This window comes from Ruegeria sp. K5 (assembly GCF_056531805.1).
This window is the reverse complement of the sequence record NZ_JBQFML010000001.1, coordinates 557,642-612,728: the sequence shown is the minus strand read 5'-3', so window position 1 is coordinate 612,728 and position 55,087 is coordinate 557,642. Positions and strand designations below refer to the sequence as shown.

55 protein-coding genes and 2 tRNA genes (2 of these 57 cut by a window edge) are annotated in these 55,087 nt (G+C 57.8%); 16 read left to right on the top strand and 41 right to left on the bottom strand.

The genetic code is table 11. The features are described 5' to 3' along the window. Both ACR0MO_RS03120 and guaB read right to left on the bottom strand, forming a co-directional pair. Positions 1-1,028, bottom strand: the 5' portion of a protein-coding gene (locus ACR0MO_RS03120; protein WP_480889683.1) for an RsmB/NOP family class I SAM-dependent RNA methyltransferase. Its footprint begins 130 nt before the window's first position; 1,028 of the gene's 1,158 nt are visible here — the first part of the coding sequence; its start codon is at positions 1,026-1,028; its stop codon lies beyond the left edge, outside the window. Positions 1,029-1,110: 82 nt separating this feature from the next. Further along, positions 1,111-2,559: an IMP dehydrogenase gene (gene guaB / locus ACR0MO_RS03115; RefSeq protein WP_170450584.1), complete on the bottom strand. Its 1,449-nt coding sequence runs from the start codon at positions 2,557-2,559 to the stop codon at positions 1,111-1,113. A gap of 215 nt (positions 2,560-2,774) precedes the next feature. On the opposite strand from guaB, the gene ACR0MO_RS03110 reads away from it, so the two are divergent. After that, on the top strand, positions 2,775-4,823 hold the full coding sequence (locus ACR0MO_RS03110) for an ASKHA domain-containing protein (protein WP_480889681.1): 2,049 nt from the start codon (positions 2,775-2,777) through the stop codon (positions 4,821-4,823). Between the two features lie 103 nt (positions 4,824-4,926). Here the strand turns inward: ACR0MO_RS03110 and ACR0MO_RS03105 are convergent. From ACR0MO_RS03105 to ACR0MO_RS03095, 3 genes are all read right to left on the bottom strand, one after another. After that, positions 4,927-5,000, bottom strand: a tRNA-Gly gene (locus ACR0MO_RS03105). Between the two features lie 70 nt (positions 5,001-5,070). Continuing rightward, positions 5,071-5,898: a polyphosphate kinase 2 family protein gene (locus ACR0MO_RS03100; RefSeq protein ID WP_480581089.1), complete on the bottom strand. Its 828-nt coding sequence runs from the start codon at positions 5,896-5,898 to the stop codon at positions 5,071-5,073. Between the two features lie 132 nt (positions 5,899-6,030). Beyond that, entirely contained in the window at positions 6,031-6,408 is a 378-nt protein-coding gene (locus ACR0MO_RS03095; protein ID WP_170621831.1) for a VOC family protein, read from the bottom strand. 85 nt (positions 6,409-6,493) lie between these two features. Here ACR0MO_RS03095 and ACR0MO_RS03090 point away from each other — a divergent pair, with 85 nt between their 5' ends. Next, positions 6,494-6,985, top strand: a complete 492-nt coding sequence (locus ACR0MO_RS03090) for a winged helix-turn-helix transcriptional regulator (protein ID WP_480889678.1) — start codon at positions 6,494-6,496, stop codon at positions 6,983-6,985. 53 nt (positions 6,986-7,038) lie between these two features. On the opposite strand, the gene ACR0MO_RS03085 is transcribed toward ACR0MO_RS03090, so the two are convergent. The 4 genes from ACR0MO_RS03085 to ACR0MO_RS03070 all read right to left on the bottom strand — a co-directional run bounded on the left by ACR0MO_RS03085 (position 7,039) and on the right by ACR0MO_RS03070 (position 11,492). Next, complete coding sequence (locus ACR0MO_RS03085; protein WP_480581082.1) at positions 7,039-8,100, bottom strand: methyltetrahydrofolate cobalamin methyltransferase; 1,062 nt, start codon at positions 8,098-8,100, stop codon at positions 7,039-7,041. Between the two features lie 9 nt (positions 8,101-8,109). Further along, positions 8,110-9,036 (bottom strand): methylenetetrahydrofolate reductase, encoded by a 927-nt coding sequence (locus tag ACR0MO_RS03080; RefSeq protein WP_170450572.1) that lies wholly within the window; start codon positions 9,034-9,036, stop codon positions 8,110-8,112. A gap of 26 nt (positions 9,037-9,062) precedes the next feature. Beyond that, positions 9,063-9,359, bottom strand: a complete 297-nt coding sequence (locus ACR0MO_RS03075; RefSeq protein ID WP_170373668.1) for a virulence factor — start codon at positions 9,357-9,359, stop codon at positions 9,063-9,065. A 246-nt stretch (positions 9,360-9,605) separates the two neighbouring features. After that, on the bottom strand, positions 9,606-11,492 hold the full coding sequence (locus ACR0MO_RS03070; RefSeq protein WP_170621832.1) for a PhoX family protein: 1,887 nt from the start codon (positions 11,490-11,492) through the stop codon (positions 9,606-9,608). 181 nt (positions 11,493-11,673) lie between these two features. On the opposite strand from ACR0MO_RS03070, the gene ACR0MO_RS03065 reads away from it, so the two are divergent. Further along, positions 11,674-12,786 carry a Ppx/GppA phosphatase family protein gene (locus tag ACR0MO_RS03065; protein ID WP_170518736.1) on the top strand — a complete coding sequence of 371 codons (1,113 nt, stop codon included), beginning with the start codon at positions 11,674-11,676 and terminating at the stop codon, positions 12,784-12,786. Continuing rightward, complete coding sequence (locus ACR0MO_RS03060; protein WP_170450566.1) at positions 12,786-13,502, top strand: RlmE family RNA methyltransferase; 717 nt, start codon at positions 12,786-12,788, stop codon at positions 13,500-13,502. Before ACR0MO_RS03065 ends, ACR0MO_RS03060 begins: the two co-directional genes overlap by 1 nt. 2 nt (positions 13,503-13,504) lie before the next feature. Here ACR0MO_RS03060 and ACR0MO_RS03055 read toward each other — a convergent pair whose 3' ends face one another. The 3 genes from ACR0MO_RS03055 to ACR0MO_RS03045 form a co-directional block, all read right to left on the bottom strand. Next, on the bottom strand, positions 13,505-13,693 hold the full coding sequence (locus ACR0MO_RS03055) for a hypothetical protein (protein ID WP_170450564.1): 189 nt from the start codon (positions 13,691-13,693) through the stop codon (positions 13,505-13,507). Positions 13,694-13,795: 102 nt separating this feature from the next. Continuing rightward, entirely contained in the window at positions 13,796-15,697 is a 1,902-nt protein-coding gene (locus tag ACR0MO_RS03050; protein ID WP_480626028.1) for a cytochrome c3 family protein, read from the bottom strand. Continuing rightward, on the bottom strand, positions 15,694-16,554 hold the full coding sequence (locus ACR0MO_RS03045) for a YihY/virulence factor BrkB family protein (protein WP_170450560.1): 861 nt from the start codon (positions 16,552-16,554) through the stop codon (positions 15,694-15,696). Before ACR0MO_RS03045 ends, ACR0MO_RS03050 begins: the two co-directional genes overlap by 4 nt. A 162-nt stretch (positions 16,555-16,716) precedes the next feature. Between ACR0MO_RS03045 and ACR0MO_RS03040 the strand changes: the two genes are divergently transcribed. After that, entirely contained in the window at positions 16,717-17,787 is a 1,071-nt protein-coding gene (locus ACR0MO_RS03040; protein ID WP_480889675.1) for an AI-2E family transporter, read from the top strand. A 2-nt stretch (positions 17,788-17,789) separates the two neighbouring features. On the opposite strand, the gene ACR0MO_RS03035 is transcribed toward ACR0MO_RS03040, so the two are convergent. Next, the gene (locus ACR0MO_RS03035) at positions 17,790-18,440 is read right to left on the bottom strand and encodes a Crp/Fnr family transcriptional regulator (protein ID WP_480889673.1); all 651 of its coding nucleotides are present in this window, start codon (positions 18,438-18,440) and stop codon (positions 17,790-17,792) included. A gap of 224 nt (positions 18,441-18,664) precedes the next feature. Between ACR0MO_RS03035 and ACR0MO_RS03030 the strand changes: the two genes are divergently transcribed. The 3 genes from ACR0MO_RS03030 (at position 18,665) to cls (ending at position 22,753) form a co-directional block, all read left to right on the top strand. After that, a complete protein-coding gene (locus tag ACR0MO_RS03030; RefSeq protein WP_480889670.1) occupies positions 18,665-20,275 on the top strand; it encodes an arylsulfatase in 1,611 nt (536 codons plus the stop codon). 66 nt (positions 20,276-20,341) lie between these two features. Next, the gene (locus tag ACR0MO_RS03025; protein WP_480889668.1) at positions 20,342-21,316 is read left to right on the top strand and encodes an HAD family hydrolase; all 975 of its coding nucleotides are present in this window, start codon (positions 20,342-20,344) and stop codon (positions 21,314-21,316) included. 24 nt (positions 21,317-21,340) lie between these two features. Further along, entirely contained in the window at positions 21,341-22,753 is a 1,413-nt protein-coding gene (gene cls, locus ACR0MO_RS03020) for a cardiolipin synthase (protein ID WP_170621837.1), read from the top strand. Here the strand turns inward: cls and ACR0MO_RS03015 are convergent. After that, positions 22,750-23,184 (bottom strand): potassium channel family protein, encoded by a 435-nt coding sequence (locus tag ACR0MO_RS03015; RefSeq protein WP_170621838.1) that lies wholly within the window; start codon positions 23,182-23,184, stop codon positions 22,750-22,752. The genes cls and ACR0MO_RS03015 overlap by 4 nt on opposite strands. 176 nt (positions 23,185-23,360) lie before the next feature. On the opposite strand from ACR0MO_RS03015, the gene ACR0MO_RS03010 reads away from it, so the two are divergent. The 3 genes from ACR0MO_RS03010 to ACR0MO_RS03000 are packed head-to-tail and all read left to right on the top strand — an operon-like array spanning position 23,361 to position 27,449. Beyond that, a complete protein-coding gene (locus ACR0MO_RS03010; protein WP_170621839.1) occupies positions 23,361-24,008 on the top strand; it encodes an ABC transporter ATP-binding protein in 648 nt (215 codons plus the stop codon). Beyond that, positions 24,005-26,419: an FtsX-like permease family protein gene (locus ACR0MO_RS03005; RefSeq protein ID WP_480626031.1), complete on the top strand. Its 2,415-nt coding sequence runs from the start codon at positions 24,005-24,007 to the stop codon at positions 26,417-26,419. Before ACR0MO_RS03010 ends, ACR0MO_RS03005 begins: the two co-directional genes overlap by 4 nt. Further along, complete coding sequence (locus ACR0MO_RS03000; RefSeq protein ID WP_170621841.1) at positions 26,409-27,449, top strand: lipocalin-like domain-containing protein; 1,041 nt, start codon at positions 26,409-26,411, stop codon at positions 27,447-27,449. The genes ACR0MO_RS03005 and ACR0MO_RS03000 overlap by 11 nt, the downstream gene beginning before the upstream one ends. 105 nt (positions 27,450-27,554) lie before the next feature. On the opposite strand, the gene ACR0MO_RS02995 is transcribed toward ACR0MO_RS03000, so the two are convergent. The 14 genes from ACR0MO_RS02995 to ACR0MO_RS02930 all read right to left on the bottom strand — a co-directional run bounded on the left by ACR0MO_RS02995 (position 27,555) and on the right by ACR0MO_RS02930 (position 41,117). Beyond that, positions 27,555-27,986, bottom strand: coding sequence for a universal stress protein (locus ACR0MO_RS02995; protein ID WP_170450539.1), 432 nt, complete (start codon positions 27,984-27,986; stop codon positions 27,555-27,557). Continuing rightward, positions 27,983-30,595 (bottom strand): TRAP transporter permease, encoded by a 2,613-nt coding sequence (locus ACR0MO_RS02990; protein ID WP_480889663.1) that lies wholly within the window; start codon positions 30,593-30,595, stop codon positions 27,983-27,985. Before ACR0MO_RS02990 ends, ACR0MO_RS02995 begins: the two co-directional genes overlap by 4 nt. A gap of 101 nt (positions 30,596-30,696) precedes the next feature. Continuing rightward, positions 30,697-31,665, bottom strand: coding sequence for a TAXI family TRAP transporter solute-binding subunit (locus ACR0MO_RS02985; RefSeq protein WP_170450535.1), 969 nt, complete (start codon positions 31,663-31,665; stop codon positions 30,697-30,699). A 257-nt stretch (positions 31,666-31,922) separates the two neighbouring features. After that, a complete protein-coding gene (locus ACR0MO_RS02980) occupies positions 31,923-33,080 on the bottom strand; it encodes an acyltransferase family protein (protein ID WP_480889660.1) in 1,158 nt (385 codons plus the stop codon). A gap of 844 nt (positions 33,081-33,924) precedes the next feature. Next, positions 33,925-34,548, bottom strand: coding sequence for a virion core protein, T7 gp14 family (locus ACR0MO_RS02975; protein WP_480889657.1), 624 nt, complete (start codon positions 34,546-34,548; stop codon positions 33,925-33,927). Positions 34,549-34,552: 4 nt separating this feature from the next. Beyond that, positions 34,553-34,834, bottom strand: a complete 282-nt coding sequence (locus ACR0MO_RS02970) for a hypothetical protein (protein ID WP_480889655.1) — start codon at positions 34,832-34,834, stop codon at positions 34,553-34,555. Positions 34,835-34,934: 100 nt separating this feature from the next. Beyond that, positions 34,935-35,258, bottom strand: coding sequence for a hypothetical protein (locus tag ACR0MO_RS02965; protein ID WP_480889652.1), 324 nt, complete (start codon positions 35,256-35,258; stop codon positions 34,935-34,937). Beyond that, positions 35,255-35,872 carry a hypothetical protein gene (locus ACR0MO_RS02960; protein WP_480889651.1) on the bottom strand — a complete coding sequence of 206 codons (618 nt, stop codon included), beginning with the start codon at positions 35,870-35,872 and terminating at the stop codon, positions 35,255-35,257. Before ACR0MO_RS02960 ends, ACR0MO_RS02965 begins: the two co-directional genes overlap by 4 nt. A gap of 27 nt (positions 35,873-35,899) precedes the next feature. After that, positions 35,900-36,634: a hypothetical protein gene (locus ACR0MO_RS02955; RefSeq protein ID WP_480889648.1), complete on the bottom strand. Its 735-nt coding sequence runs from the start codon at positions 36,632-36,634 to the stop codon at positions 35,900-35,902. 16 nt (positions 36,635-36,650) lie between these two features. Then, positions 36,651-37,142: a hypothetical protein gene (locus tag ACR0MO_RS02950; RefSeq protein ID WP_480889646.1), complete on the bottom strand. Its 492-nt coding sequence runs from the start codon at positions 37,140-37,142 to the stop codon at positions 36,651-36,653. Further along, on the bottom strand, positions 37,132-37,647 hold the full coding sequence (locus ACR0MO_RS02945; RefSeq protein ID WP_480889644.1) for a hypothetical protein: 516 nt from the start codon (positions 37,645-37,647) through the stop codon (positions 37,132-37,134). The genes ACR0MO_RS02950 and ACR0MO_RS02945 overlap by 11 nt, the downstream gene beginning before the upstream one ends. Positions 37,648-37,739: 92 nt before the next feature. Continuing rightward, positions 37,740-39,044: a DEAD/DEAH box helicase family protein gene (locus tag ACR0MO_RS02940; protein ID WP_480889641.1), complete on the bottom strand. Its 1,305-nt coding sequence runs from the start codon at positions 39,042-39,044 to the stop codon at positions 37,740-37,742. A gap of 217 nt (positions 39,045-39,261) precedes the next feature. Then, entirely contained in the window at positions 39,262-39,840 is a 579-nt protein-coding gene (locus ACR0MO_RS02935) for a hypothetical protein (RefSeq protein ID WP_480889638.1), read from the bottom strand. Between the two features lie 275 nt (positions 39,841-40,115). Beyond that, positions 40,116-41,117 (bottom strand): hypothetical protein, encoded by a 1,002-nt coding sequence (locus ACR0MO_RS02930; RefSeq protein WP_480889636.1) that lies wholly within the window; start codon positions 41,115-41,117, stop codon positions 40,116-40,118. A 609-nt stretch (positions 41,118-41,726) separates the two neighbouring features. Here ACR0MO_RS02930 and ACR0MO_RS02925 point away from each other — a divergent pair. Beyond that, the gene (locus tag ACR0MO_RS02925) at positions 41,727-42,368 is read left to right on the top strand and encodes a hypothetical protein (RefSeq protein ID WP_480889634.1); all 642 of its coding nucleotides are present in this window, start codon (positions 41,727-41,729) and stop codon (positions 42,366-42,368) included. Positions 42,369-42,450: 82 nt separating this feature from the next. Here ACR0MO_RS02925 and ACR0MO_RS02920 read toward each other — a convergent pair whose 3' ends face one another. From ACR0MO_RS02920 to ACR0MO_RS02885, 8 genes are all read right to left on the bottom strand, one after another. Continuing rightward, the gene (locus ACR0MO_RS02920) at positions 42,451-42,642 is read right to left on the bottom strand and encodes a hypothetical protein (protein WP_480889631.1); all 192 of its coding nucleotides are present in this window, start codon (positions 42,640-42,642) and stop codon (positions 42,451-42,453) included. Positions 42,643-42,934: 292 nt separating this feature from the next. Beyond that, entirely contained in the window at positions 42,935-43,408 is a 474-nt protein-coding gene (locus ACR0MO_RS02915; RefSeq protein ID WP_480889629.1) for a hypothetical protein, read from the bottom strand. A 52-nt stretch (positions 43,409-43,460) separates the two neighbouring features. After that, positions 43,461-43,871, bottom strand: a complete 411-nt coding sequence (locus tag ACR0MO_RS02910; RefSeq protein ID WP_480547910.1) for a hypothetical protein — start codon at positions 43,869-43,871, stop codon at positions 43,461-43,463. A gap of 1,154 nt (positions 43,872-45,025) precedes the next feature. Then, a complete protein-coding gene (locus tag ACR0MO_RS02905) occupies positions 45,026-46,108 on the bottom strand; it encodes a helix-turn-helix domain-containing protein (protein ID WP_480889627.1) in 1,083 nt (360 codons plus the stop codon). 279 nt (positions 46,109-46,387) lie between these two features. Then, positions 46,388-46,885 carry a hypothetical protein gene (locus ACR0MO_RS02900; protein WP_480889624.1) on the bottom strand — a complete coding sequence of 166 codons (498 nt, stop codon included), beginning with the start codon at positions 46,883-46,885 and terminating at the stop codon, positions 46,388-46,390. Between the two features lie 77 nt (positions 46,886-46,962). Next, a complete protein-coding gene (locus ACR0MO_RS02895; protein ID WP_480889622.1) occupies positions 46,963-48,300 on the bottom strand; it encodes a tyrosine-type recombinase/integrase in 1,338 nt (445 codons plus the stop codon). A gap of 388 nt (positions 48,301-48,688) precedes the next feature. Then, positions 48,689-48,774, bottom strand: a tRNA-Leu gene (locus tag ACR0MO_RS02890). Between the two features lie 170 nt (positions 48,775-48,944). Next, positions 48,945-49,841, bottom strand: coding sequence for a hypothetical protein (locus ACR0MO_RS02885; protein WP_480889619.1), 897 nt, complete (start codon positions 49,839-49,841; stop codon positions 48,945-48,947). A 458-nt stretch (positions 49,842-50,299) separates the two neighbouring features. On the opposite strand from ACR0MO_RS02885, the gene ACR0MO_RS02880 reads away from it, so the two are divergent. Next, entirely contained in the window at positions 50,300-50,878 is a 579-nt protein-coding gene (locus tag ACR0MO_RS02880) for a YqaA family protein (RefSeq protein WP_480889617.1), read from the top strand. Next, the gene (locus ACR0MO_RS02875; protein ID WP_480889614.1) at positions 50,875-51,342 is read left to right on the top strand and encodes a disulfide bond formation protein B; all 468 of its coding nucleotides are present in this window, start codon (positions 50,875-50,877) and stop codon (positions 51,340-51,342) included. Before ACR0MO_RS02880 ends, ACR0MO_RS02875 begins: the two co-directional genes overlap by 4 nt. Here the strand turns inward: ACR0MO_RS02875 and ACR0MO_RS02870 are convergent. Then, positions 51,339-51,926: an HNH endonuclease gene (locus tag ACR0MO_RS02870; RefSeq protein ID WP_170450414.1), complete on the bottom strand. Its 588-nt coding sequence runs from the start codon at positions 51,924-51,926 to the stop codon at positions 51,339-51,341. The genes ACR0MO_RS02875 and ACR0MO_RS02870 overlap by 4 nt on opposite strands. A gap of 213 nt (positions 51,927-52,139) precedes the next feature. Here ACR0MO_RS02870 and ACR0MO_RS02865 point away from each other — a divergent pair, with 213 nt between their 5' ends. Both ACR0MO_RS02865 and ACR0MO_RS02860 read left to right on the top strand, forming a co-directional pair. Continuing rightward, entirely contained in the window at positions 52,140-52,745 is a 606-nt protein-coding gene (locus tag ACR0MO_RS02865) for an rRNA large subunit pseudouridine synthase E (protein WP_170621846.1), read from the top strand. Positions 52,746-52,777: 32 nt separating this feature from the next. Further along, the gene (locus ACR0MO_RS02860) at positions 52,778-53,203 is read left to right on the top strand and encodes a VOC family protein (protein ID WP_170518774.1); all 426 of its coding nucleotides are present in this window, start codon (positions 52,778-52,780) and stop codon (positions 53,201-53,203) included. A 6-nt stretch (positions 53,204-53,209) separates the two neighbouring features. On the opposite strand, the gene ACR0MO_RS02855 is transcribed toward ACR0MO_RS02860, so the two are convergent. The 4 genes in view from ACR0MO_RS02855 to ACR0MO_RS02840 are tightly spaced (at most 2 nt apart) and all read right to left on the bottom strand, a layout consistent with a single transcriptional unit that may run on beyond the window. Then, a complete protein-coding gene (locus ACR0MO_RS02855) occupies positions 53,210-53,512 on the bottom strand; it encodes a putative quinol monooxygenase (RefSeq protein ID WP_170518777.1) in 303 nt (100 codons plus the stop codon). Beyond that, entirely contained in the window at positions 53,512-54,009 is a 498-nt protein-coding gene (locus ACR0MO_RS02850; RefSeq protein WP_170518780.1) for a GNAT family N-acetyltransferase, read from the bottom strand. The genes ACR0MO_RS02855 and ACR0MO_RS02850 overlap by 1 nt, the downstream gene beginning before the upstream one ends. A 2-nt stretch (positions 54,010-54,011) precedes the next feature. After that, positions 54,012-54,677: an alpha/beta hydrolase gene (locus ACR0MO_RS02845; protein ID WP_480889608.1), complete on the bottom strand. Its 666-nt coding sequence runs from the start codon at positions 54,675-54,677 to the stop codon at positions 54,012-54,014. Continuing rightward, positions 54,674-55,087, bottom strand: the 3' portion of a protein-coding gene (locus tag ACR0MO_RS02840) for a DNA-3-methyladenine glycosylase 2 family protein (RefSeq protein WP_170621849.1). It continues 219 nt past the right edge of the window; the window shows 414 of its 633 coding nt (coding positions 220-633); its start codon lies beyond the right edge, outside the window; it ends in the stop codon at positions 54,674-54,676. The genes ACR0MO_RS02845 and ACR0MO_RS02840 overlap by 4 nt, the downstream gene beginning before the upstream one ends.

The following is a 55,087-nucleotide window of genomic DNA, read 5'->3' as shown; positions in this document are numbered from 1 at the left end:
AACATCGAACAGGTCGCGTAAGCCAGTACGCCACCGTCCCGGACCAAAGGCGCAATCGTGACCAGAATATCCGCCTGAATGATGGTCAGTTCTTGCAATCGCGTTTCGGTGAGCGCCCATTTACCCGCAGGCGCGCGCCGCCATGAGCCACTGCCTGAACACGGCGCGTCGGCCAGAACGATGTCAAACGGCTGGTGTCGGGCCAACTCGTCTGACGTTACCAACGTCACTTTGGCCCCGGCGCGCTCGGCCCGGTTGGGCAGGTCCCGCATCCGCGCGGCATTGACGTCATGCGCAAAGACCTCGACCCCTTGATGCGCGGCCAAGGCCAAAGCCTTCCCACCGCCGCCGGTGCAATAATCCAGAACCCGCTGGCCCGACCGCATGTCCAGCGCCGCGACGACCGCCTGGCTCGCGGCGTCCTGCAGCTCGACCAGACCGTCGAGATAGGCCCGGCTCTGCGCAATCTTGCGCGCGCCTTCGGTTACCTCCAAAGCCGTTGGGCAGATCCCCAGCGGGTGAGCGGTTATGCCGTCGGCCTTCAGGCGTTCCGTGGCAAGGGGCAAGTCGGCCTTCAGAAGGTTTACCCGCAGATGCACCGGAGCCCGGTTTTGCAAAGCCTCAGCCGCCGCTATGGCGTCATCTCCAAGCGAAGCCGAGAACCGAGGCCAGAGCCACTCTGGGATGTCAAAACGTTCCGCATCCGTCGTGACCGCGCGCGCAGTCTCGGAGGATTGAACAGGTGCAGGGGCATGTCGATCGCCAGTGAACAGGGTGTCCACATCGCCATCTTTTGCACGGATTGCCCCGATCATAAGCCCGCGCCCGGTGCATGCGCCGCCAAGCGCGGCAAAGGACCGCTTGCAGCGCAGGGCATCAAATACATGATCCCGAACCGCCGCGCGATCTTTTGACCCGGCAAACCGGCTGCGCCGGGCCCAGCCGGTCAAGGCCTTTTCAACCGGCGCGCCATCCAAAATCTGATCCAGAATTTCAATCGAGGCCTGAATGCGGGCTGCAGGTGTCATTGCCTATTCCGTTTCCTGTTACGCGCGGCGCAAATGCAAAACGGCACCCGCTAAAGGGTGCCGTCTGCATCCAAATACCGGATCACATCACCCTGTAGTTGGGGCTTTCACGCGTGATCTGAACGTCATGCACATGGCTTTCCTTCAAACCGGCCCCGGTGATCTTAACGAAATTGCAGTTCTTGCGCATCTCTTCGACCGTGCCACAGCCGGTATAGCCCATGGCCGCCCGCAGACCACCGACCAATTGGTGAACAACCGCGCTGGCCGAGCCTTTGTAGGGCACCTGCCCCTCGATCCCTTCAGGCACCAGCTTGTCATTGGCGGCGTCCTTCTGGAAATACCGGTCCGCAGACCCACGCGCCATCGCGCCCAGGCTGCCCATGCCACGATAGGATTTGAACGAACGGCCCTGATACAAGATCACCTCGCCCGGGCTTTCGTCTGTCCCTGCGATCATCGAACCAACCATGGCGCAGGACGCACCCGCCGCAATCGCCTTGGCAAAATCGCCCGAGAACTTGATGCCGCCATCGGCAATCACCGGAACGTCCCCGGCGGCAGCCGCACAATCCATGATCGCGGTCAGCTGAGGCACGCCAACACCAGCCACCATCCGGGTGGTACAGATCGATCCCGGCCCAATGCCAACCTTGATCGCATCCGCCCCCGCATCGATCAGCGCCTTGGTCGCATCCGCCGTGGCCACGTTGCCTGCGATGATCTGAACCTCATTCGACAGGGTCTTGGCCCGTTTCACCGCATCCAAAACGCCTTGCGAATGGCCATGGGCGGTGTCGACAACAATGATGTCCACACCCGAATCGACCAGCAACTCGGACCGTTCAAATCCGGCATCGCCAACCGAGGTTGCTGCCGCGACGCGCAGACGTCCAAGGGTGTCTTTACAGGCAGTTGGGTTCAGGACCGCCTGTTCGGTGTCTTTCAGCGTCAACAGTCCGGTCAGCTTGCCTTCACCATCGACAACCAGAAGTTTCTCGATCCGGCGAGCGCGCATCAGGCTTTTGGCCTCTTCCAGATCCGCAGGCTCTTGCAGCATCGCCAGATTGTCCGAGGTCATCATCGCGTGGATCGGCGTGTCGTCCGAGGTCGCAAAGCGCATATCGCGGTTGGTCACGATGCCAACAACACGGCCCTGATCGTCCACCACAGGAAAACCGGTGAAATTATACCGCTGCACCAGCGCCTGCGCGTCAGCCAGCGTCTGATCCGCGCGCAGCGTGACCGGGTTGTAGACGATCCCCGATTCGAACCGCTTGACCCGGCGCACTTCGCGGGCCTGTTCCTCGACCGAGAGGTTCTTGTGGATCACCCCGATGCCACCCGCCTGCGCCATCGCAATCGCCATGCGCGCCTCGGTCACCGTGTCCATGGCCGAGCTGAGCAGCGGGATGTTCATGGTGATCTGCCGCGTCACACGCGTGCTGGTATCCGCCGTTGCAGGCAAGACCGAGGATGCCCCCGGCACCAAGAGAACGTCATCAAAGGTAAGCGCCTCACGAATCTGCATCTGTTCACCCCATGCAAAAGCCCGTTTGGCGGTGACCCTATTGCATGGATCAACCCTAAGGAAAAGCCCCTGACCCCAAGTTGTTGCCAAATGTCGGGGAATGCCGCGCCCAAAACGACGCTGGTTGATCAAAACCTGCCGCTGAATGGCCTTTCCCTTTGCGCATAAACTCATATCTTGCGCCGCATACGCGCGAATACAAAGGCAGGCCATTCATGACCACCGACCCTCTTGTCGTCTTCACCCCATCCGGCAAACGCGGGCACTTTCCCGTCGGCACCCCGATTCTGACCGCAGCGCGCCAGTTGGGCGTCGATCTGGATTCGGTCTGCGGCGGGCGCGGTATCTGTTCGAAATGCCAGATCACGCCAAGCTATGGCGAGTTTCCCAAGCATGGCGTCACCGTATCCGAAGACGCGCTAAGCGAATGGAACGCGGTTGAGCAGCGCTACGACGACAAGCGCGGCTTGAAACCCGGTCGGCGTCTGGGCTGTCAGGCATCTGTTCAGGGCGATGTGGTGATCGACGTCCCGCCCGAAAGCCAGGTACACCGCCAGGTCGTCCGCAAGGCCGCCGCCGCGCGCGCCATCACCATGGACCCGGCGACGCGCCTGTATTTTGTGGTGGTCGAAGAGCCCGACATGCATTCCCCCACCGGCGATCTGGAGCGCTTGGAACGCGCCCTGCGCCAGCAGTGGAACATCGACGCCGTGACCGCCGATCTGTCGCTGATGTCCAAGCTGCAACCGGTTCTACGCAAAGGGAAATGGGAGGTCACGGTCGCCGTCCACAAAGGCCACAAGGACACGGTGGGCCGTATCGTCGAGATCTGGCCCGGCCTGCATGAACACGGCCTCTATGGTCTGGCCATCGACCTCGGCTCGACCACAATCGCCGCGCATCTGACCGATCTGGAAACCGGCGAGGTCAAGGCGTCCTCGGGCCTGATGAACCCGCAAATCCGGTTCGGCGAAGACCTGATGAGCCGTGTGTCCTACGCCATGATGAATCCCGGCGGCGATGCCGAGATGACCAGGGCCGTACGCGAGGCGATCAACGACCTGACCACCTCGATCGCCGAGGAGGCCGGGATTGACGCCGCGCTGATTGTCGAGACGGTGTTTGTCTGCAACCCGGTCATGCACCACCTGCTGCTGGGCCTCGATCCGGTCGAGCTGGGACAGGCCCCCTTTGCGCTGGCGACGTCGGAATCCATGTCCCTGCCCGCGCGAGAGATGGACCTCACCGCGATGAACCCGCGCGCGCAGGTCTACATCCTGCCCTGCATCGCGGGCCATGTGGGCGCGGACTGCGCCGCCGTGGCCCTGTCGGAAGAGCCGGGCAAATCCGAGGATCTGGTGCTGATCGTCGACGTGGGCACCAATGCCGAGATTCTGCTGGGCAACACCAGCCGCGTTTTGGCCTGTTCCTCGCCCACCGGGCCTGCGTTCGAGGGCGCTCAGATCAGTTCCGGCCAGCGCGCCGCACCCGGTGCCATCGAACGGATCGAGATTGATCCTGTCACAAAAGAACCCCGGTTCCGCATCATCGGGTCGGACAAGTGGTCCGACGAGGACGGCTTTGACAAGGACATCGGCACCACCGGCATCACCGGCATCTGCGGGTCCGGCATCATCGAAGCCGTTGCCGAGATGCGCATTGCAGGGCTGCTGGACGAAAGCGGCCTGATCGGGTCGGCCGAGCAGACCGGCACCCCCCGCTGCGTGCCCGAAGGCCGCACCCACGCTTACCTTATCCACGACGCCAGCGCCGAGGGCGGCCCGCGCATCACCGTCACCCAAGGCGACATTCGCGCCATCCAGCTTGCCAAATCCGCGCTCTATGCCGGTGCACGTTTGCTGATGGACGAGATGGAGGTCGACCGCGTGGATCGCGTCGTTCTGGCGGGCGCGTTTGGCGCCCATATCTCGACCAAACACGCAATGGTTCTGGGTATGATCCCGGACGCGCCGCTGGACAAGGTCACAAGCGCGGGCAACGCGGCTGGCACCGGTGCGCGGATTGCGCTCTGCAACATCGGATCGCGCGCCGAGATCGAACGGGTCGTGCGCGAGATCACCAAGATCGAAACCGCCATCGAGCCGAAGTTTCAGGACCATTTCGTCGCCGCCAACGCCATCCCGCACAAAATAGACCCGTTCCCGGAACTCGGTCAGGTCGTCACCCTGCCCGCGCCCAGCTTTAACACGAGCGGCGCAGACGCCGATACAGGCGGTGGCCGCCGTCGCCGACGCCGGGGGTAAACCCAAAAAGACCACGGTCGCGATCTGCTTCGAATTTAAGGTCGCGACTCCGCGCGCAAGTGTACCAGCGAACGGCAGTATTTTGGTCCGATGGGGAAAACTCTGGAGCGGGTAGCGGGAATCGAACCCGCGCGTTCAGCTTGGGAAGCTGACAGGCTACCATTACATCATACCCGCCGCGTGGAAGTGGATAGCACCACCGGGAACCGGGGTTCAAGCGGGATTGTCACCCGGCTCGGCTCAAAACTCACTCGGTCCGCGCGCGCAGGCTTTCGATCAGCGTCTCATCGACATCAAGCGCCTCGCACGCGGCATCCAGGGTTTCGCTGTCCAGATGGCGTGGGTTCAGGTCAACATCCTTCGAAAACGCATCAACAATAACCTGCATCGCTTTGATACGCGCATATTTTTTGTTGTTTGCCGGTATCACGTGCCAGGGCGCGTTCTGGGTCGAGGTGCGGGCCAGCATCTCGTCCACTGCCACCTCTGTCTCGGCCCATTTTTCGCGGTTTCGGAAATCTTCGTAGGTCAGTTTCCAACGTTTCAGCGGATTTGTGAGCCGTTCGGTGAATCGCTCCATCTGCTCATCCTGCGAGATGTGGAAGAACAGCTTGATGATCCGTGTGCCGTCGTCAGTCAGCATCCGTTCAAAGGCGTTGATCTCGTCATAAGCCGCGCGCCAGCGATGTTCCGGCGTCAATTTTTCGATCCGTTCGACCAGAACGCGCCCGTACCAACTGCGATCAAAGGCCGAGATTGCGCCCGAGGGCGGCAGACGCTCCCAGAATCGCAACAGGTAGTGGCGGTTCAGATAGTAATTGCGCGGCGCGCCGATGGGCCAGACCTTGAAGCTGCGCGGATCCAGCGCTTGGCTGATCCGGCGGATCGTGCCGCCCTTACCCGCCGCGTCCCAGCCTTCAAAGACGATCACGCCTTTCAGGCCATGAAACAGAAACGCCTGCTGAACGATAGCCAGCTTGGCCTGCAGATCGATCAACTGGTCGAAATAGTCCTTCTTTCCCAACTTGCTGGTCAGATCCGCGTCCGAGAGTTTCGGGGGGTGATGTTTGGACATAGTGACCACCTTTTTACGAGCCGACGCCGTCGTCACTGTTCCCGGAACAGGTCCATATTGCAAGGAAATGCGCGGCTGTTAGGTGTGGTGGTCACTCAGAGGGTATTCCCGACTTACCTCTGAAACACGTGCTTATCCGGCTGTGGTCAAATCCTGCGCCAACATCAGGGCATTGTTGTCCGGGTCGTAGAATGTTGCGGTGCTGACCATGCCTTCAATGGTTTCGGTTTCGCCATCGAACCGCACTCCGGCCTCTTCCAGCGCAGTTCGGGCCGCTGCAATGTCGGCCACGCCGAATACCGGCACGGTGTTGCCCGGCGCTGGTTCTGCCTGCTCACCCAATCCAAGGGTCACGCCTTGGGTCTTGGTTTGCATTTCGCTCCACCCGGCTTCGTCAATGTGGTGGATCAATTCGAAGCCAAGTTTATCGCCATACCATTCCGCGCTTGCATGACGATCACGAACCGAGATTGCGAGCGTAATCGTGTTGTCCAGAGAAATCAGGGCCATTGCGCTTTCCTTTTGTCTGAAATTATATTAACTATACTTTATGGACATTACGACACTTGTCAAGCTGACCTCTAGGGCGTGGTCATTGAACATTCTGGCAGCGCTGCATTCTGGGGTTCCGGGCCGTCAGGCCCCATTGCTTGCCGCGACCAGTGCAAGCCGGACGTCCTTTGCCGCCAGTCTGGATCATCTTTTTCAATTGGGCCTGTTGGAAAGAAACCCGGGTCACGGTCACCCCCTGCGACCCGAGTTCAGATTGACCGCAGAGGGCGTGAAGGCCGCCGAGATCGCAAGCAGAATTGTGGCGACCGTTCCTGATGAGACCGAATTCACCTTGCTGAGGCGCAGTTGGTCAGTTCCGATACTGGCGTTGACGGAAACCCCGCAGCGCTTTTCGACCATGAAAACAACGCTGGCCTCGGTCACCGATCGCGCCCTGTCATCCGCCCTGCACCAATTGGAAGAGCGTGAGTGGATCCAGCGGGATATCGATCTATCCGCTCGGGCACCCTTCCCCACCTATTGCGCAGTGAACACCGGGGGCGAGATCAACCGGGCCATCGGGCTTCGGCATTGACGAAAAAAGGCCGGGCAAATGCCCGGCCTCTGAAATTTGCGATAGCCTTTGGATCAGGCGCGGCGGCGGCGGCCACCACCACGGCGTCCGCGGCCTTCGCCCTCAGCGCCGGGCGCTTCGGGCGCTTTGTTGAACCGGATCCACTCGCCGCCATGCGGGTCATTGTTGGTCAGCAGGTTGGCGGCGCGGATGGCTTCCATTTCCTTACCGGCGCGCGGCAGGGTGGAACCCAGACCGAACATCTGCACGAAGGTCTCATCATCCATGCCTTCGGGCAGGATGATGCCAGCGGCGGCAACGGCCTCTTTCTTCTCGGCGATCTTCTTCTGTGTCACCGGCAGAGCCACCGGGTTCATGATCGCCGAGGTCATGCCAGCACCCATAGCCATCGGCAGGAAGGCGTTGTTGATACCGTGACGGTTCGGCAGACCGAATGAGATGTTGGACGCACCACAGGTGGTGTTCACACCCAGTTCCTCACGCAGACGACGGACCAGAGCGAACACCTGCTGACCGGCTGTTGCCATTGCGCCGATTGGCATGACCAGCGGGTCAACCACGATGTCATGTGCGGGAATGCCGAAATCGGCTGCACGCTCAACGATCTTTTTGGCGACGTCAAAGCGCACATCAGGGTCTTCCGAGATGCCAGTATCGTCGTTCGAGATCGCCACAACCGGCACATTGTACTTTTTGACCAGCGGCAGAACCAGTTCTAGACGTTCTTCTTCGCCGGTGACCGAGTTCAGCAGCGGGCGGCCTTCAGCCGCTTCAAGACCGGCTTCCAAAGCACCCGGAACCGACGAGTCGATGCACAGCGGCACGTCAACCAGCCCCTGCACCAGCTCGACGATCTTGGTCATCAGCGGCGGCTCGGTCTCGTTCGGGTTGGGGTTCGAGTTGTAGACAACGCCCGCGTTGATATCCAACACGGTCGCGCCTGCCGCAACCTGTGCCAGAGCGTCTTTTTCCACGGTCGAAAAGTCGCCCGCTTCCAGTTCAGCCGCCAGTTTCTTGCGGCCTGTGGGGTTGATCCGCTCGCCGATCACGCAGAACGGTTCGTCAAAGCCCAGAACGGCAGTTTTTGTTTTTGATTCTACGACTGTACGGGTCATATCCGTTCCTTAGGAGTTTGCAGGCTTTGCCGAAGCGCCGCCGTTATTGATCGCCCAGTTGGCGTTGGTCTTGATCCCGCCCAGCGGGAAGAAGTGGACGTTGGTGATGTTGAAATCCGGGTTGGCCGCTTTGTGGTTGGCCAGTTCGGTGATCACATCGGTCGGCTCATAGGGCAGCAGCAGCTTGGACACGTCCATGGCGCGTTTCTGCAGAACCTTCAGCGAGGGGCCAACACCGCAGGCGATGGCAAACTTGATCAGCGTCTGCAGCTTGGCCGGGCCCGCGATACCGATATGGACCGGGATGTCGATCCCCGCCTCTTTCAGGCTGTCGGCCCATGCGATGATCGGCTTGGCGTCAAACGCAAACTGGGTGGCCAGAGCCATTTCCGCGTCGGTGGTTTCGCTGAACTTCTGTTTCCAGCGCAGCGCGTCGTCAACATTCTTGGTCGAGCCGTCCGGGTCGATGTCCTTGTTGCCCTCGGGGTGGCCGGCAACATGCAGGCGCTTGAAACCCGCCTTGTCGAACAGACCGGATTCCAGCAACTGCATCGAGCTGTCAAAATCACCATGCGGATTGGCAACGCCACCTGCCAGCAGCAGCGCTTGCTCGACGCCCGCTTCGCCCTGATACATGGAGATCCAGTTCTCCAGCGTCGCCGCGTCCTTGATGATACGCGCCGGGAAGTGCGGCATGACCGGATAGCCCTCGGCTGCGATACGCTTGGCGGTCTTGACCATGTCTTCGATGGGCGTGCCCTCGATATGGGCGATGTAGACGCGGGTGCCTTCTGGCAGCAGCGCGCGGAAATCTTCGACCTTTTCGGCGGTGCGGGGCATCACCTCGATCGAATAGCCTTGCAAGAAGGCTTCGACGGTCGGATTCACCGGCCCGTTTTCGACCGCATCACGTTTCTTGAAGTTCAGCAAAGCCATTGCGGCCTCCCATAGCTGTCTCGGGCTCATGCCCAACCGTCATTGGCGATCAGCGCTTTGATGCGGTCCTGATCGTATTCCGTTTCCAGACGCACGGCCTGCGCCTCGGCAATCTCGGACGGGTCGCCCTCAACCGCGAAAGGCTCGGCCTTGCGCCATTCGGCCAGATAGGCATCACTGTCCTTGGCGTTCACCTTCATGGCAGCCCGGTCGATGGCTTGCTCGAACCGTTCTTCCAACTGCCGCTTGGCCCCACGACGGCCCTTGCCGACGATGACCTGAGCGGGAATGTCGCGCCAGTAAACGATGGTGACGTCAGGCATTGCTGTGATTCCTCCTAACCCGATGGGGCGGTTCTAAACTTCAATCTGGGCTCGGGTCAGTCGATTTTCGACACCCAACGCTTTCCAAACGACGTTTTTGCCCAGGGTGGTGTACCGGGCTTTTACACAGTGCCCCTGCAATTGCGCATATCATAATCCTCAATTCACTATGAAACCGCTTCATAAAACCAAAAAGCCCCGGACGGGAAACCGCGTCCGGGGCATGTTTTTAAGGGTCCAGAGGGGTTAACCCACCAGCCCGCCATCTTCGCGAGTCACCGCGATGATCGCCGAACGCGGCACTGCATCGCCCCCTTCGGGCCAGTGGCTGTTGCCGTCCTCGCCCGGGTGCTGGATGCCCACGAACATGGTGCGGCGATCCGGAGACCAGCTGAGGCCGGTGATTTCGCATTCGTTCGGACCAACCAGGAAGCGGCGGATTTCACCGGTGACCGGGTCACCTGCCAGCATCTGGTTGTTGCCCTGCCCTTCGAAATCGCCTTCGTTGCCATAGTTGCCGTCGGTTTGGATCCACAGCAGGCCGTTGCTGTCGAATTTCAGACCATCGGGCGAGTTAAACATATTGTCGGCGTTGACGTTGTCCGAGCCACCATAGGCATCCTGATGCACATTGGGGTTACCCGCCAGAACATATAGATCCCAAGCAAAGCCCGAGGCAGTGTGATCGCCACCGTCCGGGCGCCACCGCACGATCTGGCCGTAATTGTTGGCCTCGCGCGGGTTGGGACCGTTGACCGAGGTGTCGTCACCCCCGGCATTCGGTTTGACGCCCCGGTTCTTGTTGTTGGTCAGACAGCAATACACCTCGGCCACGTTCGGGTTGGCAGCAACCCATTCCGGGCGGTCCATGGTGGTCGCGCCAACGGCGGAGCCTGCCTGACGGGTGTGGATGCTGATCTCGGCTTGCGAGGCCAGACCCGTTGTCTCGGGCGTCAGATCCAGCCACTCACCGGTGCCGTCGTCATTGAACTTGGCGACCGACAGGGTTCCGTTTTCCAGCAGGGCGTTGGTGTCCACGCCAGCGGCATAGACGCCGTCCGAGACAAAGCGATACAGGAACTCGCCGCGTTCATCATCGCCCATATACACGACAACACGACCATCATTGTTAACGACCGCTTCGGCGTTTTCATGCTTGAATCGGCCCAGGGCGGTCAGTTTGCGCGGGGTCGAGTTGGGATCGGTCGGGTCGATCTCAACCACATAACCGGCGCGGTTCGGCTCGTTTGGGTTTTTCGACACATCAAAACGGTCGTCGATCTTGGCCCAGCCATAGCCCCAGTCGCTGGCCGAGACGCCATAGCGCTTCAACTCAGCGCTGACCTCGTGGTTTTCGTCTTCTGCCGAGAAGTAGCCGTTGAAGTTCTCTTCGCAGGCCAGGTACGTGCCCCACGGGGTCATACCGTTGCCGCAGTTGTTCCAGGTGCCTTTCGACGTGGTCCCGGTCGGATCAGCAGCGGTTTTCATCAAATCATGAGCAGCTGCGGGGCCGGTGATCGTCATATCGGTCTGCGGCGTGATGCGGCGGTTATACGGGCTGTCCTTGACGATGCCCCATGTACCGTCGGTGTTGGCGATCTCAACCACGGTCACGCCGTGGGCCATCATGCCCTTGGCGACGTCGTCGTCCGAGGCTGCTTTGGCATCGGGGTTGTTGCCCCACAGAATGTCGCGGTTGGTGTATTCGTTGTTTACCACCAGCAACACGTGCCCGTCGTGATAGAACACGTCCTGACCATCGGTATTGTCGCCAAAGGCGCGCTCCTGACTGGCAGCCGTCCCACGGGTCGCGTGATCGAATTCGGGCGCATCAGACCACAGCGGGTCGCCCCAACGGACCATGACCTCGGCCTTGTAGCCCGGCGGTACGATCACGTCGTCTGCGGTGGATACAGGGATCGCCTCGAACGAGAACCGGTCCGCCGCTGCGCGCGCGCCAGAAGGAATAAGCGCGCCACCAACGGCGGTGAAGCTGCCCATGGCCAGAACGCCGCCCAGGAATCCGCGACGCGACAAGGCGCGTTCGACCACGCGATCAAATTCACATTCTTCGGGACGTGGGTTTACGACCTCATCGTATTCATCAAAGGACAGGGTGCGTTCGTCTTTCATGGCAATCTCCGTATCTGGCTGAAAGCTGGTAGAGAATCCCGTATCGGGGATCCCGCGCGGGGATCGCATTCCAGTATGAACGCTGTGTGACACTCACGTTAAATTCAAAATTGAAATCACTTGCGCGTCGGCGATCCCCCGCCTAGGGTCAAATTAACTCGAAAATCGGAGGGCGTGACGAATGGCGCCCAAGCGTCCCAAAGGTGCGGGCGCGTTCCCGAAGGCGGTCGAAAGCCCCGCGCCGGCAAGACCCGATCCAGATGCGCTGTATGCCGCGCTGGATCTGGGGACAAATAGCTGCCGCATGTTGATAGCCCAACCCAAGGGTAGCGGGTTCCATGTGGTCGACAGTTTCTCCAAATCCGTGCAGTTGGGCGCGGGTCTGGAACGGACCGGGCGGCTGTCCCGGGCCTCGATGTCGCGCACCGTTCAGGCGCTGCGCATCTGTCAGCAAAAGCTGAAACGCAACAAGGTCAAACGCATGCGTTTGGTCGCCACCGAAGCGTGCCGCCGCGCCAAGAATTCGCGCGATTTCATCCGTCAGGTGAAGCGCGAAACCGGCCTGACGCTTGAGATCATCCAGCCCGAGGAAGAGGCGCGTCTGGCTGTCATTTCCTGCGCGCCGCTGGTTTCGACCAAGACCGAGCAATTACTGGTCGTCGACATAGGCGGAGGCTCGACCGAGTTGGTTTGGATCGACATTTCCTCGGTTCCGCGCCGCGACCGTCCGGCGGCAATCATGCGCCTCCACAATGGGTTCCACACTGCCGACAGCCCGTTTCCCGCCGCCAAGGTGGTGGATTGGATCAGCGTTCCCTTGGGCGTCGCCACGCTGCGCGATCAGTTCAACGATGTCGAGGATGACTCGGCCCGTTTCGCCCTGATGAGTTGGTTTTTCGAAGAAAATCTGGCCGATTTCGCCCCCTACAAGGACGAACAGGCCCGCGCCGGGTTTCAGATCGTCGGCACCAGCGGCACTGTGACCACAGTTGCGGCGTCCCATCTGGGGCTGAAACGTTATGACCGGACCAAGGTGGACGGTCTGCGCATGACCAGCGATCAGATTGACAAAGTCATACGCGGGTATTTAGAACTCGGCCCTCACGGGCGCCGCCGCGACCCCCGGATCGGGGATGACCGGCAGGCCCTGATCATGTCCGGCTCGGCCATTTTGCAGGCGCTGCTTAGATGCTGGCCCACCGACCGCCTTTCCGTGGCGGACCGGGGGCTGCGCGAGGGTCTGCTTTATGCGCAGATGAGTGCGGACGGTGTATTGGAAGACGGACCGTTCTGATGGCGAAGACACCGAGTGGCAAAAACACTTCAGGCCGTGGGCAACGCGACCTGAAGGTCAAGGTGAAGACTGCGCGCGGGCGCAAGCTCAGCTCGACCCGCTGGCTCGAGCGGCAGTTGAATGACCCCTATGTGAAACGCGCGCAGGCCGAGGGCTATCGCGGGCGCGCGGCGTTCAAGATATTGGAACTGGACGAGAAATTCCGCTTCCTGGTACCCGGTGCCCGTGTGGTTGATCTGGGCTGCGCGCCCGGCGGCTGGCTGCAAGTGGCCGTCAAAAGGGTGAACGCGCTGGGCGAGAAAAGTGGCAAGCGGATCGGAACGGTTCTGGGCGTTGACCTGCAAGAGGTTGAACCGGTGGCCGGAGCCACAGCGCATGTGCTGGATTTCATGGAAGATGACGCCGATCAAAAGGTCAAAGACTGGTTGGGCGGCAAGGCCGATGTGGTGATGTCGGACATGGCCGCCGCCTCGTCGGGCCATAAACAGACTGACCATCTGCGGATCATGGCGCTGTGCGAAACGGCGGCTTATTTCGCCTTTGACGTTCTGGAAGAAGGCGGCACGTTTGTTGCCAAGGTTCTGGCCGGAGGGGCCGAGGGCGATTTGCAGAAGCTGTTGAAGCAGAAATTCGACAAGGTTGCCAACGTCAAACCGCCCGCATCGCGTTCAGACAGTTCCGAAAAATTCGTGGTGGCAACCGGGTTTCGCGGCTGAACTTAATCTTCCAGCGAGATCTGGCCGGGCAAACGCTGCTCTCTCAGCGATGCGGTTGCGATGCCTTGCAGCATCAGGCCCTCTCCGTGGTTCAGATCAACCGGCTTTTGCTCGCGCAACTGCGCGATCCGCTGGTCAAGCGAGACCCATTTCCCTCGTGGAATGGGCAGTTTCTTTGAATGCTCTGACATATTGTCACCTTTGACTACGCCTTAGCCCGACACCCTCGATCTAAGGGTTAACGTCAGAATTTGCCGGGAAAATGGCGCGATACGGGCAGGCAGATGCCAATGTTATGGCCCGATTTGTCTGGACAATTCTTGCAGGTTTGGGTCATCCGGTATGCGCCCTAGGCCTTCTTTCACTACCTCACGTGCTGCATCCGCCCCCCGGTTGATCTGCGCCAGTTGCACAAGCATCGGCCAGGCCTCGGCCCGTTGCGGATCAAGCGTGACAACCTCGCGAAACGCCCGTTCGGCGGCAGGTGCATTGCGGAAGGTCAGCGCCATGCCGCCCAGCACCATATGGGTCTCGGGGAAATCCAGCCGGTTGGCAATTACGCCCTGCCATTCGGACATCGCTTGCCCGACCAGGGCCTGCTGATCCGGCGTAAGGGCTTGGGGCGGAATGTTCAGGAACTCTTTCGCTGCTGATATACGCACATTGCGCAGCGGGTCGGACAAGAGCGGTTCAAGCCGTTGCACCTGATCGACGAGGGATGCCTGTCGCTGCAAGGCGACCGCATTGGCCCGTATTAGCGGGTCTGCATCCGTCAACAACGCAACTGTCGCCTCTGCCACGTCTGCAGAGCCAAACGGTTGCAAAAGATAAGCTGCCGTGGCCCGGACGATGCCCGGCTGTGCGGGATCGAGGGCAATGGCCAGCAACCCTTCGGGACTGTCCGCCTGCCCCGCCATCGCCGGGGCAAAGGACGATCCGAAATGCGGGCCGCGATGCGATGAATTCGGGAACCATTCTTCAATCCGGGCAGCCGCCCAAGGCTGATCCCTATCCTCATGGCAATCGGTGCAGGCGTCCTGTCCAAGCGCCAAATCCGGGCGCGGCACGCGGAAACTGTGATCGCGGCGACCATCGACGCCCATATAGACACGTTCGATCATATGACAGGTTTTGCATTGCGCACCCGCGCTGTCCTCGGGGTGATGGTGATGCGCAGGCGTGTCGTATTCCTTGCGAGCCAAAGTCGGAAAATCGGGGTTGCCCGCCGGGGAATGGCATTGCGTGCAAACGCCATTGCCATCGGCCCGCAGCTCGGCGCTATGGGGTTCGTGGCAGTTCAAACAGCCAACGCCCTGCGCGTACATCTTCGATTGCAGGAACGAGCCGTAAACATAAACCTCGTCCAGAATCTGGCCGTCCGGGTGATAGGTTCCGGGCCGCAGCAGGGCCAGATTATAGGCATCGTGATAGGGCGTGCCGGGCAGAGGGTTGCCTTGCTCATGCGCCTCGCGCCGGGAATGGCACCCGGCGCATTGCTGGATTTCCGCCTCGGTCTGGCCCCTGCCCCATGACATCAGAAAGCCAGAGGCACTTAGACCTTTTGCAACCGATTTTCCGCCAACCCAGTCGATATGCGCCGAGCCCGGACCATGGCAGGCCTCGCACCCGACACCGATTTCGACCTGACGGGACTGATAGGCTCGGCTTTGCACGTCATAGTTCTTTTCGAATCCTGTGGCGTGGCATTCGGCGCAGCGTGCGTTCCAATTCTTATACGGCCCGGTCCAGTGCAGCCCGTCATCCGGCGGCAGATCCTGATCGGGATAGAGGTGGAACCAGCGCTTGTTTTCGGTGTCCCAGACCACATCAAAGCTTTGCAATCGTCCGGGTTCGGTTTCGAACAGATATTGCTGCAAAGGCTCGACACCGACGATGGAATGCACGTCATAGCTGGTCGTTACGCCATCTTTCTCGGTCACATCCGCATAAGGCGTCGCACCACGATAACCGAAGCGGACCGACATGCCGTCATGTTCAAACACCGTGCCAGCAAAATCCGCGACCAGCGCCCCGTCTTCAACCCCGGTCCAGGCCAATGCGTGATGGGATTGGGCCCAGGCGGCTGTTTCTTCGGTATGACAATCGGCGCATTGCTCGGATCCAACATATGATGGGGTCTGAGCGTAGGCGATCCCGGATATCAACACGGAAACCGCAAAGGCGAGCCACTTCATGCGCTGTCATCCTCGCTATGCAGGTCCATCAGCGCGCCGTTATATTCCGCGCCCAGGATCAGGATCGCTGCGCAAAGGTACAGGAAGATCAGGGCGGCCATGGCCCCGGCCAGACCGGCATAGGTGGCGCTGTAGCTGGCGAATTGGGCGATATAGATCGAAAAGGCCCAGCCGCCGCCGCCCAACAGCAGCAGGGTCAGCACCACGCCCGGAAGGATCTGCATCACCCGGTGGCGCCGCGTCGGCAGAACAAGATGCGCCAGCAGTATGGTCGCCACCGGCACGGCCACGGTAAAGGTCCAGCGCAGCCGGTCCACCGAAAGCCAAGTCGAGACATCCACGTCCGTATGCTTGGACACCAGCGTTGTGTAGACGGGCAGCACGACCTCGACCGCAGCGACGATCAGAATGGCGGCCCCGCCCAGAATGACCAAAACGATACACAGCAGCCTCGTCTTCCAGAACGGCCAGCTGTCCCGGTCGTGATAGGCCTGATTCATCGCAGCCCGCACCGCCGCCACCCCGTTCGAAGCAAAATACACCGCCAGCAAACCGCCGATCGTGATCACGCCCGAGCTTGACCCCTGAAGAACCGCCCGCAGTTCGGACACAATCGGGCCAGCCACATCCTGCGGCCACGCGCCGAAAATCAGGTCGATCAACTCGTCCGTCACATAGCCTTGCGACAACGTCCCTGCCAGCGCCACGGTGAACAGTACAAACGGAAACAACGCCATCATCATCGACATGGCGACATGGCTGCTCATGACAAAGCCGTTTTTCTCGCTGAACCGCCGAAACGCCAGAAACAGCGCTTTGATCAGACGGCCGGATAGTAGAATCGATGGTTGCGACATTCTGAAACCCTAGCCCGCCCGCAGCCCCGGTAGAACCCGGGAAGTCGTAAATCCCGATATATAAATAACTGACTGCATTGCATAAACTTACCCGGCTGTGCAGGATCAGGACAACCCGACCCGCTTTGCATGCGCCCGCCCTATCATAGTTCAGGTTTGCGAATGACCCTTGATCCAAACAGCCCGAAAGATCGCTATCGCCCCAGCCTGTCCGTGGTACGCGACAGTTGTATCATCGCAGCTCTGGTTGTTTTGGGGCTGTATGCGGGTGCCGCTTTTCTGATTCCGTTGACGATGGCCCTGTTGATCAATGTTCTGATCATCGCGCTCAGCGACCGGGTCATTGCGGTGACCCGAGCCCCCGTCTGGCTGGCCAATATTGCCGGAGTAACTGTGGTTTTGGCCGGTTTGTTCATGATCATGTATATTCTGGGCAGTCAGGCGACACAGTTCGCCCGCAGCATCAACACGTATGAAACCCAGTTCGACGACGCGGTGAACCGCGTGGCGGGGCTGGTGGGCAGTGACGTCACGACCTTCATTCGCGACAATCTGGTCAGTATCGACATGTCTTATCTGGCGCGGCTGTTGCTGGGCAGCGCGACCTCGCTGCTAAATCAGTTCTTTCTGATCAGCCTCTATGTCGCATTCCTGATGGCCGAACGACTGGCCTTTCGCAAGAAAATCCAACTGGCCGCAGGCAACCCCGACACCGGCAAAGAGTTTTCTGCGATGCTGGACGCAATTTCATTCAGCCTGCAGCGCTATGTCGGGGTTAAAACCCTGATCAGCCTGATCACGGCGGGCATCAGTTACACCGTCTTCCGCATCCTCGGACTGGAGTATGCCGAGACTTGGGCGGTTCTGACCTTTGCGCTGAACTTCATCCCTTCAATAGGGTCGATTATTGCCGTGGTCTTCCCGGCCATGATCGCGCTTGTGCAATTCGAAAGCATCGGCCCGTTTCTGGTGGTGGTTCTGGGCTGCGGCACCATCCAGTTCCTGATCGGCAATTTCGTAGACCCGGCGATGCTGGGCCGGTCGCTGAACATGTCCACGTTTCTGGTCGTTCTGGCCCTGATGTTCTGGACCACCGTCTGGGGCCTGATCGGAGCGTTCCTGAGCGTACCGCTAACCGTTTGTATCCTGATCGTATTCAGCCACATCCCCGCCTTGCGCCCGGTGGCCATCTTGATGTCGCTGGACGGGCGATTGGGGGATGATCAGCCCTGACCTCAGCTTTGGCAAAGCGCGATCAGCGCGGGACGGTCCTGCAGCTTGAGGCGCCCATAGCCGCCAACAATCAGGCCCTGTTTGATCAGCCGTTGCAGCGTTCTGTGCAGCGTCGGCGGGGATACGGCGATCATCGCGGCCAGTTCCTCTTGCGAGACCTGTAGCCAGCCATCGGCGTCTGCGGCAACCTCCTCAAGATGCAGCAACCTCAGGATCAGACGCTTTTCCGTACCCGTTACGCCAAGGTTGGCAATGATCCGCAGGGCTTTTTGCATGTTCTCATGCGACAACACATAAAAATCGCGCAGGTATTCCGGGTTTTGCTGCACCATCCTGTCCAGCATGGCCGACGGAAAAAACAAGGCTTCGGTGTGCTTTGTCGCGACCACCCCAACCAGCCGGTGCGCGTTAGCAAACAGGGCCAAATCACCGACCCAGAACCCACGCCCTTCCTGATGCAGAACGAACTCCTGCCCGTCATCTGCAGGGGTGGTCAGCCTGACACCGCCGTCCAGCACGCCATGAATGCCGTCTGCCGGATCACCGTGGTTATACAGCGCCTCTCCGACCTCATACCTGCGGTGCACGGCGCAGGCCATCAACGCCTTTCGGAACCCGGCAGACCGGGTTTGCAGCCAATTTGAATCTTGCAACGGCTTGAGATCAGGTGTGTTTTTTAACATCGGTATATTTGAAAATCATCATGTGATAAGTTTTGGCCCATGCTGTTGGCCTAATTTAGTGCCAAGCGATTCCTGCGCAAGCTGGGCTTGAACAGGACGTTTACAGCTATCCGCAGAGTAGTCGATCCGGCTCTCGACGTTAAAGCACAAAATATTCTCTCGGGCGGTTCTGCCCGCAAATTCAGGAGCAAGACATGCGACCTTCTATTCAATTGGTGGAACACTGGCGTACTGGGATACGCCGCGCAGCCGTCGGTGCGCTTTCGGTGCTTTTGGCCCTGCCCGCCTGGGCGCAGGATCAAAAGCCCAACATTCTGGTCATCTGGGGTGACGATATTGGCCAATCCAATATCTCGGCCTATACGATGGGGTTGATGGGGTATCGCACGCCCAATATCGACCGTGTCGCCAAAGAAGGCATGATTTTCACCGATTATTATGGTGAACAGTCCTGCACCGCCGGTCGATCGTCTTACATCATGGGGCAATCGGTTTTCCGCACCGGCCTGTCCAAGGTCGGTCTGCCCGGCGCAAAAGAAGGCATGCAGGTCGAAGACCCCACCATTGCTGGCCTTTTGAAAGACCATGGCTATGTCACCGGTCAGTTCGGCAAGAACCATCTGGGCGACCGGGATGAACATCTGCCCACAAACCACGGATTTGATGAGTTTTTCGGCAACCTCTACCACCTGAACGCCGAAGAAGAACCCGAACACGAAGACTATCCCGGTGATGCGATCCTGCCTGACGGACGCACCTTTCGCGAAGCCTATGGTCCGCGCGGCGTAATCCGCTCCTCCGCCGGGGGCGAGATTCAGGACACAGGTCCCCTGACCCGCAAGCGGATGGAGACGGTGGACGAGGAAACGCTGGAAGCCGCTGTTGAGTTCATTCGCGAAGCCAACGCCAACGGGACGCCGTTCTATGTCTGGTGGAACGGGACGCGGATGCACTTCCGCACCCATGTGAAAGACGAGATGCGGCAGCAGGCCAATGAGATCTTTGGCGGTCCGGCGGACGAATACACCGCTGGCATGATCGAACATGACGTGCATGTGGGCCAGTTGCTTGACCTGTTGGACGAACTTGGCATCGCCGACAACACCATCGTGCATTACTCGACCGACAACGGACCCCACTACAATACCTGGCCCGACGCCGCCTCGACCCCGTTCTGGGGTGAGAAGAACACCAACTGGGAAGGCGGCTGGCGCGTGCCTTCGATGGTGCGCTGGCCCGGACGGATCGAGGCCGGTTCCGTCAACAACGAAATCGTGCATCACATGGACTGGCTGCCGACCTATCTGGCCGTTGCCGGTGACCCCGAGATCAAGGACAAGCTGAAAGCAGGCTATTCCTCGCCCGCGATGGGCCGTGACTATAAGGTGCATCTGGATGGCTACAACATCCTGCCCCTGCTGACCGGTGAGACCACGGAAAGCCCCCGTCGCGAGATCTTTTACTTCACCGACGATGGCGATCTGTCGGCGTTGCGCTTTGACGACTGGAAACTGATCTTCCTTGAGCAGAAAGCATGGGCAACCTTCCGTGCGTGGATGGAGCCGTTCACCGAACTGCGCGTGCCGATCATCGTCAACCTGCGCCGCGACCCCTACGAGCGTGGCTATCGCACCTCGAACACCTATTACGACTGGATCCTCGACCGGGCGTATTTCCTGGTGCCGGCGCAGCAATATGTGGGCAACTTCCTGAGCACCTTCCAGGAATTCCCACCACGCCAGAAAGCCGCCAGCTTCAGCCTGGATCAGGTGATGGAAAAGCTCAGCACACCGACAGGCAATTAAGTTCGCTTGCCACTCAGGGGGCCGCCGATGATGGCGGCCCTTCCTTTATTGAACGGAGTAATTCTCATGCTGCGATTGACCGCTGTTGTGTCCGCGCTTGCCCTGCCCCTGATGGCACAGGCTGACCCGCTGCCAAGCTGGCAGGATACCGATGCCCGCACCCGGATTATCAACTTTGTCGAGGGCGTGACCGATCCGGATGGCCCCGCCTATGTCACCCCATCCGACCGGATTGCCGTGTTCGACAATGACGGCACACTTTGGGCAGAACAGCCCGTCTATTTTCAGTTCATTTTTGCCATGGATCGCCTTGCGGACATGGCCGAGCGGGATCCGTCGATCCTGACAACGCCTGCCCTGAAGGCCGCCGCCGAAGGCGATCTGGCCACGATCCTGCAAGGCGGTCATGACGCGCTGATCGAGGTCGTCAATGCCTCGCATTCCGGCACCAGCGTTACCGAGTTTCAGGCCGCCGTGGCCCAATGGCTGGAAACGGCGCGCCACCCGGATACTGACTTGCCTTACGATCAAATGACCTATCAGCCGATGGTCGAGCTGCTGCGTTATCTGCGTGACGAAGGGTTCACCACCTATATCGTCTCCGGCGGCGGCATCCATTTCATGCGGGTCTTTGCCGAAGATGCCTATGGCATTCCCCCTCATCAGGTGTTGGGCACCTACGGCAATACCAGTTTCGACCATGTCGATGGCGTGCCCACCGTGGTCAAGACGCCGGGCATCGCTTTCATTGATGACAAGGAAGGAAAGCCGATCAATATCGAACGCACCATCGGCAAGCGACCGATCCTTGCGGGTGGAAACTCGGACGGGGATTTCGCGATGATGGAGTGGGTTACCGCAGGCGAAGGGCCCAGATTGGGTGTCCTGATTCATCACACGGATGCAGACCGCGAATGGGCTTATGACCGCGAAAGCCCAATTGGCAAGCTGGTCGATGGGTTGGCCAAAGGCCCAGATATGGGATGGGTGATCGTGGATATGGCGCAGGACTGGTCTCGCGTCTACACTGGGGCGAACTAAAAACCACCCGGATCCTGGAACCTTATGTGGACACTGCTTGTTTCGACCGCCGTTTTTGCCCTGTACGTAACGGCGGTCGTGTTTTCCGTTCGCGCCGCGCAGACCGCCCGAACCCCGCAAGGTGCGGTGGGTTGGGTGGTCTTTCTGGTCTCGGCCCCGTTCTTTGCGGTGCCTATGTACCTGTTTCTGGGCCACCACCGGTTTCGCGGCTATCGCATCGCACGACAGGAAAGCGAGCGTGTGGTCGAAGGCATCAAAAGCTTTGCGGATTATTCCAAGCCCGACCCGTCCACGATGTCGATCAACCCCCGCCCGTTCGAGTTTCTGGCGCACCTCCCGGTGTCGCGCGGCAACGGGGCCGAGTTGCTGATCGACGGGCAAGCCACGTTTGATGCGATCTTTGACGCCATCGATGCGGCCAAAAACTACATCCTAATCCAGTTCTACATCGTACGCGCCGATGATCTGGGTCTGAAACTGCAGCAAAAGTTGATCGCTGCCGCAAAACGCGGCGTGCATGTCCGGTTCATGACCGATGCTGTGGGCAGTTACGGGCTGCCGACCGAGTATCTTGAGACCATGCAGACTGCCGGGATCGACGTAGCCAATCCCAAAGATCAGCGCGGGCCGAATTTCCGTTTCCAACTCAACTACCGCAACCACCGCAAGACCGTGGTGATCGACGGCGAGATCGGGTTTATCGGCGGGCATAATGTCGGGGTCGAGTATCTTGGCCAAAGCAAGCATTTTGGCCATTGGCGCGACACGCATATCAAGATGACCGGGCATATCGTCCGGCAGCTGCAACTTATCTTCACCGAGGATTGGCATTGGGCCCGCGACGAAGACCTGATCGACGAAGTGGATTGGGCCGGAACCGAGTCCGAGCAGGATATGAACGCCCTGCTGGTCGCAACCGGGCCCGGAGACGATACCGAAACCGGGGCGATGCTGTTCTTTTCCGCCATCGCCGAGGCGAAGGAACGGCTGTGGATCGCCTCACCCTACTTCGTGCCCGATATCGACATCATGACCGCCCTGCAACACGCGGCGATGCGTGCCGTCGATGTGCGAATCCTGGTACCCGACATGATCGATCACCGCCTGCCCTGGCTGGCCGCTTTCGCCTATTTCGATGAGGTTCGCGACTGCGGCGCGCGGGTGTTTCGTTATACCGACGGGTTCATGCACCAGAAGGTGTTTGTCGTTGATGACACGCTGGCCGCGGTTGGAACAACAAATCTGGACAACCGTTCCTTCCGCCTGAATTTTGAAGCGATGGCCCTGTTCTTCGATCAAAGGGCAACGCAAGCCGTTGAACGGATGCTGCTGGCGGATTTCGAGAACTGCTATGAACTCACCCGGTCTTTGCAACAACAACCGGCCCATATCCGGTTCGGGGCACCGCTGGCCCGGCTGTTTGCGCCCATCCTTTAGGAAAAGAACCGTTCCTGAAACACGCGGGTCATCAGGGCCACCATATAGGCGGTGGACAGGCCAAAGGCCAAAAGCCCCGCGACTGACGCGAACGAGCCGAAAATTCGCAACGCCTCGCCCAAAACGATGTCGCCATAGCCCAGCGTGGTGAATGTGACCAACGAGAAATAAAGGGCCGTGTTCCAGTCGGGCAGCACCTCAAGCAGGACCCAAACAACCGCCCAGATCCAGACCTGAATGGTGTGTGTCAGGACAATGAACACCAAAGCCACTGCAATCGGTGCAGCAGTCGCCAGAAAAAGCCCGCTTTTGGACCATTTCGGCTCCATCCTCATGATGACGATTGTGCACCAGGTCAGCAAAAAGATCTCGACCACAAAGCAGAGCCCCAGAAAGGCACTGCCCCATACAATCTGGTGCAGCAAGCTCATGTTTTTTCACCCTGAATTGCAGCCATGACTCTGTCAGCCAGAATGGCCCGTGCCGCGCCTTGGCACAAGCCCGGTTGGCGGATTTTGCCCCTGCGGCGAAACGCACCGGGGGTCGGTCTGCACTGGACATAGGTCAAAACTGTTGCACATCCTGCTGGGAAAAAGTGGGTCGGTCGATGCTGTTGACAATAGACAAGGTGCAGAAATCCTATCCCGGCGGGCGGCCGGTGCTGCGCGACGTGTCGCTGGAACTGGATCAGGGGCAGACGCTGGCGCTGACCGGAGAAAGCGGCAGCGGCAAATCCACTCTGCTGAACCTCGCAGCCGCTTTGGATCGGTTCGACGGGGGCGAGATCACGCTGAACGGAGCGCGCCTGTCCTCGCTGGATGATGCTGGACGGGCCGACCTGCGCCGCCGTCATGTTTCGTTGGTGTTTCAGCAGTTTAACCTGATCCCGTCGCTGACGGTTGCACAGAACCTCTCGTTCCACGCCCGGCTGGCCGGGTGCCATGATCCCGACTGGAGCGCCCATCTGGCGGACAGGTTGGGATTGTCCGATCTTCTGGATCGCTTCCCCGAGAACCTGTCCGGCGGGCAACAACAACGGGTCGCCATTGGCCGTGCCATGGGTGCGCGCCCGAAACTGTTGCTGGCAGATGAACCCACGGGCAATCTGGATGAAACCGCCAGCGCCACTGTGTTGGACCTGATGCTGTCGCTTGTCGCGGATACAGGCGCGGCGCTGCTGCTGGTCACCCATTCCGCCGAAATTGCTGCGCGGCTAGAACGGCGCGTGCATCTGGCCGGTGGCCGGATCCAATGACGCGACCGGTCATACAAGCGTTGCTGTCCCATTGGCGCGCGCACTGGCTGCAACTTGCGACATTGCTGATCGGGATCGCCTTGGCCACCGGTCTGTGGTCTGCGGTGCAGGCGATCAATGCCGAAGCGCGCGCCAGCTATGCCCGCGCAAACGCACAACTGGCACTTGGTCAGTTCGATGAACTGCGCGATCCCACAGGTCCCATCCCCGTTGCGCGTTATGCCCAACTGCGTCAGGCCGGTTGGCAGGTTGCAGCTGTGCTCGAGGGTACTTTCCGTGTCGGGGGGCGGACAATACGCCTGATGGGCGTGGATATGGTGGCCTACCCGGCCCTGCCCGCCGTGACCGAGACCGAACAGGGCGCCGACCCACCCAACCCAGCGGATATATTGACCGCTCCTGGGCGTCTCATAGTGCATCCCGATCTTGCACCTGTTCTGGAACCGGTGAGCGATCTGCCGCCCATTCTGCTGTCCCGGTCCCTGCCCCCGGATGTCATTCTGACCGACATTGGCGTGGCCGAGACTCTGCTGGGTCAACCCAGTACGATCTCGCGCCTTGTCGTTCTGCCAAACCAGCCGCGCGGGCGGTTGCCACTGTCGGATGTCGCACCGGAACTGCAACAGATCAGCCCGGATTCGCAGGTCGATACCGCGCAACTGACCGACAGCTTCCACCTGAACCTGACCGCCTTTGGACTGCTGTCCTTCGCTGTCGGCCTGTTCATCGTAAATGGCACGGTCGGGCTGGCTTTTGCCCAACGGCGCGGGGTGATCCGAACGTTGCGCGCCCTGGGTGTTTCGATGCGGCGGCTGGTCTGGCTGATCCTGGCCGAGTTGACCCTGCTGGCCTGTATCGGCGGCGCACTGGGGCTGATCCTGGGATTCTTTCTGGCAGGCGCGCTGCTGCCCGACGTGGCCGCAACATTGCGCGGGCTATACGGCGCACCTGTGACGGGACAGTTGACCCTGCAACCCGAATGGGCGCTTGCGGGGCTGGCCATGGCGCTGCTGGGCACCTTGGGGGCCAGCGGTCATGCGTTGTGGCGCTTGGCCCGGATGCCACTGCTTGAAGGGCCCGGCGTGCAGGCCTGGAGCGGCTCGGGACAGACACACCGATTGGCTGGGATCATCGGTGTGTGTCTGATTGTCGGCGGTACTCTTTTCTATACCAGCCTCGGTGGCCTGCTTGCCGGGTTTGTCTTGCTCGCCGGATTGTTGACCGGGGCCGCCCTGTTGCTGCCACTGCTTCTGTCCTTCGCCCTATCGGTAGGTGCTAAACAAGCGCGCGGCCCTGTATCGCAATGGATCTGGGCCGATATGCGGGCGCAATTGCCGGGGCTTTCTCTGGCACTGATGGCCCTGCTGCTGGCGCTGGCTGCAAATATCGGCGTTGGCACCATGGTCTCCAGCTTCCGGCTGACCTTCATCGGATGGCTCGATCAACGCCTGACCGCCGAAATTTATGTAACCGCCAAGGACGACCAGCAAGCCAGCGAGATGGCCGAATGGCTGGCCCCTCAGGTCAATGCACTCCTGCCGATCCGCAGTGTCGAGTTGCCTCACACCACCGAGCCTTTGTTCTTGTATGGGGTCGTAGACGATCCGGTCTACCGGGATAACTGGCCATTGATTGCCCGATCCAATGGCGATTGGAACAGGGTGATGGCGGGTGAGGCCATTTTGATCAACGAGCAACTGGCCCGCCGCGCGCAGCTTTGGCCGGGGGATGTTTTGACGATCGCGCCGGACCATCAAATGCCAATCGCGGGCGTCTATTCCGACTATGGCAACCCCACCGGTCAGGCGATTGTGTCCATGACCAAACTGGATCAGATCGCGCCGGGGACAGACGCAAGACGCTTTGGTATACGTATGGACCCGGGCGCAGCGACTGAGATGGCGCAATCCCTACGCGCGCGTTTCGATCTGCCGCCCCGAAACGTGGTGCAGCAGGCCGCGATGAAGGCGCAATCGCGGACGATTTTTGAGAAGACCTTTGTCGTGACCTCCGCACTCAACATCCTGACACTTGGGGTCGCCGGGTTCGCCATTTTAACCAGCCTTCTGACCCTATGGACCCAGCGCCTGCCTCAGATCGCGCCGGTTTGGGCCTTGGGTCTGAATCGCGCAGAACTGGCGAAATTCGAGCTGTTGCGCAGTGTTCTACTGGCGGCGTTGACGGCCTGTCTTGCGCTGCCGCTGGGGCTGGTTCTGGCCTGGGTCCTGCTTGCTGTCATTAATGTACAGGCATTCGGCTGGCGCCTGCCGATGTACCTGTTCCCATGGGATTGGCTGTATTTATTCGCACTCACGCTGCTGGCTGCCTTGATCGCAGCCGCCCTGCCCGCACTGCGCCTGTTACGCCTGCCACCGGCAAACTTACTGAGGGTTTTTGCCAATGAACGTTAGAGCCTTAATCCTGGCCCTCCTCTTCTGCCTGCCGGTTTCCGCGTTGGCGCAGGGCTATGCGGGTCTGGGTGGCTCGGCAGATGGGTTCGACGTGCCTCAACCAGACGTTCAGTTCGTCTTTCCCAAAGATCACGGCGCGCATCCCAGCTATCGCATCGAATGGTGGTACCTGACGGCCAACCTGAAGGGGGAAGACGGGCGCGACTATGGCATTCAGTGGACGCTGTTCCGATCTGCCCTAAAGCCCTTTGACACCGACGGCTGGCAAAGCCCGCAAATCTGGATGGGTCACGCAGCAATCACCACGCCCGAGCGCCATTACTTCGCCGAACGCCTGTCCCGCGGTGGCATCGGTCAGGCCGGAGTGTCGGCCCAACCCTTTGCCGCATGGATCGACGAATGGCGCATGAGCGGGCCGGATTTCGACTCGCTGTCGCTGACCGCGAATGGAGCGGATTTCGGCTATACCCTGTCCCTGAACGCTCAAGGTCCGTTGGTCTTTCACGGAGACGGCGGATATTCCGTGAAATCCGCAGACGGTCAGGCGAGCTATTACTACTCCCAACCCTTCTACGCCATCGAAGGCACCCTGCATTTGCCGGACGGAGACATCGCCGTCACCGGTCATGCCTGGCTGGATCGCGAGTGGTCGTCGCAGCCCTTGGCCGAGGATCAAAGCGGGTGGGACTGGTTCTCGCTCAGCTTCGATGATGGTGACAAGCTGATGGCGTTTCGCCTGCGCGGAGCACGGGGTGATTTCACGGCGGCCACGTGGATCAATGCGGATGGCAGCAGCCAGACACTGCCTGATGGATCGGCCCAGTTCACACCACTTGAAACCGCACGCGTTGCGGGTCGGGATGTGCCAATTCGATGGAACGTCACCCTGCCTGACCGCGACATAAACGTCGAGGTTTCGGCCCTGATCCCTGACGCCTGGATGACGACGCGATTTGAATATTGGGAAGGCCCTGTCACGGTCTCAGGCAGCCACGCAGGGCGCGGCTACCTTGAGATGACCGGGTATTAAAGCGTGCGACCTTAATTCTGAGACAGGAATACCCTGCCACGCCTACGGCGCTCTCGGGCTATTCCTGTCGCATGATACTTCAGCTCAAAGGTCGCACACTCTGGATCAGCGGACGACGTAGACCGAAACCGCCGCGTGCCGCACTACGCGCGCAGCGTTGGGGCCCAGCAGGTAATCCTTGAAATCCGGCTTGTGCGCCCCTATCACGATCAGGTCCGACCCGGCGCTGTCGGCGGTTTTCAGGATTTCCTGATAGGCCGTACCAGTTGCAACCACATGACGGATCGAGGCATTGCGGTCCGAGCCCAACGCCGAGACACACAGCGCGGTCAGTTTGTTATGGGCCTCTTCCAATGCCTTGTCGTGGAAGTCGGGCTCGAAAAAGCCCGACACCCAGCTTTCCCCGAAATCGGGCAGAACTGTCACCACATCCAACTGGGCCCCATCCAAATCCGCCAACGCTGCGGCCTGTTTCAGGACCGGGCTGTCCAGATCTCCGTTACTGATATCGACGGCGCAAAGAACTGACTTTGTCATGCGGGCACCTCTTCTTGTCTGGCGGCACGGCCACGTTGCAGGAAGGCGATCAGACCCAGCAAGAGCATCGCCGGAAGGTAGATCAATTGCTTGGGCGGTTGGCTGGACGGCAGGCTGACCGAGGTCAAGCGCACGGCCTCATCCCCGTAATAGTCGAAGATGCCAAGCTCATCCGCGACCGGCGCGCCAAACAGCGGCTCTTCCAGTTTGATCAGCCCGTCTTCGGGGATCAGCAGCAGACCCATCGCCTCGACCCGGGCCGCTCCGCCCTCTTCTTCACCCACAGTGACGACGACCGTCGTGTCGACCATCTCCAACGTGTCGAAATCGGGGCCGGACACGACCAGTCGCACCTCGGACCCTGGTGGCGTCTGCCCGATCGTTTCTTCAAACGCGGCAGGTTCCACCGACTGGAAAGGAGGTGAGATCCGGTCCATGAAGAAATCCGGTCGGAACAGGGCAAAGGCCACAAAGATCAGCGCAATGCTTTCATAAATCCGGCTGTGGGTCAGGAAATAGCCCATGGTTCCGGCGGTGAAGACCAGAATGGCGATGGTCGCAAATATGGCGACGATTATCCCTTCGACCCATGTCACATCGATCAGCAGCAAGTCAGTGTTGAAGATGAACACAAATGGCAGCGCCACGGTGCGCAAGCTGTAGAAGAACGCGGTGAATCCGGTCTTGATCGCATCACCACCGGACACGGCAGCCGCCGCGAAACTGGCCAACCCGACCGGAGGCGTCACATCCGCCATGATCCCAAAGTAGAACACGAACAGGTGCACCGCGATCAGCGGCACGATCAGCCCGCTTTGCGCGCCCAGTTCCACAACCACACCGGCCATCAGCGAGCTGACGACGATATAGTTCGCCGTGGTCGGCAGGCCCATGCCCAGGATCAGGCTGAGGATACCGACCATGATCAGCATCAGGATCAGGTTGCCGCCCGACAGGAACTCGACCAGATCGGCCATCACTTGGCCCACGCCAGTCAGGGTCACGGTGCCCACGATCACGCCCGCCGTGGCCGTGGCCAAGGCGATCCCGATCATGTTGCGCGCACCATCGATTAGGCCCTGCCACAGATCGGCAACACCATCGATAAAGCGATTGTAGACATCGCTTTCACCGCGGAAGATCGCCTTGAGCGGCTTCTGCGTCAGCAGGATCACAAACAGCAAAGCAGTCGCCCAGAAGGCTGACAGGCCCGGCGATTTCTGCTCGATCATCAGGAAATAGACCAGCACGATGATCGGCAGCAGGTAGTGCAGCCCGGCCTTGTAGATGTCTGTGATGACGGGCAGTTGCACCTCTTTGGCGTTCGGATCATCCGGCTCCAGATCCGGCACCTGGGCGGCCAGATAAAGCAGCGCGACATAGACCGCACAGACAATCAGGCTCAGCACCAGACCGGCCGCCGACGGAACCCATGCGGTCACCGCATCGACCGGGAATTGCGAGCCATAGCAGAGACCGGCAAAGACGATGAAGAAAGACAACATCCCCACAACGGTCCGCGCCAGATGCACGTCGCGGTCGCCCAGCGTGGGCATGTTCCGCTTCACGGCCTCGAGATGCACGATATAGACCAGCGCGATGTAGGAAATCGCCGCAGGCAGGAAGGCGTGGGTGATCACCTCGACATATGAGATGCCCACATATTCAACCATCAGGAAGGCCGCAGCGCCCATCACGGGGGGCATGATCTGGCCATTCACGGATGAGGCAACCTCGACCGAGCCCGCCTGTTCGCTGGAAAAGCCCACGCGTTTCATCAGCGGGATGGTGAAGGTGCCGGTGGTCACAACATTGGCGATGGACGAGCCCGAGATCAGGCCGGTCGCCGCCGAACCAACAACCGCCGCCTTGGCCGGACCACCGCGCAGGTGGCCAAGCGCTCCAAAGGCCATTTTGATAAAGTAGTTCCCTGCCCCGGCCTTATCCAGCAACGCGCCAAACAGCACGAACAGGAACACGAATTTGGTCGAAACCCCAAGCGCGATGCCAAACACGCCCTCGGACGTGATCCACATATGGCTCATGGCCTTTTTCAGGCTGGCACCCTTCCAGCGGATAACCTCGGGCACCCATTCGGACGAGCCGAAGAACACATAGGCCAGAAAGATCGTCGCGATAATCGCCATCGCCGGACCAAGCGCACGGCGCGCGGCTTCGAACAACAACAGCAGACCGGCCAGGGCAACCCATTTGTCTGTGTCATCCGCAAGGCCACCGGCATCAACGATTTTCTGATAGAAGAAGTAGCCGTACAGCGCGACAAACGCGCCCAGCAGGCCCATGATCCAGTCCTGAACCGGAATATAGTTCCGAGGGCTGGACTTCAGCGCCGGATAGGCCGCAAAGGCCAGAAACATGGCAAAGGCCAGATGGAACTGCCGCGAATTGTTCACGATACTGCCGGGCAATATGTAATTCGCCAGCGGCGAGGCCAGAACCACCTGAAAGATCGACCAGATCGCTGCCACAATGGCCAGGAATATCCCGACATTACCGACCGGGTTGCGTCCACCCGCGTCGGAGGAAGCAACTAATTCCTGTAGCTCTTCTTCGGATAGCGGACGATTGGATTGTGTGTCGGAACTCATAGATTGTCTCCCCGTCGCGGCCTTTTGCGGCCTTCTGAATCACCCGTTTGCTACGGGTTTGGGTGGCAGGGCGCCCGTGGGCACCCTGCTTTGGGTCCGGATTACTGAATCCAGCCTTTTTCTTTGTAGTACTTCTCGGCACCCGGATGCAGCGGGGCCGACAGGCCGTCCGCGATCATCTCTTCGGGCTTGAGATTGGCAAATGCCGGGTGCAGTTTTTTGAAGTCGTCGAAGTTCTCGAAGACCGAGCTGACAACCGCATAAACCGCGTCTTCCGACACATCCGCCGAGGTCACGAAGGTTGCGCCGACACCAAAGGTTGCGGTGTCACCGTCCGATCCGCGATACATACCACCCGGGATGGTCGCGGTCCGGTAGAACGAGTTGTCGTCGACCAGCTTGCTGACCGCGTCACCGCTGACATTCACCAGAACGGAATCGCAGGCTGTGGTTGCTTCCTGAATCGAACCCGAGGGGTGGCCGACTGTATAGACCATCGCATCGATCTGGTTGTCGCAAAGGGCCGCCGACTGTTCAGCCGCCTTCAGTTCGGTCGCCAGTTCGAAATCATCGGTGGTCCAGCCCATTTCGCCCAACAGGACTTCCATGGTGCCGCGCTGACCGGAACCGGGGTTGCCGATATTGACGCGCTTGCCTTTCAGGTCCTCGAAGTTGGTGATGCCGGCATCGGCACGGGCCACAACGGTGAACGGCTCGGGGTGAACCGAGAAGACGGCGCGCAGGTTTTCGAACGGACCAGCCTCTTCGAATTTCGAAGAGCCGTTATAGGCATGGTACTGCCAGTCGGACTGCGCCACACCGAACTCCAGCTCGCCCTCGCGGATGGTGTTGATGTTGTAGACCGATCCACCGGTCGATTCGACCGAGCAGCGCACGCCATGTTCCTTGCGGCCCTTGTTCACCAGACGGCAGATCGCGCCACCGGTCGGATAGTAAACTCCGGTCACGCCGCCGGTACCGATTGTGATGAACTCTTCGGCATAGGCTGCCGGTGCCATCATCGCCGCGGTGACAAATGCGCCGAGGCTAAGCTTGCTGCTGTTTTTCATGTAAGAACTCCCATTTTTTATTGTGTGAGCGGGAAAGAACAAAAGCCCCGCGAATGCAAGGGACGCGCCGGATCGTCAGATCAGGCCGCCATGCATCCGTGCAACTTTTGAATTTTTCCAATGTCTCCCAACATTTTCGAGGTTTCATTCAGATACCCGGAATGTCAAGTCCGGCGACCTCCACCGAAGCGCAAAGCTGCATATCTGAAGCTGATCACGGAACTTTCCCCGTATTCAGTGGCCCATCACGCCACCCATCAAGACTGCGCCCTATTCAGGTCCCGGGGCAATCGTTTGGGGACGTAGAATATTGATCGGAAGTCCTTGTGCCAGAACTCGATAAAACGGTAGCTGATGACAGACACAGCACCGAGCACGGCAAGATACACCAGAACCATCGGGCCGAACGCCCAGCTTTGATCACCCCAAAAGACGTTAAACGCATGAAGAATTTGCCAGTGCCAGATGTAAATACTGAAACACATCATACCCACAAGTTGCAGTGCCCGCATCTCCAGAAGGTCCGTCGCAGAGGGAGCGCTTCTTCCGTCTACCAACGACAAGATGACAAACACGGTTCCTAAGGCGATAGACAGGTTTGCAAAAGTCTGGGCAATTGGCATCACATCACCGACATACCGCGCCAGCGACAAAACCAAGGCGAGATAAATTAGAAGGCAGCCTAAGAAAAAGAATACTCTTAAGCGATTGATCGAAAGAGACTGGCCGGAATCCAACTTTACCCACCAATGCGCCGCCAGCATACCAAAGCAGAAATCTGACAGCCGTCCGGGCAAAGTATCCGAAAAATCGTTCAAGTACTTCCCTTCAACTTGGAAGTTTGCCGCGCTAAAGGCATGAAATCCGATCGATAACGCAGCTAACACCAGCAGTGTCGTAACCGGTCCATTGCGTCGGACTAAAATTAGGATTAGCGGAAAAAGGATTGAAAACCATATCTCTATTCCCAGCGACCAAAGCGGTGGGTTCATCGGTGGGAAGAAAAGTAGTGGGCTTGGGACGGCGGCAAACAGATAAAATACTGTATGAGATAAAATCCGCATTAAGGGTTCGCCGAGGAATAGAACCAGGCATACAAGCACGTTCACATAGTAAAGCGGAAGCAATCTCCACCCACGCTTTTTTAAGAATTTCACGGAATCGAAGGGTGCAGCGTTTTCTTGCGCCAAAGGCAGGTAAAGAACGAAACCGGACAACACAAAGAAAATGTTTACGCCCAGCCAGCCATTATGCAGAAACGGCTGTAACAGGAAATAGTTGGCCGCCGAGGTGTCCTCATAGGACAACGGGGAAATCAGTGGTTGCAAAATATGGTGAGCTAACACCATTACAATCGCAATTCCTCTTAACCCATTGATGTAACCGATTTTCTCTGCGCCAATTTTTTCAGCCACCAAAAACCTCACTAACCAAACACAACTGTCTGGTTCTCAAAATTTCGACCAGCACGGTACAAGATTAGCAGCAACTCATTTTTGGTGTAAGCCTTAACTAATAACTCCGCATATGACACAAACAGGCGTGGTGCAGACTATAGGCGGATTGATCCCTTGGGTAGCCCCTGCTTTCGTCGTCAAACTGTGGCGTCACCTTGTATGTCAGCATTCGATCAAGAACGGGCTGAAGTAATTCTCAAAATCCAAATCTACTGGAAGAAATCCCAAGAGCTTATGCCTCTGCAGCCGCAAACCAAAGTCACAGTTTCAAATGATCTGTGGTGCCCAAGGAGAGACTCGAACTCTCACGCCCGTGAAGGCGGGGGATTTTGAATCCCCTGTCTCTTTCGAAGCCCTTTTTTACAAGGGTTTTCGCTTGGTTACCCGTCACTACTAACCCCTTTTGCGTCACCGTTTACGTCACTGGTGACAGGGTTTTTGTAACGTTTAAGGCCATCTGGTGAACCCAAATGTGTGCTGTCCTCAGGGCTATTGTGTGTCGTGGTACCTGTCAAGCGGCCACGATTTTCTCGCCCGGAAATTCCGTCAGAACGCGGACTGCCGTGGCCGCCTCGGATAGCGGTTATCCCTCGCTGCCTGATGGCGGGACCGTTGATGAGTCGTTCGAGTTCGGCCTGCGGTTCTCTTTAGCCGCGATGAAGGCCGTGTGTTGATCTTGTGTTCCGCCTGCTGAAGGCCCGATTCTGTCCGCCGGGTACCCTTTCACGTTGCACTTCGGGTTGAAGCCGTTGTCAGCGGTTTTCTCGATAGGTCGATACGTGGTCATTGCTTGAACTCGTGCTTAAGGTTTCTGGGAAGGCGCGTCTTTGGGTGTGTCAGAAACGGCCTTCAGGCGGTCCCTGTAGGCATCCAGCACGCCAACACCAGCTTGCAAGCCGTAGCCCAATGCGCTGGGTTTCTGGACGCTGGGCAAGCTGGCAGCAGTGCGCGTGTAGTTCGTCGCGAGTGCTTCGCGCTCGGCATCAAGCTGCTCAATACGGTTGTCGAGGTTCATGTTGATGCGGTCGCGGTTGGTGGCGTGTTGGCCGTATAGGTCACCTAGCAGGGCATCGACGCTGAACCCTGTAACGCCACTTCCTGAGGCACCCACTTTCGCAGAGGCAACGGCGCGGGTGGCGGCGTTTTGATGGTCGATCTGTTGTTCGGTGGCTGCCTCGATCTCCTGAGACTGGCGCAGGTTGATGCGGTCAGTACCGTCGACCATGTCTTGCCGGGCAATCTCTTTCAGGTTCGCGTTAGTGGCAGCCTGAGCATCGGCCTGAGCGCTTGCTTGACCATAGCCAGCGGCGGCGCTTGCGACCGAAAGGCCAGCGGATACAGCAGAAGCGATAGATGCTATTTTGGCGGTTGGGGCTGCCACACCAATCGCTGCCTTAAGGGCGGGTAGGATGAGGGGTAAGCTCATTGGGTTATCCTTCAAATGTGGGTACGTCCGCACGCAGCAGGACTAGGTAAGAACGGTTGAACTCGTCACGGGCTGCCGCCTTCACGCGCTGTGCAACTTCGAGGTTGGCGCGGGCTTCGACGTAGTCCAAAGCCGCCAGTTTCGCCTCGGTCTCTGTGCCGTCGAACTCGGCCATACGGTTTGCTACAGCGTCGATCTCTACGGTTGCGTCAGACACCCGTAGGCCAGCCTTTTGGAGTTCCTTATGGGCTGCCCCTAGCGCGGTGATCATGTCGGTGTATGTCATTGTGATTTCTCTTTCAGACCGGAACGCAAAAGGCCCCAAGCAACCACCACGGGGTCAACCGCAGTAGCCGTTCGGGGCCTGTTCAGGGATTCGTTAGGGGTCAGTTGATGGTGGATTGCGAAGGGTTTGTGGCACCCTCATCGTCAGGGAAGTCTGGTAGGTCGTCCAAAGCGTCGTCTAGAGCGTTACTAGCTCGCTGCTTCTCTTTGGCCTCGGCCTCTTCTGCCTCACGCTTCTTGTCCTCGGAGTTTAGAAAGCGGTGCGCTTCAGCCAACCAACTCGCTTTAGGTTCGGAGCGCGAGATGATCGCACCAGTGGCGGGTTCGATCTCGGGGACACCGTTTGTCAGGCCGTCAATGAACTTCTTTCTTAACAGGACCCTGATTTCTTCGATGCCATCATAGTGGTCGTCACGTTCGCTCATTTGGCACCGTAGGCTTTCCGCTTGGTCTTGGCTGTCAGGGATGCAACCTGCGTCTCAAGCTCTGCAATCCGTTCCGCATCGGACTTGGGAAGGACTGCACTTTTCGACGTATCGGCATCCTGTGCAGCAGGCTGCCGCAGCATGATGGTACGCTGCTTGTTGAACTCGGCGTTCTTCGCTTCCTTGGCGGCCTTCACGGCTTCGGCCACAGGGTCGGCTGGGGGTTCAACTTCAGCGTATGTGTAGCCGTAGTATGGGCTGCCCTCTTGCCCTGCCGGAATAGGCCCGGATTCCCTCAAAACCACATTACCACGCCGGACAAAGTGATATTTGATTTCCTCTGGCTTCAACACCTTTTCAACAGCATTCAGTGCAGCCTCTTCGGCTTCCTTAGCGCGCTGGTTCACGAGTTCCTTATGGGCGTCCACAACGACTGCCTCGGTGCCACCTGCACGCAAGCGCTCTTGCTTCAGCCGTTCAGCCGTTGCTTCGGCTTCCTTGGCGATGCTCTCTGAGAGTTCCTTGGCAGCCACGTCGCGGGCTTCACGTTGGGCTTCTGCCTGAAGCTCATACGAGCGGATACCTTGGGGCAGGAATTGGTCTTGTTCATTCATGAGTAGTAAATCCTTTTGGGGGGTGGGTTATGAGTAGACCTTGTCGAGAACGGCTTTGATGCCGGTCATCGAACCGTCGGTCAGGAAGTCGCCAAAGGCAGCTTTGCCCTCGGCCAGAAGTTCAGGGTCGCTAGCGATGACTTGGGCAACCATGTCGGGGTCCATGCCAGCGGCAGCGATTTGGTCGGTCAGGTAATCGAGACCATCCTCAATCACGTCAGCCATATCGTTAGCGGCGGCTTCGACAGCCTCATCGGTGGCACCCTCGCCCAACGCCTCGCGGATAGCGTCAACGTCGATCATGTTGCCGTCTTCAATAGCTTGGCCAAGGATGGTGCCAGCAGCATCTTCGCCCATGCTGTCGACCAGCCCGTTAACGATCTCAGTGTTCTCTTCGCCGAACATTTGGTCCAAGTCCTGAGGTCCAAGCTGGTCGCTTAGATCGTCGTCATCTTGGGGGCCTTCAGGTTTGCTTTCAGGTGCAACCTCAGGGTTCGCCTCAAGCTGTTCTTTGGTAATCAAACCAGCGGTCAGAGCAGCTTCAACAGAGGTACGACTTGCGGGGTTGCCGGGGACAACCTCTACGGTTCGGACACCGCCTTCGTTGCGGATGGATGCGGCGACGTTATGCGGCGTTTCCTGACCAGCGGTATACTCACCACCAGCGGTCACACCGCTATCCATAAGGATGCCATTGGTGACACCTTGGGTGTCCATAGCGGCGGCAGCTTCTTCGAGGCTCATTCCTTCATATGGGTTCATTGTTGTTCAGTCCTTTTCAGGTGTTGGGTTGCGCCTGTGCTTTCTCACGGGCGATGCGGTTGAAGGTTTGGCGCTTGCGTTTGGCGACTGTGCGCTTGATCTGGTCCACGCGCGTGGGCGTGATCTGGCCAGCCGCAAGTTCTGCGTTCAGGCGTTCCTCTATGGTCGGCCCTGAGTTGGCTGCTTTCATGCCCCTGAAGTCACCCTTGGCGTTTCCGTAGATAACTCTCAGCAGGGCGTTGCTGATGTCAGCGCGCAGGTCCACTTGCTCAGCGTCTTCACCTGCCTCAGTGGCGAAGTGAAAGCGAACACGGTCATAGAGCGTGATGGGGTCGACATAGCTCACGACCGCCTTCCACGGCGTTTGCAGGTTGTCGCGCCACTCAAAGGAAAACAGGTCTGAGTCCTCTGCCTTGGTGATCTTCCAGTTGTCATCGCCACTGTACTCGGAAGATGCGGTCCGGTTGCTGCGGCGTTGGTTCGCCACAACGATACGCTTAGTCTTCATGGTCTTTTCCTTTTGTGGGGAGTGTGTCGATGAACACGTCGTCTTCAGAGGCGGCGATGGCCTCTAAACCCTTCGCCAACAGACCAGCGACAATCTCTTGGTTACCAAGTTCAAACGGGATTTCTGGGTGGGCCTCAGCGAAGCGCTTACGCACAATGTCCAGCAAGACATACGTGGTGGGCTTCAACCGCACGGGCAGGTTCACAGGCAGCTTATGGCCTTCGTAGCCTAAGGCTGAGCGTCGATCTCGCATCCTGTCCAGCATGCGGCCCACTTCAACGTCCCCGAACATATCCCTTATGGCGTTCTCTAAGCGGGTCGTCTGGATGCGCCTGATGGGGTGACTGGTCGACCGCATTGACTTGAGATCGGCTTCTGCTTTTTGCATCGGCGTCATGTATCGTTCACGGGCGAACTCGGTCCGTGCCTTGCGGCCTTTGACTTTTCCGGGGATTAGCACGCGCTTCTTCGGCCCCGTCCTAGGGGGCACCATCGGCTTCGGCATGGGGTATCCTTTTAAAATAGAAAAGGCCCCACCTTCGGTCAGAAAGGCAGGGCCAGGAATTAGGGTGTGATGGTGAACCTGAAGGGGTCTGCTTAGGCAGCCATCGGCAGGCGCTCAAGTTGGGCTGAGTTGAGCCAGTCGGTCAGGATACGTCGCATCCTGTCGGACGGGACATAGACGGTGATGGGTTCACCAATGCGAACGCGGGAACGGTAGAGCCATTGCACCAACTCGGTCAGGGCGTACTGCTCACCCCACTTGTCCGGGTCCTTCTTTAAGTAGCTGCACAACACCGGATTGGGATGCTGATCGTAGAGATAGAAGGCATGCGAACAGTTGATGTAGTCATTGATGCCTCGGGTCTGGTTGGCAACCCATTGCAGACCGCCTTTCACCTTCCACTGCCCGTGTGTCTCAGACCAGCGGCCATATAGCCCGGTGCTTTTCATCATCGCACTGGCTTTCCGGCGTTTGTCGGCACCCCCATCGAAGTAGAGGTTGGCCGCGCAGGTGATCATGATGTTTTCCTTCGGGGTGTCCCTGAGGGGACCATCAAAGTACATCTTACGGAGCTTGCTACCCAGCGTCTTGGCGACACCGGGCGGTAGCCGACTGGTCTGGGCGCTGTGGGTCAACTTCATCGGCTTCCCTTTGACAACCGGCAGGTCCATCGTTTCGACGGTGATCAGGTCGCGCTGGGCGCATATCCAGTCACTCTCACCTGCCCACCTCTTCACTTCAAAGGGGGCACCTATCCGGTCGAGATAGGCGGCGATCATGCTGCCTTCGGTAAGGTAGGTCAGGATTTCTAGGCTTGAAGGTGCCATAAGTAGCGCCGTGGGGATTGCCAGAACGATAGGTCGACCATCTTCTGCTACGAACAAGCGGCCCCTTGAGGCTTCGTTTAGCAGCCGCCCTAGGGTTCCCATAAGGCCGGTCACGCTCATGTGCTGAAACCATGCCGGGTTCGGGGAAACCTTTCGGGTGAAGAGGTCCACGTTGGCAAAGCCTGTGTCCAACACTTGTTCCTGAAAGTTCCGCTTACTGATGGCGGTGCCAATCTCAAGGGGTGTTGGGCATTCGTCGATCATCAGACGGTATTGGTTCAGAAGACCAGCCATCGCCAAATGTTCGAGACGGATGAAGAGAGCGTGCGTGCAGACGATGTTCAGGCCAGCTTTCAAAAGCGCCTCAATGTCTATCGTTTTGTTGTTGCCTTCGGGAACCGTCAGCATGGCCTCAGGGGCACCTGAAACAATCCTCTGGACCTCGGACAATCGCGGGGTCACCACCAGCACAGGCCTGTGCGTATCTAAGTTCCACTGTCTGAGTTCGTTGATGAGTTTGGTGGTCTTTCCTGTCCCGCAAGGCTGGTCAATGAATGTGATCTTGGTCATGTCTACCTTCCTTTCGGTGACAACGATTAGGGGGATGGGGTGATTGTTTGGGAAAAGGCGGCGGACGTCCCTGCACCCAACATGAGAGACGCCCGCCAAGGTCCCCTCACGGCCAAAGGATAAGAAAAGCCGTTCGAGGGAACGAAACTACTATGTGTTATTCATGTAGTAGGTGTCTTTGGTAAGCTACTGTTTTCAGGCCGCTTTCACGCAGGTTCTATTGCAAGGCACTGTTCCGTCTGTCGAACTCCGCGATCAGTTCGGTTTCAACGTCCGATGCATCCAGACCAGCGGCCAGTTCTCGCGCCTTGAGTGCCGCGTTGCTCATCTGCCCAAACCAGTCATGGTTCTCTTCACGGGGCGCAATCTCGGCTTTCAGTTCGGCCTCAAACTCGGCAGCCCTGTATTGACGCCATTCTCTCACCTTCATGGTCACCCATTGGCGGCGGCGTTCGGCAAGCTCATTGGCAGCCTTCTGTTCTGCCCAAAGCTTCTTCATGGTCTCGCTGCGTTTTCGATTGGTGGCAGCTTGCTTGGCTTCCCGTTCGATCTGGGGCTTGGTTAGAGGCAGTCGGTTCTTCTTATGCTCTTTCTCTTGCTTCTTCGTTTGCATCGGCATCAGGGCGCGGCACAGGGCCACTCGGGACTTGCTGGTGTAGACCTTGCGGCAGAGTTCTTCGGCTCGGCTCTGGTCTTGTGTTTCATCTTCTTGGCTTTCCAGAGACGGGCGAAGGCGTCTTGCTGGGGCCGGGTCAGTGGTTTGCATCCCATGCTCTGAGGCGTGGGCATCGTCCATGTGTCTGTCATGGTATCCTTTGAGTGATGTTGGGGTTGGGTTCTGGTGGACGGAAGGGGCGCGTTGCGACTGCCGGTCGGTGGCACCTCAGCGGCGATCACGGCGGTTCCGTGTGTGCAATAGTGTGGGTGAATTACTGGTTGCCGTCGCTGAAATTGGTCTAAGTTTCGGATTCTTAAGGAAATTATCTCTCGTTGGCCCACCTTCATTCGCCGCAAAGCCTTCCTCAGCACAAGCTAGCTGTTCGGTCTTAGAGACGCGGTCGAGCGCAGCCGTTAGTCTTCAAACAACTCCGCATTCATCTCGGTCGACCACCATTCAGCATTTCTGCTCAATTGCCCGGTTGTGCGACCTCTAAGATAACTGACGTTCCGTTCATACCTTTTACGGGCCTCTGCCTCTGTGGCTACAGGAGCAAAGAACCTGCAGTTGTGGGCAGTATTGATCTCGGTTTCGACACCCTGTTCGAAGCAAAAAACTGGTTTTTCGTATTGCCCCAAGCCACCTTTCCGACAAAGAAGGCACGAACGCACATCAAGGCCCTTTTCAAACCGGGCCTCAACGCTGTTTTCGAAGTAGACTGCCGTGTAGTTCCATGGTGCGATATTGTTGCCGTTGTCTAAAAGCTTGAACAGTTTGGTGGAGCGCCTCGACCGTACTGTGCCTAGGTCTTCGAACGGCATGGTGACTATCAGCGTTTTTCCACTTTCAAAAACAACAAATGCAGTGCCCTGTGCTGAGCATGGGGTCTTGCACCACTTTTCCTTAGGCTTCACCTGTTTGAGATTGTAGGTCGTGGTGTTTCGATCTTGCAGAGAAATACCTTCACGCAGACGGAGGACGTCTTCTTCGCTGTGCACTTCCACTTCGATAACTCTGATTCCACTCTTGATCTTTTCCGGCTCACAGGCGTGCGTGACCTTGATCTCAAGAAAAATCACTTCATCGCTCTTGCTGCTGGAAAGGAGCACGTCTGGAATGAAGCCAGCGTGAGCCGTTTCAAGTTCGACCTTGTCAAAAAAGTCAGTGACGTCCCATGTTTCGATCTCGTTCTCGGACCTACAGACGTAACCGAAGTCCTTGGCATACCGATCACAAATGAGAGGGCGTTCGTACCTTACGAAATAGGGTGATTTTGAGACCATGGCAGTCTGGATCGCCTCGCAAAGCGCTACCTTCGCCAGATAGTGCAAATACGTCTCGTCCGCACAGGCAGGTGTTCTTGGCCCGTGATGCTTGAAGTGATGCTCGCGGACTTTGCCCTTGTGAGGCACCATATCGCAGCCGCATTCGATACACCTGAATGGGCCGAGAGCGTATCGATCGCTGGGGTCTACTTCATCAATCGCGACGATTCTGCCGGATTCACCTACTGCGTAGCGATTGCCGTGCAATGCGTTGTTACAACTCGATACCATCCGCCGACTATACCCATCTGTCTGTCTGGCTTCTACGTCTGGTGCGGTTGGGTAACGTGTCGACTTAGCGCCCTCTTCTCCCCTTCAGTCGCCGCTGGGTTGTCCCTTAGGGCACGCAGACGTTCGACCTTACGGAGATCGTTGAGGGTCGCCGCACGGTTGTCGGGCTGGGGGGCTGCCTTGGTCTTCCCTATGGCGAGGACTTCGCGGATGGATGAGCAGGCATCAAAAAGAACACGTGTGTTCGTTTTCGCTTCGGCTACCTTCATGTACTTGTTCGCCATGTCACGGCTGAACGTGCAGTGCTGCTAGACCCACGGGATGAACTGCCCGTGCTTCAACTCAGCCTTCATCGCGATCAGTTCTTCCCCGATCTCTGATAGTCGAACAAGCGGTTGATTAGTTTCAATCTAAGTCGATACCTTGGATACACACGATACCAATTTGTACGCTGAAACGGGTAGTTTGATGTTCAAGTTTCTTCGCAAACTCATGGTTCTACTAGGCAAGAGGGCTGACACGATCATAGCTCTATCGGGAATACTAGTTGCTTCTTTGGCACTTTGGTTCACGGTGGACCAATCGAAGCGAGCAGAGAAGATCGAGCGCCTTAGGTGGGAACCTGAACTGGCATGGGGTATAGCAAGAAACCATAATGACGGCTTTACAGTCGCTTTGACGAATGAAGGACTGGGGCCAGCGCGGGTCAAATGGGTGCAGGTGTTCTGGGAGGATGAACGAATGCCCCACTGGACAGCAGTCTATCTCAAAGTCAATGAATCAGAAGGCGGTGGCTTACCTTCGGAGATTGATCAAGTCTTCGGGATTCCACACCCTGAAACCGTAATTCTTGCAGAAGGAGAACGCAGCAAGCGCCCATTGTTGAGTGAAAGGCACCCTGTCTGGCGCGATGGACTTTGGAGGGGCGCTCAGAAGATGAGCTTTGCGGTATGCTACTGCTCACTTCTGCAAGAGTGCAAGTTAGAGGTGTGGACCCGGCAACCTGAGCTAATTGCCCCGACTATCTCCAAAGGTAGCTGTAGTGCGGATACAAGGTACTCCACCCTGTTTGATGTTTCACCAGATTATCTTTCGAAAAACTTAGACTGACGAAGTGGACCGGCTTAACTGAGAGTTGGAGACCATGTACCCGTCAATTTGATTGGAAGGGCACCTTAGGTCTCACCTTCCTTTACCCGAGGGTGCCCGAGGCAGTCGAACGCCCTGCCAGCCACTTCTTGTGGTTCGTGAAGGTCAGACTGTAGCGACCCACATCAACGAAGGTCTCACCCGGTCCCTCACGGGTCACCTTAAAGGGCACTGAATGCTGGTGACGCTCGATAAGCAAGTCAAAGTGGCCGACGCAAAAGTCAAATACGATCATTCTACTATTCCTATTCTTGGTAGTGGTGCATCACCGCGATGCAACGCATAGATGAATCCTCAAGGAATCTCCGTCAACCCCTTATTTTTATTGCACTTTCGGGAATTTCCCGCAGGTGGAGAGACCCACCTCTGAGAGCGTTGAGATGCGCCCCAGCGGTTTAGGTTGGGTGATCAGCTACGGCCTTCGGCTTCTCCATCATACGCCGCTCGGCATCTGTGGGCACGCCGACTGACGTAAACCTGCTAGTGTCTGCGGACTTGCGGGTTCCGAAGTAGCGGTAGGCAGATAACTATTCGCCCAGTCGTTCCATTCGTTTTCGAGCTTCGTCTGAACCTAAGTCGGCTGCGCGAGCGTATATTCTTCTTGCTGCGTCTGCGTTTGGAACAGGAAATGGAGACCTTTCCGCATTGAAGGTTGCTGGGTCGTGCATTTCCGCCATGAGGATTAAAGCGGAAATTCTGGTATCTGTTTCGGTGTCTTGGTCAAGGGAAAGGCTCATCAAAGCGCCAAAGGCTAATTGAAGGTTCTCCTGCCCGCCTTCTTCAATCAACGCCAGAGTAATACTTATTTGGTCTTCACCTGAAAGACTCTCGCTGCGTTGCGCCACTTCCCCCACTAAGTCGTGAACACCGCCTCCACGGTAGTAGAACCCCGCTCCTCCGAAGCCACCAGCAATCACAATTAGCAATACTACCAGCGCTCGATACTTCCTAGGGCCTTTGTTAGGAGGCTCGGGTTCGCCGCCGTAAGCGGCTCGAGCCATGCTCCGCTTAGGCTTAGTATATCGTGGTCCGTCCCAATCGCTCATAACGACCCTAAATCACATTGATGGTTGCGCGTGCCATCTCAAATCCAATCCAGATGGCAGAAGCGACGCAAAACAAAATCTTTAGGTTGTAAGTCAGCCGCCTGATTGTACCTGAAGCTGACGGGTACGGATACCTGCCGCTTTCTTCGTCCTTTTCTTCAAGAATTTTGAGTAGGCCCCGGTTTTGATAGTCCGCTGCGACATACTGCAACAAATCGCAGACCAGCGAGAGGATTGCTAAGCAAGCCGGGCCTGCAATTCGCGCAGGGCTCAAGAAGCCGTCCCCGCCGCTCGCAGTGCCTTCGATAACAAAAGATATGCAAGTCACTAATATACCGACGGAGACTGTCCAGACACGGTCGCTGATTCGCGATGTCGTCCAATTCAGGTTTTCAATGATGGTCTTCTTGTCAGGCATGGGTAAGGCGGCTTCGTTTGAATGCCTCAACGCTTACACGTGCACCCATGCTTGTAAACAAGACAAGCCCGGTTGATCTCTGTAAATACAACAGCAGACGTCGGTGCAACTGTAGGGAAAGCTCGCTTTGTCCCGCTTAGCTGCCGTCATAACCCGATGGCGCGCCTACATTCCCCTGCGAGGCACCTGATGGCGTGACTTCACGATGACTGATGGAAGGCCATGGGTCGATCACCTAAAGCGATACCAAAAGGTGTTATATTACGGTGACCTGATGGGTGACTGAGGTGGTGGTTTAGGTGTCCGCTAGAGTTGTGCTGGTTTGTACGCCCCTTTGCACAGATGCTCAGCCTGTGCGGAAAAAGACCACGGTAGTTCGGTGCGCTGTCTGCGCCTCAAGCGGTGCCTGACCATGTGAAAAGGATTGTATATCCTCCGCATGTCCCTTGTTTTCTGCGCTCTGGTAGCTTGATGGTGCCTTGAACGGTGACATGAGGCCACCTTAGGTGTGCTGTTTGTGTGCTGTGAAGTGGTTCGATCAGGGGGCACCGGGGGGTACGCGCTACACTATGCTCTATCTCTGGCACTCACATTTTTTCGCCAATTTTGTGGAAAGCTGGTGCTAGAAAAGATCATTGATGACCAAAGGTATTCCCAACCTCACCAACACCTTAGCCGCACTTTTTGGGGTCACCTGTACGGCCAACTTTTAAGCCCACCTGTTAGTTCTCTCCTGCCGATGCCCCTGAAGGCTCTCTGTTGGCTTGCTGAGTGGCGTCCTGAGGGATGTGTGATGATGGGTTAAGGTTCGATCATTCTCATCAACCAACCAAAGCCGAGAGGCTCTAAGGTGCCCCTGATGGTATGCCTGAATGATTCAGATGCCCTATCAGGTGCCTACCTTAAGGTGCAGACTTACCTGTTCTTGCGAACATGGTGATAAAGTATCAACCGGAAGTGATGGTAGACTATCATCCATCCTCAATTGGTCTTTCGGAGCGAATGCGACCCTTGAGTGTCCCCTGATGGTGCCCCTTAAGAAGGGACTGAACTAAGACTTTTATCTAACGGGAATGGGTCCTTAAGTCCCTAATTTATATGGATAAAAGTGACCCTCAGGAGAGTCTATCTCTCCCAGCCTTTTTCGGCGTCACCTAGTTGGACACACGAAAAATTGGATGCGAGGTCTCGCCCTTTTCCCAAAGTTGCTTCTTAAACTCTTCAATTACCGCTGGTTGCTTGAAGTATGGCCCATATCTCTTCACTTCAGAGTGTTGCTCACCATAATCTGAGGCGAGGAAGTCGGCGGTTGTTCCACGAAGAAAAGCCTCCCAAGGGACCAGCAACATGGTTGCAAAGCACTCAGCCTCAGCTTCTTCTTTAGTATCCACCACCTGCTGAATCTCCCCCTTTCCGCCAATCATCTGACACGAGTTTTGTGCAAGTAGCTGAGGTTCAAAAGCCAACTTCCCGTCCGAGTCTAGTTGGTCCCTGTGCAGCAAGTAGTGGCCAATCTCATGCGCCACAACATGCCTACAGAAGTGAACGCCCTTTGCGAGTTTTGCATAGCGACCCTCCTCACAGTGGAGAGTGACGCCGTGGGATTCACCAACAATAACCGCGAACGCACCGCGTGCAGTTGCGGGCAAGACTTCCGAAATTCGATAGTCAAAATCGTCATTGCTTGACGCCAACTCTTCAAGTGTTTTTTCCAAGTTCAGCTTATGCGTTTCCTCGGCAAAACCCCTGCGAAATTGGCTTGCCAGAATACAAATCTCAACGAACCTTGGGAGTTGCAGGTGCGCCCGTTTCGCCTTTGAGCTATGCTTCTTACGACTTTTGTTGCTTTGAAACATGAGCGCAGAGACACGTTCACCTGTCTCTTTTTCAATGATCTGCTGAATTTCGGCGACCGCCTTGGGTGATAGGTCCTTTCCGAATTGCCGCAGCAAGGCCACCACATTTGGGTGTTCAGAGTGTTGCGCCTGTTCTTTCCTCACCTCGTTAGAAAAGCTGGCAAGCTTCCGGAGGTGGTGCGCTTCTTCTCCGGTCGTATCAAGGAACCTGAGGTAAACGCGAAGTACGTCGTCGCTGATCGCAGCCCGTTGATACTCGATGTTGCTAATCCGTGAGAGCGACCATCCCGTCAGTTCTGCAAAAGCCGACTGAGTGATGCCGCGCTCTGCACGTATCTTTTGAACAGCTTTTCCAAATCCCGAACGCATGACTTCGCCCACTTCAACTTTACCGATTTCGTGTGAAGTACCTTATGTTGAGCAGTGCGCTTCAGTCAATACCATATCTGGTTTAGTCAACTACGACCGCCATTGAGCAGATTTAGAGCTTTGGCTTCTGGCTTCCGCCAAAGGAGGCGTATTAGGGCAAGTTTGTCGGGGCCGCATCATATCCTGTAATTACAACACCACCCCGGCGCTGGATCGCGTGGCGGAAGCCTATTCTGGGCACATTCAGCTATAGGTGATGGACTAGAACAATTTAGGCGGGCCACAGTTCGACTAGCTGTACTTATTGTCAATCTCGCTGGCCAGCGCAGCAGCAGCCTCCTGAAGGTCGCGCATCTTTTGCATTTCGGCCTTCAACTCAGACGAAGCGTCCGCCGGTTTGTGTTTTGCTCTGGCGTTCACGAGATCATTGATTGCCTCGCGCCATGCGTTACCTTTTGATGCATAGTCAGATATGTCGATACCGCTCGCAGTACAACGAACGCGAAATAGCGCCCGTCGACTGTCTATCGAGAACCAATCCAACTCGTACTTTTCAAGATCAACATCTGCGCCCGTTGATTTCTCGTACAGCGCTTGGGCGTATTTTATGCCGGAAGCTCGAAGCTCGACGGACGCTGAAATAACCTCATAGAGGAGTTCCAGCAGTTCCTCTCGAGTGCGTGCATTGCGTTCACTCTTTGCAGTCATTCCCGGTAGTATAAAATCGCGAAGAACACTTACGAGACCTGTGGTCGCGCCAATTGCTGCAGCAATGCCAACCCAATCCATCTATCAAATTACCTCACGCTGTATTGAAGGCACCTACACGCCTAACCATTTTGACCGAACGGGTCTACAGAACTAACTTAAAGCCCAGCCTTCACGCCCCACCTAGCGAACTCTCTAAGCCGCGCCTCACGTCCACCGTAAGTATTCTCAGCAACCGATTGAGCGGAATGCCCTAGATACCCGTGACGGACCTCTACAGGTGCCCCTGCATCCCTCAGCTTATCGCTTGCCCTGTGGCGCAGCCCGTGGACCTTCATACGCTTGTCGTCAGTGTGCTTTCTAACCGCCTTCATCAGAGCCGCAGAGGCAGCCGTAGGGCCTCCGTCACGGCCATATGAGGGGAACAGCGGCTCACTGCCCTTACGCCCTTCTAAGCGCGCCCTGAGGGATTCTCTGAGTCTCTCTGAGGCTATCGGAACATATCTGTCACTGTTGCTGTTCTTGATGCCGTTGATCTCGTTTGGGGTGATCAGGATAGACGGGGTTTCCCCGGTGAGGTCAACGTCGCTAATGCGCAGACCACAGGCTTCACCTAGTCGCATTCCAGTGCCTTTCAGCACCCGCCACATATCAGGAAGGTCTTTGCTTCTGCCGCCCTCTAGGGTCGTCTGTACGGCATCGGCAACGCTGTTTGGTAGCGGGACGTTCTTATCAAGTGAGCTAACCTGTTCTTTAGGCCACGGCAGGCGCTCGAAATGGCTTCGCTCTGAGGGTATTTCCAATTCCCTGACAGCATGGTTGTAGGCAGCGGCGACAATTTTCACTTCACGCTGACACGACTTGATGGCGAGAGGCTGTCCGTTGGATTTCTTGAGACTTAGCAGGTGGTCCATGAAGCAGCGGGCCGACTGGCGGTCGATACTCTCAATCGCCAAGCCTTTTAAAGGCTTCCCTAAGGCATCGCTCAACCGACCGAAAGTGCGGTCAATTCGAACCATCGCCTTCCGATCATCGGACAGCCCTTTATCCTTGGCGTAAATGTCGCGCATTTCGGCCAGTGTCGGCTTGGGGGCTTCCCGATCACGGTTCAGGACAGCAGCTACAACTTCGGGGGCCTCCCCACGTGCAGCCAGACGGAGCCCCACTTCACCTCGGGTCCAGCTATCTTCAGGGTTTGCTCCCTGAACAACTGCCGCACGGTGCTCGGTAAGGCGCTGGGCGTCGATGAACTTTTGAGTAGCTGACCGTGTGTCATGGCTGGGGTAGCGGGCGAGAGTTTCAGCCACCAACTTGTCGAAGGTGTAATTCAACATCTCATATTCGCGGTAGAATGCCGCACCTTCTCGGTTACCGATGTGCTTCTGGAACCAACCAGTGCCCAAGACTTTAGCAAGCGACTTGGGCAAACGACGACGATAACGCCATTGGTTGCCGTTGATTTGGTCCACGTACTTAATTCTGAAAACTGCGGCCATTTGTGTGCTGTCTCCGTGTGCTGTCTGTTACCTGCAACACGCTCGAAAACACCGGAAGGCCTTATTTTATTGGCTCGAAAACGCAGTTCGAACCGGTTGTGGTGCCCAAGGAGAGACTCGAACTCTCACGCCCGTGAAGGCGGGGGATTTTGAAACCCCAGACAAATTTTACCAATTGTTTTTATTATGTTTTTTGGAGCGCACGTCACCAGTTTGTGCCTCTAAGTCACCAAGGTCACTCGCATGTCAGCAGATGCCTTAGTCCACTCCCTTCAAAGAAACAAAAAATCCCCGGCGACAACAAAAAAGACATACGCAGGTTGGCACATAAAATCCACCAAGCACATTGGTGCCACGGGACCCGGTTTGATTGCGGATGACATTAAGGTGGTGCCCTTCCCCGGACTCGAACCGGGACGCCGTTACCGGCAAGAGATTTTGAATCTCTCGTGTCTACCATTCCACCAGAAGGGCACTGGAGCTGTCGTTTATTGAACCGTTAGAGGGTCGTCAATAGCGACGTAACCGCAATCGGATGGTTGCCTCAAAAACTCTTGAAATTCCAGCGCGAACACTGGCGATTCGAGAGACCGGTAAGCAGGCAATGCTTAGTCTTAGGCTGCGTGACGATCATTAGAGTTGGACTATCCCAACATCCAACCGGAGATCGTGTCGACAACTTTATAGAAAATCCACATCGCGACACCCCCCAAAAACAACCTGTGCTTGAGTGCCTTGTCGTTATTCTCATCAAGGACGTTCACCGGGAAAGCCCACTTAGCGTAGGTAATTAAGGCGCGATATAGGACGAGGCCAAAACCCACAAAGTACACAAACAGGGGCCACCTAAAGAGTTCATAACTTCCACCCACAGGAATTAATTTGTTCATGTAAACAGTTGAAAAATATAGAAGTGTGGGAAACGCGAAGAGCCACATTCCGATATCGTAAGTGAAGTTGCGGTGAATGGGAGCATACCAAGTTTTGTGGCTAGTCAGTTTCCTCTCGACTGCTCTCACCACAGCGTTCAGGAAAGAGATGTCTTCCGCGCGGACCCATACGTGACTGTCGTTTCGCGTTGCCTCCGATACTAGTGGATTGGGGTCAAATACCTCGGGTTTGTCAAAATCCAGGAAAACATCGATTATGTTCTTCGGCTCACTGCCACTGGCGTTACGCTTAAATGCGGTGGTGTTGGTGAAGTGGATCGACTTTATGGGGTTCGGAAGTTGGGGGTGATCGAACACTTCTATGGTCTCTCCGTAGAGCCTTTGATCCCTCATCCCAGTTACAACGACGGTCAATCGAAACGCGTCATCCAAAACAAGTCGTTTGCGTCTCTCCCAATCCTCGTCAGTTTCGTCTTCCTGCCTAGGCAAGTTGGCCACTAACTGTTCACCAAAAGCACGGTTGGGTGCGTCTAACTCACTATACACCTCCTTGACTGCATCCAAAGAAAGTCTGCAACCGCGAACGGGTAGTCTTTCTTCGAACCAATTCACAGGTTTGCGCTCTAACACATCTAATGTATCATCCGACATCACTTCCTCTTAGGTAATATACAAGCGCTAAACGTAACTAATAATACGACTTTCCGAAGACCCGATACCAGCTTTAGTGAACCATGCTTTGACCGACGATGGAAGTTCACCATCATCCAAATCAATCGTGTCACCAATTTTTGGGAGTGACCTGCAGCAATGGGAAACTCCCGCCGATGGTGGTGTTCGGAAACCCAAGGACACAATGGTCCCGCTACGCCTGATTCACATTGCTAGGAGCCTTCAATGGTTCCCACAGGTGGAGGTATTCTTGATTTTGAATCCCCTGCGTCTACCATTCCGCCACTTGGGCCACGGACACTGGATTAGCGCCCAGAGCGGGGAAGGTCCAGAGGCAAAAATCAACCTTCGGACCGATTGTTTGCACCCCAGCGGTTGACGGGTCCACGGGTGCGTGATTTGGCTGGCACGGTCAAAGACCGGGATCTGAGTAAACCATGTTACGATCGCTTTACGACTGGACCATTCGACTGGCCGAGCATCCTCGGGCGCTTTGGGCGCTGGCGATTGTCGCCTTTGTCGAAAGCTCATTTTTTCCGATCCCGCCTGATGTGCTTATGATCCCGATGATTCTGGCCCGCCCCTCACGCGCCTGGCTGATTGCCGGCGTTGCTCTGGTGGCCTCGGTTTTGGGCGGTCTGCTGGGCTATGCGATCGGAGCCTTTGCCTATGAAAGCATCGGCCAACCCATTCTGGAGGCGATGGGCAAAGCCCACGCAATGGAAGAGTTCAACACCCGCTTCAACGATTTCGGCTTCTGGGCTGTGCTGGCGGCGGGGGTGACGCCCTTCCCTTACAAGGTCATCACCATTATGTCGGGCTGGACGGGCATGCCGCTTGGAACCTTCGTCGCGACCTCGATTCTGGCGCGCGCGCTGCGGTTCTTCCTTGTGGCGGGCCTTCTTTGGAAATTTGGCGAACCGATCCGGGATTTCATTGAAAAGCGTCTGGGCCTGATGTTCACGCTGTTCATCATCCTGCTGTTCGGCGGCTTTCTTGTGGTGCGATACCTATGACGAAACGCACAACCTATGTGGTGCTGGCGGCTGGCGGATCAGCCGCCCTGTTGCTGGGGGCCTGGGCCTTTCAGTATGTCGGTGGGTTGGCACCGTGCAAAATGTGCGTCTGGCAGCGCTACCCCCATAGCGCCGCCATTGTGATCGGCGCATTGGCGTTGGCCCTGCCAACTGTTCGCTTGCTGCCCCTGGCCGGTGCCCTGGCCGCGCTGACAACCGCTGCCATCGGTCTTTTTCATGCGGGCGTCGAGCAAGGCTGGTGGGAAGGCCCGACCAGCTGCACCTCGGGCGATATTGGGGGGCTGTCGGCGCAAGAGCTGATGGATCAGATCATGTCCGCCCCGCTGGTGCGCTGTGATGAGATCCCATGGCAGATGCTGGGCCTGTCCATGGCCGGATGGAACGCGGTAATCTCGGCGGTGCTGGTTCTGTTCTGGCTCGCCGCCTGGCGCGCGAAGGCTTAGATCTCGTCCAGTTCGGCATCCCAGTACAGGAAATCGATCCAGCTTTCGTGCAGGTGGTTCGGCGGAAACTTTCGCCCGATATTGCGCAGCGCTTCGGCATCGGGCTGACGCGGCGGTTTGCGCAGGGTCATGCCTGCCTGGCGCAGAGATTTGGACCCTTTGCGCAGGTTGCACGGACTGCACGCCGCAACCACATTCTGCCAGCTTGTCACCCCACCCGCAGCGCGCGGCACCACATGGTCAAACGTCAGGTTGTCGCGACTGCCACAATACTGACAGCGGAACTCATCCCTCAGAAATAAATTAAAGCGCGTGAAGGCCACGCGCTTTCTGGGTTTTACATAGTCTTTCAAAACAACGACCGAGGGTATTCGGATCTCGGTGCTCGGGCTTCGGACGACTTCGTCGTATTCGGCCACGATGTCCACCCTGTCCAGCCAGGCAGCCTTGATCGCCTCTTGCCAGGGCCACAGCGACAGCGGGTAATAGGACAAGGGGCGGTAATCGGCATTCAAAACCAGCGCCGGGTGATGCTTGAGCGTCCCCGGCTCTCTTACAAATTCGGTCCTGAAGTCTCCGTCCATAACAGAATCGCTCCTCGCTCTCAGCTGCCCGTTTGTGACACCAGAGCGGGGAGCACCCGCCCCGGCCTTAAGATAACTATATATCGTGGTAAATCTCTGACAAGCCCTGAGTTTCCACAATATCTCGAAGACTGGGTAAGCCTGTTCCGTAACAGGCACATGACAGTTATCCACAGGTTGCACACAGCATGTTTTGCAGGCTATGGCGGAGGCATGTCGTGGTTCATTCGATTCAACAAACCTTTTGACGTGCTGCCGCAGTTCACCGATCGCGGCAGCGCCGAGTCGCCACGTCGAACACTGTCCGATTTCATCGATCTGCCGGGGGTCTACCCGGCAGGGCGGCTGGATCGGGACAGCGAGGGGTTGATGCTGTTGACCGATCATGGGCGGCTTCAGGCGCAGATCTCGGACCCCAAGCACAAGATGGCCAAGACCTATTGGGTTCAGGTCGAAGGCGAGCCCGATGCAGCCGCACTGAAGGCGCTGCGCGATGGGGTCGAATTGAAAGACGGCCTGACCCGCCCTGCCAAAGCGCGTGAGATGGACGAGCCGGATGGCCTTTGGCCCCGCACGCCACCGATCCGCGAACGCAAGTCCGTGCCGGACAGTTGGATCGAACTGACGATCCGCGAAGGCAAGAACCGGCAGGTGCGCCGGATGACGGCGGCGGTTGGGCTGCCGACCTTGCGCCTGATACGCTATCGCATCGGCGACTGGACGCTGGATGATCTGGAGCCCGGCCAATGGGACAGCCTGCCCCTGCCCGACCTCAACACAGCCCCGCAGCGCAAACGCGACCGCCGCACGCGGCGGTGACACGGGCGGCTCATCTCTGCTAAAATGCGGGTATGAAACTCACGCCGGACATACCTGCCCCATCGGCCATTCTGGAGGCCGCGCTTTACGTCGACGATCTGGACGCGGCAGAACAGTTTTATGGTGAGGTTCTGGGGCTGGAGCGCATTCAGCGGATCAGCGACCGGCATGTGTTCTACCGCGTCGGCGGGTCCGTCCTGTTGCTGTTCAACCCGGATCAGACCGAGCAACCGCCCCTGAACCCGGACCTCCCCGTTCCGCCGCATGGCGCGCGGGGTCCGGGGCATGTCTGCCTTGTGCTGACCCGCGATGAAATCTCCGCCATGCGCAAGCACCTGTTGGACTGGAACGTCCCCATCGACGCCGAGTTCGATTGGCCCAGCGGTGCGCGATCCCTCTATATCCGCGACCCGGCGGGCAATTCGGTGGAGTTTGCCGAAGGTCACTTGTGGGGTTGAACCCAATTAACCAAGCGGCTGCTTCTGCCCACCTGTAATCGTGTAGAGTTCGCGAGAGGTCAGGCCAACCTCACCCAAGGCCGCGCGGAACACGGCCATATGCGGTGTCGCAAAATGTGCCTCTAACGCGGCCTGATCCTGCCATTCCTCGTAGACGCGGAAGCGGTTGGGGTGTCCCAGCACCTGACTGAATTCATAGACCAAACAGCCGGGCTCTTTCACGGTTTCTGCAACCATCGCCTGAGCGGCCTCGCGGGCCTGTTCAACCCCGGCCTCGTTCACTTCGACAATTCCTGTGACAACCAGCATTACGCTCCCTTCCTCAGATCATAACGTTTCGAGATTCGATTGACCGGGGTACCGTCGCGCAGCGGTACGCCGTACGCGACCGAGTAGTCCCGGAAACCCATTTTTTCGTAATACCTTAGGCCAAGAAGGTTATCCGCCCGGATCGTGGCATTGATCGCAGAAAACCCCAGCGCGCGGGCCGTCTTCTCCGTCTCGTCAAACAAGGTCCGGCCCGCGCCGCGCAGCACCGGGTTGCGGCGGGTGAAGGTTGCGATATCGGCGCATTCATCGGGCAACGCGTCATAGGTGCCCAACCACTGAAACCCGGCAACCCCGCCTTGGTCGTCCAAGGCAACATGGCAACAGATCTTATCAGCGCCATTCAGATAGCTTTGCGCGAACAATGCCTCTGAAAACGGGATTTCAAATGCGGTCGTACCACCCGCCGCGATGATGTGGTTGAGGATGCGGCAGGCCTCGGCCACATCCTCGGGCATCATCGGGCGGATGGCGATCATCGCTACAGGCTCAGCTTGTCGCGCATGAAGGCCAAGGCGACACTCAGACCGTCGGGTGCGATACCATGGCCCGTGCCCTTCATCACATGAGCATAGATTTCTTTGAAATCAGCAGCTTGCAGCGCTTCCGCGGCCTGGGGCAGTGATTGCGGTGGGACCACATCGTCGGCATCGCCATGGACCAGCAGGATTGGCATTCGACTGACGGTTTCGTCGGCCAGCAGTTCTGGCTCCAGCAAGCGGCCCGAAAACGCCACGATCCCGGCGACCGGGTCTTCGCGGCGGGGGGCGACGAGCAGGCTCATCATCGTGCCCTGGCTGAAGCCGAACAGAACGACCTGCTCGGGCAGCACATCTTCGTCGACCATCAGCGCGTCGAGGAAAGCGTTGAAATCCTCGACCGCCATTTCCATCCCACGACGCGCCTCTTCTTCGGACGAGCCATCGATCCAAGGGATCGGGAACCATTGAAAGCCGTTCGGCATTCCCGGGATCTGCTCGGGCGCGTCGGGGGCCACGAACAGCGTATCCGGCAGGTGTTCACCCAGCGGGTCGGCAAGGCCCAGCAGATCGGCCCCGTTGGCCCCATAGCCGTGCACGAACACGACGACCGAGCGTATATCGCCCGAAACCGGCTCTTTCCTGAGCGCGTTCAAAACCCGAGTCATCTGATCCCTTCTCTTTTCTTGGCCACCCGGTAATAGGCCCACAAAACCCGAGCCGCAACCGAGCGCCAGGGCGACCAGGCCTCGGCCATCAGACGAAGCTCTTTGTCGGTCGGGCGTTTGGGCAGATCGTAGAGAACGCGCGCGGCTTCCTGAAGGGCCAGATCGCCCGGCGCGATGACGTCCGCGCGCCCCAGTGAAAACATGGCGTATATCTCGGCGGTCCAAACGCCAATGCCCGGAACTTGCGTCAGCGTGGCAATGACATCTGCATCAGGGACGTCTCGTAACGCTTTGTAATCAATACGTGCCTCGGCCAGGGCACGGGCGTATCGGATTTTCTGACGGCTCAACCCAACGGCCCGCAAATCATCATCCGTGGCCCACATGATCTTGCGCGGTCCGGTCAGTTT

What these genes read in the sequence shown, in the direction of transcription:
- ACR0MO_RS02885 (WP_480889619.1), bottom strand. Translation starts at nt 49,841, where the DNA reads ATGTCGGATGATACATTAGATGTGTTAGAGCGCAAACCTGTGAATTGG.
- cls (WP_170621837.1), top strand. Translation starts at nt 21,341, where the DNA reads ATGTGGACACTGCTTGTTTCGACCGCCGTTTTTGCCCTGTACGTAACG.
- ACR0MO_RS03060 (WP_170450566.1), top strand. Translation starts at nt 12,786, where the DNA reads ATGGCGAAGACACCGAGTGGCAAAAACACTTCAGGCCGTGGGCAACGC.
- ACR0MO_RS02850 (WP_170518780.1), bottom strand. Translation starts at nt 54,009, where the DNA reads ATGATCGCCATCCGCCCGATGATGCCCGAGGATGTGGCCGAGGCCTGC.
- ACR0MO_RS03005 (WP_480626031.1), top strand. Translation starts at nt 24,005, where the DNA reads ATGACGCGACCGGTCATACAAGCGTTGCTGTCCCATTGGCGCGCGCAC.
- ACR0MO_RS02995 (WP_170450539.1), bottom strand. Translation starts at nt 27,986, where the DNA reads ATGACAAAGTCAGTTCTTTGCGCCGTCGATATCAGTAACGGAGATCTG.
- ACR0MO_RS03030 (WP_480889670.1), top strand. Translation starts at nt 18,665, where the DNA reads ATGCGACCTTCTATTCAATTGGTGGAACACTGGCGTACTGGGATACGC.
- ACR0MO_RS02855 (WP_170518777.1), bottom strand. Translation starts at nt 53,512, where the DNA reads ATGCTGGTTGTCACAGGAATTGTCGAAGTGAACGAGGCCGGGGTTGAA.
- ACR0MO_RS03085 (WP_480581082.1), bottom strand. Translation starts at nt 8,100, where the DNA reads ATGACCCGTACAGTCGTAGAATCAAAAACAAAAACTGCCGTTCTGGGC.
- ACR0MO_RS02880 (WP_480889617.1), top strand. Translation starts at nt 50,300, where the DNA reads ATGTTACGATCGCTTTACGACTGGACCATTCGACTGGCCGAGCATCCT.
- ACR0MO_RS02875 (WP_480889614.1), top strand. Translation starts at nt 50,875, where the DNA reads ATGACGAAACGCACAACCTATGTGGTGCTGGCGGCTGGCGGATCAGCC.
- ACR0MO_RS03065 (WP_170518736.1), top strand. Translation starts at nt 11,674, where the DNA reads ATGGCGCCCAAGCGTCCCAAAGGTGCGGGCGCGTTCCCGAAGGCGGTC.
- ACR0MO_RS03080 (WP_170450572.1), bottom strand. Translation starts at nt 9,036, where the DNA reads ATGGCTTTGCTGAACTTCAAGAAACGTGATGCGGTCGAAAACGGGCCG.
- guaB (WP_170450584.1), bottom strand. Translation starts at nt 2,559, where the DNA reads ATGCAGATTCGTGAGGCGCTTACCTTTGATGACGTTCTCTTGGTGCCG.
- ACR0MO_RS02895 (WP_480889622.1), bottom strand. Translation starts at nt 48,300, where the DNA reads ATGGCCGCAGTTTTCAGAATTAAGTACGTGGACCAAATCAACGGCAAC.
- ACR0MO_RS02915 (WP_480889629.1), bottom strand. Translation starts at nt 43,408, where the DNA reads ATGGCTCGAGCCGCTTACGGCGGCGAACCCGAGCCTCCTAACAAAGGC.
- ACR0MO_RS03045 (WP_170450560.1), bottom strand. Translation starts at nt 16,554, where the DNA reads ATGTCGCAACCATCGATTCTACTATCCGGCCGTCTGATCAAAGCGCTG.
- ACR0MO_RS03025 (WP_480889668.1), top strand. Translation starts at nt 20,342, where the DNA reads ATGCTGCGATTGACCGCTGTTGTGTCCGCGCTTGCCCTGCCCCTGATG.
- ACR0MO_RS02910 (WP_480547910.1), bottom strand. Translation starts at nt 43,871, where the DNA reads ATGCCTGACAAGAAGACCATCATTGAAAACCTGAATTGGACGACATCG.
- ACR0MO_RS03000 (WP_170621841.1), top strand. Translation starts at nt 26,409, where the DNA reads ATGAACGTTAGAGCCTTAATCCTGGCCCTCCTCTTCTGCCTGCCGGTT.
- ACR0MO_RS02965 (WP_480889652.1), bottom strand. Translation starts at nt 35,258, where the DNA reads ATGAGCGAACGTGACGACCACTATGATGGCATCGAAGAAATCAGGGTC.
- ACR0MO_RS03070 (WP_170621832.1), bottom strand. Translation starts at nt 11,492, where the DNA reads ATGAAAGACGAACGCACCCTGTCCTTTGATGAATACGATGAGGTCGTA.
- ACR0MO_RS02920 (WP_480889631.1), bottom strand. Translation starts at nt 42,642, where the DNA reads ATGATCGTATTTGACTTTTGCGTCGGCCACTTTGACTTGCTTATCGAG.
- ACR0MO_RS02900 (WP_480889624.1), bottom strand. Translation starts at nt 46,885, where the DNA reads ATGGATTGGGTTGGCATTGCTGCAGCAATTGGCGCGACCACAGGTCTC.
- ACR0MO_RS03095 (WP_170621831.1), bottom strand. Translation starts at nt 6,408, where the DNA reads ATGGCCCTGATTTCTCTGGACAACACGATTACGCTCGCAATCTCGGTT.
- ACR0MO_RS03055 (WP_170450564.1), bottom strand. Translation starts at nt 13,693, where the DNA reads ATGTCAGAGCATTCAAAGAAACTGCCCATTCCACGAGGGAAATGGGTC.
- ACR0MO_RS02975 (WP_480889657.1), bottom strand. Translation starts at nt 34,548, where the DNA reads ATGAGCTTACCCCTCATCCTACCCGCCCTTAAGGCAGCGATTGGTGTG.
- ACR0MO_RS02865 (WP_170621846.1), top strand. Translation starts at nt 52,140, where the DNA reads ATGTCGTGGTTCATTCGATTCAACAAACCTTTTGACGTGCTGCCGCAG.
- ACR0MO_RS02940 (WP_480889641.1), bottom strand. Translation starts at nt 39,044, where the DNA reads ATGACCAAGATCACATTCATTGACCAGCCTTGCGGGACAGGAAAGACC.
- ACR0MO_RS02985 (WP_170450535.1), bottom strand. Translation starts at nt 31,665, where the DNA reads ATGAAAAACAGCAGCAAGCTTAGCCTCGGCGCATTTGTCACCGCGGCG.
- ACR0MO_RS02845 (WP_480889608.1), bottom strand. Translation starts at nt 54,677, where the DNA reads ATGACTCGGGTTTTGAACGCGCTCAGGAAAGAGCCGGTTTCGGGCGAT.
- ACR0MO_RS03010 (WP_170621839.1), top strand. Translation starts at nt 23,361, where the DNA reads ATGCTGTTGACAATAGACAAGGTGCAGAAATCCTATCCCGGCGGGCGG.
- ACR0MO_RS02935 (WP_480889638.1), bottom strand. Translation starts at nt 39,840, where the DNA reads ATGGACGATGCCCACGCCTCAGAGCATGGGATGCAAACCACTGACCCG.
- ACR0MO_RS02925 (WP_480889634.1), top strand. Translation starts at nt 41,727, where the DNA reads ATGTTCAAGTTTCTTCGCAAACTCATGGTTCTACTAGGCAAGAGGGCT.
- ACR0MO_RS03075 (WP_170373668.1), bottom strand. Translation starts at nt 9,359, where the DNA reads ATGCCTGACGTCACCATCGTTTACTGGCGCGACATTCCCGCTCAGGTC.
- ACR0MO_RS02945 (WP_480889644.1), bottom strand. Translation starts at nt 37,647, where the DNA reads ATGCCGAAGCCGATGGTGCCCCCTAGGACGGGGCCGAAGAAGCGCGTG.
- ACR0MO_RS02870 (WP_170450414.1), bottom strand. Translation starts at nt 51,926, where the DNA reads ATGGACGGAGACTTCAGGACCGAATTTGTAAGAGAGCCGGGGACGCTC.
- ACR0MO_RS02950 (WP_480889646.1), bottom strand. Translation starts at nt 37,142, where the DNA reads ATGAAGACTAAGCGTATCGTTGTGGCGAACCAACGCCGCAGCAACCGG.
- ACR0MO_RS02990 (WP_480889663.1), bottom strand. Translation starts at nt 30,595, where the DNA reads ATGAGTTCCGACACACAATCCAATCGTCCGCTATCCGAAGAAGAGCTA.
- ACR0MO_RS03040 (WP_480889675.1), top strand. Translation starts at nt 16,717, where the DNA reads ATGACCCTTGATCCAAACAGCCCGAAAGATCGCTATCGCCCCAGCCTG.
- ACR0MO_RS03050 (WP_480626028.1), bottom strand. Translation starts at nt 15,697, where the DNA reads ATGAAGTGGCTCGCCTTTGCGGTTTCCGTGTTGATATCCGGGATCGCC.
- ACR0MO_RS02955 (WP_480889648.1), bottom strand. Translation starts at nt 36,634, where the DNA reads ATGAACCCATATGAAGGAATGAGCCTCGAAGAAGCTGCCGCCGCTATG.
- ACR0MO_RS02960 (WP_480889651.1), bottom strand. Translation starts at nt 35,872, where the DNA reads ATGAATGAACAAGACCAATTCCTGCCCCAAGGTATCCGCTCGTATGAG.
- ACR0MO_RS02970 (WP_480889655.1), bottom strand. Translation starts at nt 34,834, where the DNA reads ATGACATACACCGACATGATCACCGCGCTAGGGGCAGCCCATAAGGAA.
- ACR0MO_RS02930 (WP_480889636.1), bottom strand. Translation starts at nt 41,117, where the DNA reads ATGGTGCCTCACAAGGGCAAAGTCCGCGAGCATCACTTCAAGCATCAC.
- ACR0MO_RS02860 (WP_170518774.1), top strand. Translation starts at nt 52,778, where the DNA reads ATGAAACTCACGCCGGACATACCTGCCCCATCGGCCATTCTGGAGGCC.
- ACR0MO_RS03100 (WP_480581089.1), bottom strand. Translation starts at nt 5,898, where the DNA reads ATGTCCAAACATCACCCCCCGAAACTCTCGGACGCGGATCTGACCAGC.
- ACR0MO_RS03015 (WP_170621838.1), bottom strand. Translation starts at nt 23,184, where the DNA reads ATGAGCTTGCTGCACCAGATTGTATGGGGCAGTGCCTTTCTGGGGCTC.
- ACR0MO_RS03110 (WP_480889681.1), top strand. Translation starts at nt 2,775, where the DNA reads ATGACCACCGACCCTCTTGTCGTCTTCACCCCATCCGGCAAACGCGGG.